The sequence below is a fragment of the Alteriqipengyuania abyssalis genome (assembly GCF_019857185.1).
GTDB classification, from domain to species: domain Bacteria; phylum Pseudomonadota; class Alphaproteobacteria; order Sphingomonadales; family Sphingomonadaceae; genus Alteriqipengyuania; species Alteriqipengyuania abyssalis.
The window spans coordinates 1-56,044 of sequence record NZ_JAHWXP010000002.1 but is presented as its reverse complement, the minus strand read 5'-3'; the positions used below and the strand labels follow the sequence as shown (position 1 = coordinate 56,044).

The window sequence follows — 56,044 nt, the reverse complement described above, 5'->3', positions numbered from 1 at the left end:
CGGTGAACACCTGCTCGACATAGTCGGGGCAGTGGACCGCCTCCAGCCATTCGCGCGGGCAGGGATCGGGCGCATGTTCGGTGATCGGATGGCCGCTCTCGCGCAGGGCGACCATTACCAGCTGATACTTGTCGAACCGGAAGCTGCCGCGCGTCGGCGCAGGCGCCATGTAGTCGACGTGATGAACGACGTGGAGCAAGCTACTCCGCGGCTTCTACCGCCGGGGCGGCATGCGGGTCGAAGGCGACATCCTCGCCCGCCTCGATCCGGGCGGCTTTCTCTTCGACCAGCCGCACGATGTGATCGAGCATGCTCTCGTCTTCGACATGGTGGTCGGTAACGCCGCTCAGATACACCATGTGCTTGCCCTTGCCGCCGCCGGTGATGCCGATGTCGGTCTCGCGCGCTTCGCCCGGGCCGTTGACCACGCAGCCGAGGACCGAGAGGCTCATCGGCGTCTTAATATGCTCGAGCCGCTTCTCCAGCGCCTCGACCGTGCGGATCACGTCGAACCCCTGACGCGAGCAACTGGGGCAGGAGACCACGCGCACGCCGCGGGTGCGTAGGCCCAGCGACTTGAGAATCTCGTAGCCGACGCGCACTTCCTGTTCCGGCTCGGCGGAGAGCGAGACGCGGATCGTGTCGCCGATCCCCGCCCACAGCAGGCTGCCAAGGCCGATCGAGGACTTTACCGTCCCGCCGATCAATCCGCCCGCCTCGGTGATGCCGAGGTGCAGCGGGCAGTCCACCGCTTCGGCCAGCCCGTGATAGGCGGCGACCGCGAGGAACACGTCGGAGGCCTTCACCGCCACCTTGTATTCGTGGAAGTCGTGATCCTGCAGCAGCTTGATATGGTCGAGCGCGCTTTCGATCAGCGCCTCGGGGCAGGGCTCGCCGTATTTTTCCAGCAGGTCCTTCTCGAGGCTGCCGGCGTTCACACCGATGCGGATCGCGCAGCCATTGGCCTTTGCCGCGCGCACGACCTCGGCAACCCGCTCGCTGGAGCCGATATTGCCCGGATTGATCCGAAGGCAGGCCGCGCCCTTGTCGGCTGCTTCGAGCGCGCGCTTGTAGTGGAAGTGGATGTCCGCGACGATCGGGACATTCGCGGCGCGGGTGATCTTGTCGAAGTGGCGGGTGGCCTCTTCGGTGGGGCAGGAGACGCGGATGATATCCGCGCCCGCATCCTCGCACCGGCGAATCTGGTCGAGCGTCGCGCCGACATCTTCGGTCGGCGTGTTGGTCATGGTCTGCACGCTGATCGGCGCGTCGCCGCCAATCGGCACATTGCCGACCATGATCTGCCGCGACTGGCGGCGTTCGATATCTCTCCAGGGGCGAACGGACATGAGGCCTGTATAGGCACTCATGTCCGCCGGGAAAAGCCGAATGGCCCCTTTGATGCGTCAGCGCGTCAGAAACGCGCGCCGAGCGAGACCGCGAGGATATCCGCGTTGCCCGAGCTGTCGGAGCGGATCGTGGTCGCGATTTCCGCCGGAGTGCCTTCGAAAAAGGCGTCCGTGCGGTTGAGCGGCGCGTCGTTCACGAACACGTGCGAATAGCCGAGGTTGGCAGAGAACCGGTCGCTCATCTGGTAGGTCAGGCCAACCGAAGCCCACACACGGTCGGCATCGGGCACGCGGGCGGAGCGGTACGCATCGGTGATCGGCGATTCGTCGAAAGCCGTACCGGCACGCAGCGTCAGCTTGTCGGACACGTCATATTCGCCGCCGAGCGACATCGACCAGCTGTCCTTGTAGTTCTGTTCGGAGATCTGCGGCGGCACCCCGCCTTCGGGGTAGATCGCGATCTCCTTGAAATCGCTCCAGTCGTAATAGCGCCAGGTACCGAAGACGCGCCACGGGGTATCCGTGCCGAGCTGGATGCTGAGGGTCGCGATATCGGGCAGGGTCAGCGGCGCGGTCGCGTCGACCGTCGCGTTATTGCCCGCCAGCGGGCCGAGCAGACCGGAAAGCTCGAAGGTGCCTTCGAGGTTCTGCTTCACCTGCGAGCGATAGTGCGCGCCGATCCGCACGGGGGCGAGATCGACCATGATGCCCGCGTTCCAGCCGATCGAGATGTCGTCACCCTTCACCCGGGCGAAACCGTCGGGCGCGGTGGGGGAAAGATTGGGCACCGCATTGGTCAGCTCGACGTCGATATACTGCACGTCGACGCCCGCGCCGACGGAGACATTGTCGCCGATCTTTACCGCGAGGCTGGGCTGCACATTCAGCGTGAAGACGTCGGCGCGCAGCGTATCGTAGCGGCCGAAGAAGTCGTCATCATACTGCGCGATCAGGCCGAACGGTGCGTTGACCGCAAGGCCGGCCCACACGTTGTCGCTCAGCTGCGCGCTGATCGCGCCCGAGGGAACCAGGAGTGGCTGGGGGAAGGGATTGCCGCCATTGCTGCCGCCGGTCGGAACCGAGACGGGCAGACCCGGCACGCCGCGCGTGCTGCCCTGATCTTCCTGCGAGGCGGTGAGGAACAGGAACTGCGAGGCTGCTTCGACCTGGACGCCGTCCAGCTTGGTCATCGATGCGGGGTTGAAATAGATCGACGCAGGGCCGTCGGCCGCCACAGCCGCGCCGGAGAGAGCGCGACCGGTTTCCTTGGCAGATTGTTCCTGGATGAGAAACGCGCCTGCGAATGCCGGATTGGCGGAGCACAGGATGGCGAGGGCGGGGAGGGCGCGAAGGCCGTAAGTGAGGGGTTTTGTCATGCCGCGCCTGTTGCCCCGTTTGGAATGCGGATCAAGGGAATTGGCGCAGTTATCGATAAAATTGAACGATTTGGCACTGGGGTGTGCCCGCGCGATCCTGCCGGGCGTAGGAATCGGGTCGGATCTGGGGCACAGGATGCAGCATGAGTGAAGCGACAGACACCGAATCCGGCACGCCATTACTGTTTGCACGCGTGCTGGACGGTACGGGCGGCGGCCGCGCGATCGACTGGGCGGGCATTCAGGAGTGGGAGCCTGCACCGGCAGGGGCGGGGCCGGGCGATCAGGTGCTGTGGATGCACCTGTGCCGCAACACGCCCGGCGTCTACGAGTGGTTGCAGGAGCGGATCGGCATTCCCGAGCCGACCGCCGAACTGCTCACCAGCGACGACACCCGGCCGCGCGCTTTTCGCGAAGGGAACACGCTGGTCGCCACGTTGCGGGGGATCAACTTCAACCCCGGGGCAGAGCCCGAGGACATGATCTCGATGCAGGTGTGGAGCGACGGCGTCCGGCTGATCACGCTGCGCCGCCATCCCTTGCAGACTCCCCGCGAAATTCTCGCGCAGATCGATCGCGGGGCGGGCCCCGGCGATGTCGGCGCGATCGTCACCGCGCTGACCGAGTCGATGGTCACCCGGATGAGCCAGTCGATCGTCGACATGAACGAGCATATCGACCTGCTCGAAGACATGAACATGGACGACGATCCGGAGGACATGCTGACCAAGATCGCGACCATCCGCCGCAATTGCCTGGGTCTGAAACGGCATATGGGCCCGCAACACGTCGCGCTGGAGGCGATCAGCCGCGATGCGCCCGAATGGTTCGAGGAGCACGACCGGCGCGAGATCGCCGAGACGATCGACCGCCTGCGCCGCTATCTCGACGATATCGACGTGAGCAAGGAAAGCGCGGTGGTGCTGATGGACGAGCTGCGCACCCGCGCGCTCGCGAGCAATGAACGCGCAACCTACATGCTCACCATCGTTGCGGGCATCTTCCTTCCGCTCGGTTTCCTGACCGGCCTGCTCGGCATCAATGTCGGCGGCATGCCCGGCGTGAACGACGGCCATGCCTTCTGGTGGGTGACCGGCATCTGCCTGGCGATCATCGCGGTGCTGATGGCGATCTTCAAGCGGTTGAAGTGGCTGTGAAGATCGCCGTCCAGCCCTAGGACGCCTGCTTGTGCGCGGGGATGAATTCCTCGCGCACCGCCTTGGCGATCAGTTCGAGCGGGATGATCCCCTGCGCGAGCAGGAAGTCGTTGAATTCCTTCTCGTCGAAGTCTTTGCCCAGTGCCAGCTCGGTCTCCACCCGCAGATCGATCAGCTTGCGGTAGCCGTAGTAATACGCGCCCGCCTGCCCGGGCATGCGGAACTGGTAGCGATCAAGTTCCTGCTTGGTCATGCCGGGCGAGAACAGGGCTTCGTCGCGCAGCACGTATTCGGCTTCGTCGCGGGTCATCAGGCCAAGGTTGAGCGCGGGGTCGAGGAAGGCACGGGCTGCGCGCAGCAGGCGGAACTGCTGGGCGATGAACTGGCCTTCGATCGGCTCGTGCGGCATCATCTCGGCTTCGGCATAGAGCGCCCAGCCTTCCACGTTCACGCTGTTGAAGGCGTAGAGCATGCGGGCGAGCGAAACGCCCTGCTCCACCAGCGCGGCGAACTGCATTTCGTGCCCCGGGCGTGCCTCGTGCGCGCTCAGCGTCCAGGCGGCAGCGGGGAAGTTGAAATCGTCGTAGGCATCGCCTTCGCCGGCGGTGGGATTGCCGACGGTGAGCACGAAGGTGCCCTGTTCGCCGGTGTTGCCGATCAGCCGGGGCGGGCGCATATGCGGGGCGGGCTGGGCGGCGCTCTCCGCCTCGCTTGCGACGCGCATCTGCAACTCGGTGTCCGGCAGGCTGACGATGTCGTTCTCGCGCACCTTGGCTTCGAGCTGGCGGTTGATGCCGCGATAGAAGTCCTCGATCTGATCATTGGGGATGGTCTGCGCCTTCAGGCGCTTCATCACCCCGGCCATGTCGGTCTCGGGCCAGCCGTTCTTCTCCGCGATCTGCGGCGCGAGGGCCTCCATCTGCGCGCGGATTTCATAGAAACCGCGGCGCGCCTGGCTCATCGCTTCGCGCGGGTCCATGTCGATCCCGACATTGCGCAGGTTGAGCGCGTAGAGTTCTTCGGGCAGCCGCGCGGTGTCCCGAGTTTCGGGCAGCACGGTTTCGCGCGTCCATTCGCCGTAATCGGTGAACTGGGTTTCCATCGCGTCGAGCGCTTCTTCCGCCCCGTCGATCTCGTACTTGTCGAACAGCTCGCGGATCCCAGCGACGAAGGTCGGGATCTTGCCGATCGATTCCTCGACCTCGACCCGGTACGGCCCGATCTTCCCGTCGCCCCGGCTGGCTTCGAAATGCGCCTTGGCCTGCTCGGTATAAGGCTCGTAACCGTCTTCGACGCCGGTATATTTGCGCAGCAGATCGACCGCGGAGGCGCGGCGGTTTTCTGCCGTCTGGTCGGACAGGATCGCGCCGATCGAATAGAAAATGCTCTGCGGCAGCTCGTTCCATTCGAGCATGTACTTGTCGCTCAACTCGCTCGACGCGATGCTGCGGTCGAGATTGTCGATCAGGATCGCGAGGTCCTGCTTGACGAAGGGATTGCTCTCGCGCGCCATCGCGGCGGTGAATTCGGCCTTCAGCGCCTTCGCCCCGGCCACGTAACGCTCGTCTGCGTCGAGCGAATAGTCGAAGGTCAGCCCGTCGTACTGGTCGTAGCCGGAGGAGGAGGCACCTTCGGGATAGAACTGCGCTTCGAAGTCGATCAGCTTCTGCGTGTAGGCATTGCTGGTCTCGACCCACTCGGGCTGGGCGGGCGCGCTCTGCGTGGTTTCGGCCTGGGCAAAAGCGGGCGCGGCGGGCAGCAGCGCGACGAGTGCGATGGCGGCGGCGAAGGTCTTCATGGTCAGGTATTCCCCCTGGATTTTCTGCGGGCGAGGCGTGCGCCTGCGGGCCGGGATTGGCAAGGGTGCGCTCGACGAACGACAGGCCGGGGCGGACAGCCGGACGGGTCGCTAAAGCCTGAGTTCGTAGAGAAATTCATCATCGCGGTGATTGCCGACCCAGAAGTCTATGTCTGCAATCTTGGCGAAGCCGTAGCGCTGGTAGAACCGCTGGGCGCCGAAATTCTCGCTCCACACCGATAGCTGGACCGCATCGTGGCCGCGCTCCCGCGCCTCGGCCATCGCCCAGTCCATCAGTGCGGCGCCGATCCCCTGTCCGGTGCAGTCCGGCTGGGTGTAGAGCTGGCCCAGCGCGATCGGGTTCGCCGCGTCCGAATACCCGGCATACCCGCTGGGCGTGCGCAGCTTGACGTAGCCGAGCAGCCGTTCGCCATCATCGGCGAGGCGGTGGATATGCCAATCATCGGCGATTTCGGCGGCAACGGCGTTTTCCGCATAGGCATCTTCGAGGAAGGCGGCGAGATCTTCGGGCCGGTAGAGATGCTCGAAAGCCGCGCAGAAACTCTCCCGCCCGAGTGTGGCGAGTGCGGGTGCATCTTCGGGTGTGGCGGGGCGCAGGATCATGGCGCGGGCCTAGCGCGCACCACCACGCAGGGGAAGCGCTGGACCGGGCGAGGCAAGCGCGGCATTGTCTCGCCCGCATCAGGAGAGATTTTCATGCGCGCCATCATCGCACTCGCACTCGCAAGCTTTCTGACCGCTCCGGCGCTGGCGCAGGAGGACTACGAGCCGGGCGAGCCGCGCTGGTCCTTCGCGATCCACGGCGGCGCGGGCACGATCGAGCGGGCCAATATGACGCCCGAGCAGGAGGCGGAGTATCGCGCCGCGCTGGATGCGGCGCTGGAGGCAGGCTCGGCCATCCTGCGCGATGGCGGCAGCGCGATGGACGCGGTGACCGCCGCGATCACCCTCATGGAAGACGACCCCAAGTTCAACGCAGGGCGCGGTGCGGTGTTCACCTGGGATGGCACGATCGAGCACGACGCCGCGCTGATGGACGGGCGCGACCGCTCCGCTGGCGCGGTCACCGGCATCGGCACGGTGCGCCACCCGATCCTGCTCGCGCAGGAAGTAATGCGCGACGGGCGGCATGTCTTCCTGAGCGGTGCCGGGGCGGAGACCTTCGCCGACGGCACAGATCTGGAGCGGGTGCCCAATGAATGGTTTCGGACCGAGAGCCGGTTGCGCTCTCTCGAACGGCTGAAAGCTGAAAAGCTTTCCGCAATCGATGTCGATTACAAATATGGCACCGTGGGTGCGGTCGCGTTGGACCTTGATGGCAATATGGCGGCGGGCACCTCGACCGGCGGGCTGACCGGCAAGCGCTGGGGCAGGATCGGCGATGCGCCGGTGATCGGCGCGGGCACCTATGCCGACAACCGCAGCTGCGCGGTCTCGGCAACGGGCGCTGGCGAGTACTTCATCCGCGTCGGTGTGGCGCAGGCGATTTGCAGTAGTCTACGTGAAGAAATGATCATCAAAAATATGAATATGCGCCGAGAGCCTTCGCGCAATGGAATAATAATCCCAACAGGACAGGCATTGACTATAGAGGAGGAGCAGAATGCCATCGACCAAGTTCTGGACGAAGTGAAACAACTTGGCGGTGATGGCGGTGTGATCGTTGTCACGCGATTCGGTTCGCCATTGTTCAGCTTTAATACGCCCGGCATGTATCGCGCCCGCTCGACCAGCGAAGGGATGCGCGAGATCGCGATTTTCGGCGAAGGCGAATAGCCGCCTGCCTTTCTTCCCGGTCGGACAGAGGTGACGAGGGTGACACGTGTCACCCGAGTGTCACCCTCGAAGAACCTCGGAAAACCATTATTTTACAAGGACATATTTCCTGCCGAGTGACACTTTGCCGGTTTGCGCAGCTTTTTTCGTTATGAGGCGCGCGGAAGGGATACGCATGGACGACGATGGGAAAGAGCCGTCGCCATTCTAGCCTTTGCATTCGAAGTAGGAAAATGCCCGCCGACGTCTGACGCAACCTGCTCCTCCCTCTTCCAAGGGGGAGGTTGGGAGGGGGTGGTGCCTCCGCCGATGGCAGGGAACCCCCACCCCCGGCCCCTCCCGTCGGGGAGGGGAGCTTATGCCGGCCGCGTCGCCTTGCGCAAAACGTCGCCGAAGCCGTAGGCAATGCAGTCGTGGTCGCGGTAATAGCCGCGCTCTTTGAGCAGGTGGTGCAACCGCGCGAGGCGATAGGGCGGCACGCCTGCGAAGATGTGATGCTCCAGATGGTAGTTCACGTTGCAGGGCGAGAGCAGCAGCGCCTCCCACCAGCGCGGGATCGTGGTGCCCGTGTTGATCCGGGCGTCCATCGCATCGCGGTCCCTCGCGACGCCATGCTCGGAAATCTGCCGCAGCCGCATGGTCAGCGGGTAGACGAAGATCCGCGCCGCCCACCACATCAGGTACGCCCACGGCGCACCCACCGCGAGCAGCGCCATGAACAGCAGCGTGTGGAACAGCACCGAAGGCCCGGTCTCGCTCCATTTGAAGCGCTTGATCTCGCCCACAAGGTCGCGAAAGCCGGTCTGGCCGGTGATGTCGCGGATCAGCTTGCGCTTCAGCGAAGCGCGGGTGACCGGATAGGCCTTCACCATCCACTTGTCCGGATCATCGGGCGTGCCGGCGAACTTGTGATGGTCGAGGTGGTAGCGGCGATAGAGATCGAGCGGAACATGCGCCGCCGCTCCGCTGATCCACTTGCCTACCAGGACATTCAGCCGGGGCGTGCGGAAGAACGCGCCGTGCGCGCAGTCGTGGGTGATGATCCCGAAGGCCTGGATGCGCCCGCCCAGAATGATGATCGCGGCAAGGATCGTCAGCGGGTTGGGCCAGAGGATCGCGACCGCGAAGGCGGCCACGGCGAGGCCCGCCTGAAACAGCACGGTCGCCGCCGCGCGCGCATCCGATTTGGCGCTGAGCGCGGCGACTTCATCGCGTGTGATGTAATCGTTGATCGCGGGGGCGTGTCGCATAAGTCTCTCCGATCACAGATAATACCGGATCGACGAGGATCAGGCAATCAGCGCAGGGGAGGCCCGCCCCGGTCGACCTCGGCGTGCTTGTCCGCCTTGCGCTTGCCGAAGCGCATGTCGCCCTCCAGCTTGGCGCGCAGCGCGGTGTAGAAGGATTCGAGGAAGGCACGCTCGTCGCCCGATCCGGCCTGCCAGCCGATTTTGCGGACGATCGCGGCGTGCACTGCGGCCAGCGTCTCGTCATCGCCATCGCGCAGCACGCGTTCGAGCGATTGCAACTCGTACTCGCCGTAGACCTCCAGCTCTTCCGGGCCGAAGCGGTAGGCCGCCTCGGCCGCAGGCGCGCTCTCCTGCCGCAGCGACAGTGCCTCGGCCAGCTTGCGGCGCGGGGCCTCGACCACCCAGGTGCCCGCGACCACGTCGCCCGCACGCAGCGCGTCGCGGTTGAAGAAGGGGAACAGCATGAACACCGCGAACCACAGCGACCCGACCAGCCATGCGGGGCCCGATCCGGCCTCGCCCGCAGTGCTGAAGAAGGTCAGCGGCAGGAAGATCTCGATCTGGCGCAGCAGGTTGCGCGCGATGATCGCTTCGGCGGTCAGCCGCTCGCCCGACTGGCCCTGCGGCCTTGCAGCGACCCGGATGCCCACCGCCCGCTTGCCCAGCGTGGCGCCGCGCGGGCCCATCTCGAAGAAGATGAAATAGCCGTTGAACGCCAGGAACAGCACGATGAAGAACACGACCACCAGGAACTCACCCGCGCCCGTGCCCAGCGCGTCGAGCTGGCCGAGATTGATCCCGACCAGCAGCAGCGCGAGCGCGATCAGGAACAGGCCGACGAACATGATCACATAGTCGAGGATCAGCGCGATCAGGCGCGAGCCGCGTGTGGCCAGCGTCACCCCCAGCGGCACGCCTTCGGGCGTGACGATCTGCCGCTGCCGCTTGGCATCGAGGGATTTGCGCGCGGCGCTCATGGCGCGCTCGCTCCCTTGCGCTCGCGGCCGACCAGCACGAACAGCGCGGTCCACGCGATCGCCATGAACGCGCCGATGATCGCGCGCGCCTCCGGCCCGGCGAGCTGGCGCGGGAAGGCTTCGAGGATCGCGGCGAAGATCAGCATGAACACGCAGCCCAGCATCACCAGCGCGGCGCGGCGGCCGGCCTCCGCCGTCGCGGAGAGGATGCTGGCATCGCCGGGGAAGGCCATCCGCCGCCCCACATGCACGCCCGCCGCGCCCGCCAGCAGGATCGCGGTCAGCTCGGTGGTGCCATGCACGCTCAGCCAGGCAAGGAAGTCGGGCAGCAGGCCGACCGAGTTGTACAGCCACGCCATCGCGCCCAGCAGCGCCATGTTGTAGATCAGCAGCAGCAGCGTGGGGACGCCGAAGGCGAAGCCCAGCGCGAAGGCGAGGATACACACGCTCGCATTGTTGTAGAACAGCTGCGCGGCGAAGGCGGAGAGGCCGCCCGCGCCATCGGCAATCGCCAGTGTTTCGGCCAGCTGCGCGCGGCTGGCACCGGGAACGCGGGCGTCCGCCATCGAGCCGGGGACCAGCGCGAAATACCATTCGACATTGCGCGCAACCAGCACCCAGCCTGCCGCAACCCCGGCAGCCATCGCCGCAAAGGCGAGCAGGATGTCGAGCCAGATCGCCCGCACCGCGCGGCTCCACCCACCCCGGAAGAACCCGCCGAGCCAGCGCAGCAGGCCGCTGCGCGGGCCATAGACCTGATACCAGGCGCGCTGGACCAGATCCTCCAGGAAGCGCAGCGTCGCCGCGTCGAGCGAGGTTTCGCGCGCGACCGCCAGGCTCGATGCGGCCTGCCGGTAGAGCACGGGCAGGTCCATGATATCCTCGTCCGACAGGCGGAAGGCGAAGCCGCGTTCGAGCCGCCGGACAATCTGTTCGAGCCGCCGCCAGTCGCCCTCCCGCTCCAGCCGGAAACGGTCGGAACGGAGCGCCGCCGCCTCGATATCGGGCTGTTCGGGCAGGGGCTGCGCCGCAAAGGGGTTGCGGATGGTGGGGGCCTTCATCCTGCGATCGCCTCCTGCGTGCGCAACGACAGATAGCGGTCGATCACCGCGAAGCCGAGCTTGTCGTAAGGTGCCTCGATCACGTCCACGCCCATCCGCCGCAGCCGGGTGAGCACCAGCTGGCGCTGGCGCGAAAGCGCGTCCGCGGTGACCGCGCGGGCGACGTCGTCGACGCTGTCGGGCGCGGCATTGGTGAACTGCGCCAACTCTCGATCCTCCAGCGTGACGAACACCACCGCGTGGCGCTGGCTCAGTCGCCCGAGGCTCTCGATCATCAGCTCCGCTGCGGTGGTGTCGCTGAAGTCGGAGAACAGCACCACCAGCGAGCGGCGCTTGAGCCGGGCGGACAGGGTGGCGAGCGCGAGGGTGTAGTTCGCCTCCTCCCCCTGCCGGTAGTCGAGCCCCGCCGCCGCCTGCTGCAACCGCGCGAAGGCGCGCGTCTCGCCGACGAAGGGGCTGGCGAGCACGGGGCGCCGGGCAAAGCCGAACAGCATCGCGCGATCGCCGCCCTTGAGCGCGACATAGGCGGCGGTCAGCCCCGCGCTGATCGCCCGGTCGAGCCGGGGGACGCCGTCGATCGGCTCGCACATCGCCTGCCCGCAGTCGAAGGCGAACACGATCTGGTTGTTGCGCTCGGTCTCGTTCTCGCGCGCATAGAGCGCGGCGTGGCGAGCGCTCGCGTTCCAGTCGATCCGGCGCTTGTCCATTCCCGCCTCGTATTCGGTCAGCGCCTCGAACTGGGTGCCTTCGCCGCGCCGCCGCCGGGCGATCAGGCCCAGCTCCGCATCGCGCAGCAACGCCTGCAATGGGCGCGAGCGGATCGGCGAGAGGTCGGGCCACACGCGGATTTCGCGCTCCAGTGCGATCCGCTGCTGGCGGCTGCCGAGGCCCCAGGGGCCGTCCCAGGCGAGCCACAGCGTGTCGACCGGCGCGGTGCCGCGACGCTGCGGCACCAGCTGCGTCTGCGCGGTCCACACCTCCTGTTTACGTTGCAGAGCCAGATCGGCGCGCCCGCCCGGCGCGAGCCGTGGGTCGAGCGACACAGCGGCGCGCGCCGCTCCCGGACTGCCTGTTATGTCTGCCGACACGCTCAGCGGGGCAGGCTGGCCGATCTCGACATCGCCATCATGCGCGATTGTCCACTCCCCGAGCGTGCCTGCCCGCGCGGCGTCGATCAGCACCAGCACCAGCAGCACCCCCGCCGCGACCGGCACCGCGAGCCACGCTTGCGGCGCGAGCAGCGCGACCGCCAGCGCCAGCGGCGCGGCCAGCGCGACGATCCGCGCGGTGCGGATAGTGGGGAGCAGTGCGGTCACGCCGACATTCCTCCCCGTTTTCGTGAAACGCAAATGGGGAGGTGGGCCGATGCCGTCAGGCATCGGGTCGGAGGGGTGGTGACGTGCCATACCCCTCCACCACGACACCTGCGGTGTCGCGGTCCCCCTCCCCGCCTGGCCTGCGGCAAGGCGGGGAGGATCTGGCGGCGAAGGTTCACCGCGGCGCCTCGGTGCTTTCGATCAGATCGTCGACGATTCCCTCGACCTCGCGCCCCTCGATCTCGGCGGCGGCGGAGAGGATCAGGCGGTGGCGCAGCACGGCCGTGGCGAGCGCCTTGATATCGTCGGGCACCACATAGTCGCGCCCGTCGAGCGCGGCGCGCACGCGCGCGGCATTGCCCAGCAGCACGGCGGCACGCGGGCTAGCGCCCGTGGCGAGGTCGGCATGGCTGCGCGTCGCGCGGACCAGCCGGACCACGTAGTCGACATTCTCCGGCGCGAGCGTGACCGCCTTCACCGCGGCAATGGCCTGCTGCAGCGCGTCACGCCCCGTCACCGGTTCGATCCCGAAGGCCTCGGGCCGGGGCGGGCCCTGCTCTGCGCCGAATCGCGCGACGATCCGCGCCTCTTCCTCCTCGCTGGGATATTCGGCGAGCAGCTTGAACAGGAAGCGGTCGAGCTGCGCCTCGGGCAGGGGGTAGACGCCCTGGCTCTCGATCGGGTTCTGCGTCGCGACGACCATGAAGCGGTCGGGTAGGAGGTGGGTCTCCCCATCCAGCGTCACGCGCCGTTCCTGCATCGCCTCCAGCAGCGCAGCCTGCGTCTTGGGCGGGGTGCGGTTGATCTCGTCCGCCAGCAGCAGCTCGGTAAAGATCGCGCCGCGCGTCAGGGTGAACTGGCTGGTCTGGAAATTGAACAGGTTGGAGCCCAGGATGTCGCCCGGCAGCAGGTCGGGCGTGAACTGGATGCGCCCGTAATCGAGGCCCGTCGCGCGCGCGAAGCACTGCGCGAGGAAGGTCTTCGCGGTCCCCGGCGGGCCTTCCATCAGCACGTGGCCCTGCGCGATCAGGGCGATCAGCAGGTGATCGACCATCGCCTCCTGCCCGATGATCGCCTTGCCGACCTCTGCCTTCACATCGGCGGCCAGCGTGCGGAGCGGTTCGAGTTCCTGGGTCATAGGGTCCTTTCGAGATCGCGGAGCGCGCGGGCGGCGCGCAGCAGGTCTTTGCGGTTGCTGGCCGAGGCGAGCGCCTCCAGCGCAGGGGCGAGCGCGGGTGCGCCGCGCGCCGAGAGTGCACGCTCTATCCCCTCGTCATCGCCCGGTTGCAGGCCGAGCCGATGGGCGATCCGCGCGCGCATCAGCGATGCGTAAGGCTCGCGCAGCAGGCGTATGCGGCCGCTGCGGGCGATCACCTGCGCGCCATTGGCGACCAGCTGGCTCTTGCCCGGGGCGATCGCGGGGGCAGGCCGCAGCGCGGGGCCGAAACGGGTGAAGGCGCGCCACATCGCGATGGCCAGCGCCAGCAGCAGCGTCAGCGTGGCGGCGAGGAAGGGCGGCTCGAACGCGAGGGTCAAAAGATTGCGCGATCCGCCCATGCCGTTCAGGGTCAGGTCGAAGCGGACCGGCCCGTCGGTCCCCTGCCGGGCAATGTCGATCAGACCGAGCGCCAGCAGCGCGCGCTCTCGCTCGGCCATGCCCCAGTTGTTCATGAGATCGGGTTCGGCGACCAGCATCACGCCATAGACCGGCGCGCTGTCGCCGCGTTCGGGATCAAGATAGAGGTCGCCGTCGAGATAGCTGCCATCGTCGGCGAGGTAGGCGGCGAGCATCCGCCCCTTACCATCCTCCACCAGCGGGGCGAGGAAACCGCTCTCGCTGCCCGCGCTGTTCCCGGCGTCATCCGCTCCGATTTCGACCGCCGCCAGCGCGTCCTTGCTCGGCAGGGTTCCGCTCAGGCCGAGGCCGCGCCAGCGCGCGGCGCGGTCCTTCAGCTCGATATGCGGGAAGGAGAGCGTGCGGCCATCGATCGTCATCGCCCAGTTTTCGCCCGCGCCCAGCAGATGAACCCAGCCGGGCTTGCTGTTCCTGTCCCCCTGCGCGGGCATCGCGAACCACTTGGGCGCGATGATCATTGTCGGGCCGATGGTCCGGCGGCGCTCGATGATCTCGGCGAATTCCTCGTCGTCAATATTCGCCGGGGGGGTGAGGACCAACAGGCCGGGATCGTTCAGCGCACCGCGATCGCGCGAACGCTCGACCCACACGCCGTCCTCTTCCAGCAGGCGGGTGAGCCCGGCAAACCCGGCGAGCCCGGTGCCCGCCGCGTGGGCCTGGCCATTATTGCCGCTGCCTTCCAGCCCGCCCCGCCCGATCAGGAACAGGAAGGCGACGAAGGCGAGCACCGCGAACAGCACCAGCGCGAAGGTGCCGCGCTTGCCGAATGCGGATGCCTGTGCGCCGGCCATCTCAGCCGCGCTCCAGCGCGAAGTCGGCATAGGCGGCGCGCGCCTCGGTCCAGTCGCGTTCGGTCAGGTCTTCCAGCGCGAAAAGCGCGCGTTCCACGCTGCGCGCGATTGCGGCGAAGGCGCGCCGGCCGGCGTCGGGCAGGGCGTCGAGCCGGGACAATTCGCGCGCGGTGCTGGACGGATGGACCAGATCGGGTCGGCGATTGGCGATCTGCCCGATGCTGCGGGCGAGCAGCAGGCGCACCGCCTCGCCATAGCGGCCCTGCGCGGCGAGCGCGTCGGCATCGCTCAGCAGCGCCTCGGCCTCGGCGCGATCTGGCAGGGCATCCTCGGCCTGGTCGGACGCCTTGCTGCGCCGTTTGAGCACCGGAATATCGAAAATCCGCACGATCAGCAGCACCAGCAGCGCAACGCCGATCGCGATCAGCACCCACATCAGCACCGGCCACGCGGCGACGAACAGTCGCGCCACCGGCCCCAGCAGGTCGACCAGGAATTCGCCGAGCGCGCGCAGCCATTCGGGCGTCTGGGGTGGATCGGGCTGGGCGATGGGCGCGAACTGGATGTCCGAATCGCTGCGCACCGCGCGCCAGGCGTCCACTGCCCCCTCACTGGTCGCTGCCCCTGTCGTCACGCGGGCGGGCTTGGCATGGCCTACACGGGGCCGCAAGCCGTCGCGTTCGCGAATGGTTCGTTTCGCAACGCCAGCGTGGCACTTGCGCATATCGGGCGCTCTGGCTAGATCGCGCGCGCACCCTTCCTGCAGTCTCCCATTCCAGAAACGGCCAGGCACATTTCGATGAAAGACAATCGCAACACCGCATTCGGGTGGATCCTGTTTTCCGGCGTCATCGCGCTTGGCGCGTCGAGCATCAGCTCGATGTACTTCCACGCCGACGATAACGAGCTGCCCGAAGGGGCGGAGCCGGGCTTCTTCATCCAGGCGGACGAGGAAGAAGGCGCCGCCGATGCAGGCCCGCCGTTTGCCAACCTGCTGGCTGCGGGCAGCGCATCTGCGGGCGAAGCGATCTTCGCCAAGTGCACCGCATGCCACACGATCGCCCAGGGCGGCGCGAACGGCATCGGCCCGAACCTGTGGGGCGTTCTGGGCAAGCCGATCGGCAAGCACGCCGCCGGTTTCGCCTACAGCTCGGCGCTGTCGGGCCACGGCGGCGACTGGACTTACGAGAACATGGACGCCTGGCTGACCAGCCCGAAGGCCTTCGCCAACGGCACCAAGATGAGCTTCGCCGGGCTTTCCAAGGCGGAAGATCGCGCCAACGTGATCCTCTATCTGCTCGAAAATGGTGGCGGCCCGCCGCTGCCCGCGCCGGTTGCCGAAGACGCTGCCGAGGGTGAAGAAGACGCCGATTCGCCGGGCGAAGGCCCCGGTGCGGTCGAAGGTGCGGAAACCGGCGAAGCCGAAGCGGCGAGCGCGATGGGTGCCGATCAGCCGGTGCCGGAAGACGCACCCGCGACCAATCCCGAAGGCTGAGGGCCGACGGGGCGGCGCTCGGTCGCCCCGGAGCAATCCCCCGGATGAGGGCCGCTAGTCGCGGCCCTTGAACCCCTGAGCAACGACATACCATTCCGACGAGCCCTTGCGGCTCGCCGGCGGTTTGGCGTGCTTGACCGTCCTGAAGTTCTTCTTGAGCAGCGCGAGCAGCTGCGCGTCGGTGCCGCCGGCGAGCACCTTGGCGAGGAATTGCCCGCCGGGCGCCAGCGTCTGGATCGCGAAGTCCGCCGCGGTTTCGACCAGCCCCATCGTGCGCAGGTGGTCGGTCTGCTTGTGGCCCACGGTGTTGGCCGCCATGTCCGACATCACCAGGTCGGGCGGTCCGCCCAGGTGGCCCATGATCGTCTCGGGCGCTTCGTCCGCCATGAAATCCATTTCCAGGATCGTCACCCCGTCCAGCGGCTCGGTCGGCAGCAGGTCGATCCCCACGATCGTCGCCTGCGGGCGCTTCTTCTGCGCGATCTGCGACCAGCCGCCCGGCGCGATACCGAGGTCGACGATCCGCTCGCTCCCTCGCAGGATACCGAACTTCTCGTCCAGCTCGATCAGCTTGAACGCGGCGCGGCTGCGATAGCCCGCTGCCTTCGCCTCGCGCACGTAGGGGTCGTTCAGCTGCCGCTCCAGCCAGCGGTTGGAGGATGCGGTGCGCCCACGGGCGGTCTTGACGCGCTTTTGCGGGTCGCCCCGGCTACGGCTCATTATGTTCGTGTCCCACGGTCCAGGTCGCCCGACATGAGGCTGCGCAGAATGCCTTCGCGAATGCCGCGATCGGCAACGCCCAGACGTTCGGCTGGCCACAGGTCGAGGATCGATTCGAGAATGGCGCATCCCGCCACGACCAGTTCGGCCCGGTCGGTGCCGATGCACGGCACCTTGGCCCGGTCCGCCAGGCTGAGGCGGGAGAGATTGGCGGAAATGTCGCGCATGGAGCGCGACGGCACGATCAGCCCGTCGACCGCGCGGCGATCGTAATGCGGCAGTTGCAGATGCAGGCTGGCGAGCGTGGTCACCGTGCCGCTGGTGCCCAGCAGGCGAATATCCTCGGCCGACGGAGCATCGCCGATTCGCCTGGCAAAAGGCGCGAAGCTTTCGTCCACCGTCCGGCGCATCGCGGCGTAGAGGTCCAACCGGCCCTGCTCGTCATCGGCCTGGCCCGCGGTCATGCCGCCCATCACCGTGTCGGTCAGCGAGACGACGCCCCATGGTACGCTCTGCCAGTCGAGAATGCGCGGGATCGCGCCTTCGCCCGGGCCGACCAGAATCAGCTCGGTCGATCCGCCGCCGATATCGAAGATCAGCGCGGGGCCGTCCCCCTGTTCGAGCAGGACGTGGCATCCCAGCACCGCCAGCCGCGCCTCTTCCTGCGCGGAGATGATGTCGAGCACGATGCCCGTCTCCTCGCGCACACGATCGATGAACTGCGCGCCGTTCACTGCCCTGCGGCAGGCTTCGGTGGCGACCGATCGGGCGAGGAAGACGTTGCGGCGGCGCAGTTTCTCGGCGCACACATGCAGCGCACCCAGCGCGCGGTCCATTGCCTCGTCGGACAGGCGGCCCGACAGGGCGAGCCCTTCGCCAAGGCGTACCACGCGGCTGAACGCGTCGATCACGGTGAAATCCTGCCCCGATGGCCGCGCGATCAGCAGGCGGCAATTATTGGTCCCCAGGTCGAGCGCGGCATAGGCCTGCCGCCCGCCACGCGGGCCCTTCTGGCCCGGTGCGGACGTGCGCTTGGCAGCGGGATTGCGTCGCCTGCCATCGGACTTGCGGTGGCGTTTGGGAGAATTCGTGGGCTTCGGAGGTTGGTGGTAGCCTTTGTCTGCTACCTCGCCGGACATTTTGCCCTCCGTCGGGTAAGCCCCTTTGCTGTCGTCCGGCGGCGCGAAGTCCGCCATAAGTACTTTTCCAATCCACCCGCAGCGAGATCCCGCGGGCACCTGACGCGGACGCTAAACGCCCGGGCGCATTTGAGCAAGGCTGGCCTGAGCGGATGAGTGCTTGACGCTGCGGTCCCGGCTTTCTAGATGCGCCGCTTCGCGAACGTGTTCCGCCCGCTCTGCGGGCCCGTCGCAATGCTATTGCCCCGTCGTCTAATGGTAAGACTACGGACTCTGACTCCGTCAATTGAGGTTCGAATCCTCACGGGGCATCCAGCTTTTTACCGAAAACGCGCACCGGTCTGGCCGGGTCCGCAGCGACGCCCGGTCTGCGCACATTCCCGCCAGGCACGGTGCTTCACGCCGAATGCGCGCAACGCGAATCGGCTCTGTCGGAACGTCAGGATTTCGGATTATCGGCGATTGATGCCCGCACTAGCGGCGTGCGAGCATCGCTCCGGCCTTTTCGGCTAGCAGGATTGCGACCAGCGAAGCGCCGAACAGCGGCAAGAGGATCGCGAGCACGGCGACTACAGCGATCAACCCGCGTGGCAGGCGACCACCGTGCGGCGGCGCTGCCAGCTTCCCCGTCGGCCTGCGCTTCAGCCACATGAGCACACCGAGCACGGACAAGGCGATCAGTGCCAGCGCAATGATCAGGCCCATGATCTGGTTGGCGGGGCCGAACAGGGCCCCTTCGTGCCACGCGATCCCGACATTGATCGCCCGGTCGATCGGATGCTTGTCCGCAAAGGTGCTGCGCGAGCGTTCTTCGCCGGTCTGCGGATCGTAGGTAACCGTGCGCATCAGCGGCCGGTTCTGTGCTTCGGATTTTACCGTCCAGACTTCGCCGGTCGGCGGGCCGAAGCGTTGCGGGGCATGGGGTGGCAGGACCAGCACGGGGAAGGCCATGCGCTCCGCCTCGGCGCGTGCGACGAAAGCGGACAGCGGGAGGGACTCCGCGGGTGCCTGCGGTCGGGAAGGCGAGGAGTGGGCCATCGCCCCATGGTCGTGAGCCACGGGCTTTTCCGCGCCGATCTTCCACTCCTGCGGCCCTTCGATCAGGCCCAGCTCGCCGCGCGCCCATTTGAACGTACTGCCCCAGGTGCCCGCCCAGGGCAGGCCGCTTGCCAGCATTACCAGCACGAACCCCGCCAGCCAGAAACCGATCACCCGATGGAGGTCCTTCATCAGGGGGCGACCCTTGAGCGACCGGCGCGGCCAGAAAGTCCCGGCGGCGCGAAACGGTCTCGGCCACCACAGGTAGAGCCCGCTCAGGATCATCACGATCGTCCAGCTTGCGGCCAGTTCGACCAGCCGGTCGCCCCAGTCGCCCATCATCAGCGAGCCGTGGAAACGCGAGACCGTGTTGGAAATCCGCTTAGCCGGGTCGAGCGTGCCGAGAACCTGCCCCTGCGGGGAGACATAGATCTCTCTCAATGCGCCATCGGGCAGGGTCATCTGCACCATGGCCGCATCGCCGGGGTGTTCGGGCAGGCGGTAATGGTTGAACGATCCACCCGGGAAGGCCGTCTTCACCGCCTCCAGCTGCCGGTCGGCCGACACCGCGCCCTCCAGCGAGAGGCCGCGATAATCGCGTTCCTCCCACCGGTCGATCTGCGGCTTGAACAGATAGATTGCCCCGCTGACCGACAGCAGCAGGACGAAGGGGAGCACGAACAGTCCGGCATAGAAATGCCAGCGCCAGATCGTGCGATAGGTCGCGGTATCGGCCATCGTCATCCCTCCCTTAGAAGCGCGCGCGCACGCCGCCGAAGACGGCGCGACGCTCGACAGGGTAGAAGATCGCCGAGGTCGGCGTTGCGGCGATTGCCGCGCTGATGTCGCCTACCGCCTTCTTGTCGAAGACGTTGCGCGCATCCACGAACAGATCGATCCCGTCGGTCAGCGTGGCACCGGCGGTAATCCCGACCAGCGCATAGCCATCGACCTGCAGGCTGTTGTCGTAGTCCGCGAAGGGCCCGTCGGGCATCCACTCGACATTGGGCGCGATGTGGAGGGCATCGGTGCCAAGACGCAGTTCTGCACGATAGAGATGTTCGGGCACCACCGGCAGGCGGTTGTCGCCGTATTGCGGATCGTCCTCGAAGTGGAAGTCGCTGTAGGTGTAGATCTGCCGGAGGCGTGCCCATGGGGTGAGATCGATCGACAGCGCCGCTTCGATGCCTTGATGGCGGGTCTTGCCTGCATTGAAGGTCGACGCGGGAATGTCCGGGCCCACATTGAACTGCAACAGCTCGCCTTCGATGTCCGCGCGATAGGCTGCAAGATCCCATTCGAGGATGCCCGCACGCCCACGCGTGCCGATCTCCGCCGTCCACGCGCGCTGCGGGTCGAGGTTCACGAAGCTGGCGACCTGCGCCACCTCGGCAAAGCCCGGGAATTCGACCGAGCGGCTGTAGTTGGCGAACAGCTGGATGTTCTCGTTCGCCTCGAACAGCACGCCGAACTTGGGCGAGAACCCGTCGAAATCGGCGCGCCCGGTGACATCGACCGTCCCCCCGGCAAAGCCGTCGAACAACAGGTGCTGCTCGCGGAAGCCATCGGCATAGATCGCGCCTGCGATCAGTTGCAGCGGCTCGATCGGACGGAAGCGGATTTCGCCATAGATGTTGGACGTCGCAGCGCGCTGCTCCGCGGTGTAGGTCGGTGCGCCGCGTTGCCCGCTGACGTTCACGAAGCGCTTCGCATCGGTGTCGCCATGCCGCGTCTCGCCGCCCAGCGTCAGCTCGAACGGACCCGTGGCATAGTCGAACCGCGCATAGACGCCGCGATCGGTCGATTTGTAATCGAGCACCTGGAAGATCGGGTGGTAGAGCGACTTCGCGTTGACGAACCCGCCGACATCGAGCTGGCCCCCGTCGAACGAGAACCGCGTGCGGTTCTGCAGGCGGATCGAATCGATGTCGCGCCCCTGGTCGCCTGCGAAATTGCCCGTCTCCGGCGCGGTCAGTGCCGTGGCCTGGTCGAGCGCGCCCGGAAGCGCCTGATCGATCGAGTTGACGCTGGCGTAGAAGCGGTTCTCGATATTGTCGGTGATCTGAAGCCCGACATTCCCGTGGAAGCGCAGCGAGGTGCGCTGCGCATGGTCGCGGTCGCCATTGGAGCTGTCGTAGCTGATCGCCGCCCAGGCATCGCCGGGGCCGCTCTGGACGCCGTAGGAGGCAAGGCCGCGAAAAGTCTCGAAGCTGCCCGCATCGCCGCGCAGATAGAGCCCGCCGGCGGTCGCGCCCGTGGGCGTCACGCCATTGATCGCGCCGCCCAGCGTGCCCGAGCCGAAGCGCAGCGCGTTGGCGCCGCGATAGACTTCGAGATACTCGAAGAAGATCGGCTCCAGCTCCTGGAAGTCGCCATTGTCGTCGGCGAGGTTGATCGGCACGCCGTCCTGCAACAGCGTGATGCCGCGCATGTGATATCCGCGCGACAGGCCCGACCCGCGGATCGAGATGCGCACCTCCTGCCCGTAACGCGGCTGGAGGTAGACGCCGGGCGACAGGGCAAGCGCATCGCGCAGCGAGACGAGCGACTTGTCCGCATACTCGTCGTAGGTGACGACATCGGTGCCGCCGGGCGTCTTCGCAGCGCGTTCCTCCGCTTCGTTCGCGGCGCGCTGCCCCGTCACGATGATGGCTCGTTCCGTGCTGTCCGCGTCGGAGCTGTCGGACGCTTTGTCGGCAATCGTGTCTTCGGTGTCGGCAGCGTCGGTATTGGCAAGTGCAGGCGAGGCGGCAGCCAGCATGGCTGCGCCCAGCGCAAGATGGGAAATCTTCACAAAAATTCTCCGATGCGCGGCGCGACGGGGCTGGACTGCCCGGTGCGCGGCGCGCGTGATCTGAATGGATTGTCGGTGTCAGATCGCCGGCGGGGGCCCGCGCAATGGTGGGCGCAGATGCGGTGGCGCACGAAGCGCCAGCGGACGGATCGCTCTGAGACCGAGCAGGACGGCATAGGCCATCTCTGCCGCCAGCAGGGCTTCGCCGGGAGAATGGAGCGCGAGCTTCGCAGCGCTGGCCAGCGCGCAGTGCCCCTTGTCGGTCGCCGTCGGGGCGGTGCCATCGTCGCTGGCGTGGCCCATCGCGGCGTGATCGACGACCGCGTGACCCATCGCGGCATGATCCATCGCCATGCCATCGTGCATCTCGTGCCGCTCGCGCGAAGCCTCGATAGCGCGGGCCAGCGGATGCGTTTCGGGGCAGACCACCACGCCGGGCAAGCCGCCCTGCGTCCGCGCGATCATGTAGCCGGAGGGAGCCAGCGCATTGAGGCCGAAGGCCAGCAGCAGGATGGATATCATCCTCCAGGGCGGCGACCGCCGAATGTGCTGTAACGCTGGCATCGGGGCGGGGCCTTAGGCCGCAATTCGGCCTACGTCACCCGGCAACGTGCGCGCCGGTGCGCTCGGTCCTTGCCGGGCGCGCGATTGCCGCCTATCGCCGCTTCAATGAGCAAAGATGGTGGTGTGCGCGATCTCTATGATCGCCGGTTTTACGGGGCGCAGGAAGAGGCGGGTTTCGCCGAGGGCGCCAGCAGCTTCGATACGCCGCAGACGCGGCACCCGGCCTACAAGCTGGCGTTCAGCGACGAGGAGTTCCTCCTCAAGCCAGAGCTGCGCCCGGTCCGTTTCCAGCTTGAGCTGCTCAAGCCGGAAATGCTGCTGGATCAGGCGGGCGTGGGCAGCACGCTGGTGATGTACGGCTCTGCGCGAATCCCCTCGACCGAAGATGTCGAGGCGATGGAAAAGCGCGCCGAAAGTGAGCCCGAGGATGAAGCCAAGGTCACCCGGAGCCTGATCGGCAAGGCCAAGTATTATCAGGAAGCCTACAACCTTGCACGGATGGTCACCGAAAAGGCGATCATCGAGAATGGCGAGCGGCAGTTCGTGGTCACCACCGGTGGCGGCCCGTCGATCATGGAAGCGGGCAATCGCGGCGCAAGCGACGCGGGTGGCGAGAGCATCGGCCTCAACATCGTGCTGCCGCACGAGCAGGCGCCCAATACCTACGTCACGCCCTACCTCAGCTTCCAGTTTCACTACTTCGCGCTGCGCAAGATGCACTTCCTGCTGCGCGCGAAGGCGGTTGCGGTGTTCCCCGGCGGGTTCGGCACGTTCGACGAGTTCTTCGAACTGCTGACGCTGATCCAGACCGGCAAGATGAAGCCCATGCCGATCCTGCTGTTCGGCGAGGATTTCTGGAGCCGGGTGATCAATTTCGAGGCGCTGGCCGAGGAAGGGACGATCTCCGCGCGCGATCTCGACCTGATAACCTGGTGCGAGACCGCCGACGAGGCGTGGGCGGCGATCGCCAAGTTCTACGACCTGAAGGTGTAGCGGGCGCGGGCGGCTCTCGTCGCGAGGACGCCCGGGCTTCACCCCTAAAGTTTGCGCACCGCCTGATGGCCCATCGGGCCGTGGCCGTCGCCGAAGCCCGGCGCGTTTTCGATCGCTGCGCGGGTGAATTGCCGCGCCAGCCGGATCGCGTGATGCAGCGGTTGCCCGTGGCCGACCAGCGTGGCGATGGCGGCGGACAGAGTGCAGCCCGTGCCATGCGTGTGGCGCGAATCGATCTTCGCATCGTCGAACTGCATCAGGAAGCCTTCGGGCGAACACAGGATGTCGATCACCCGCGCATCATCCGTGTGCCCGCCCTTGGCGAGCACGTGGCAGTCATTCGCCTCGGCCAGCGCGATCGACGCCTCCACGATCTGCCCGGTATCGGTGAGCGATTGGCCGGCGAGGATTTCGAGTTCGGGCAGATTGGGTGTGAGCAGCGTCGCCAGCGGGAACAGCTGCTCACGCATAATCTCTACCGCATCTTCGCGCAGCAGCCGCGCGCCCGACGTGGCGACCATCACCGGGTCGAGGATCAGCGGTACACCCTGCGCCTCGGGCAGGGTCGCGAGGCCCTTGGCGACCTCGGCGATGATCCCCGCATCGTGGAGCATCCCGATCTTGATCGCGTCTGCGCCGAAATCGGTCAGGCAGGAATCGATCTGTTCGACCACGAAATCGCCGCTCAGCGGAGTGATCCCCTGCACACCGCGCGAATTCTGCGCGGTGATCGCGGTGATCGCGGTCATCGCATAGCCGCCGAGCATCGTGATCGTCTTGATGTCGGCCTGGATGCCGGCACCGCCGCCCGAATCGGACCCGGCGATGGAGAGAATGCGGGGAGGGGGCTTGTCGCTCATCCCTTGAACTTGCGCTCGGTGCTGGCTGGGAATCTCTCGAGCAGGTCGCCCGTTCGCGTGGGTCGGTCCATCAGTTCGCCTCCGCAATTGGGGCACAGATCGTCCAGCGCCTCCGCGCACTGCGCGCAGAAGGTGCATTCGAAGCTGCAGATGAAGGCGCCCGGCCGGGGCGCGGGCAGATCCGCACCGCAGCGTTCGCAATCGGGCCGCATGTCGAGCATCAGCCGGCCGCCCTGACCGCGTCGCACACCGCGTCGACCACCTGTTCCACCTCGCACGCATCGTCGCCCTCCGCCATCACGCGGATCAGCGGTTCGGTGCCCGAAGCGCGGATCACCAGCCGGCCCTTGCCCGCCAGCGCCCGCTCCGCATCCTTGATCGCGGCCTTGACCGTTTCCGCGTCGAGCGGGCTCGCCCCGTCGTAGCGCACGTTCTTGAGCAGCTGGGGCACGGGCTCGAACATCCGCAGCTCTTCCGACGCGGGGCGGTTGGAGCGGACCAGGCTGGCGAGCACGCGCATCGCCGCAACCGTACCGTCGCCGGTGGTCGCATGGTCGAGCAGGATCATGTGGCCCGACTGTTCGCCGCCGACATTGAAGCCGCCGCTGCGCATCCGGCCCAGAACATAGCGATCGCCGACCTTGGTCCGCTCCAGCGTCAGACCCTTGCCTTCCAAATAGCGTTCGAGGCCGAGGTTGCTCATCACCGTCGCGACCACGCCGCCACCGCGCAGCTGGCCCTTTTCCGCCATGCGGGTCGCGATCGAGGCCATGATCTGGTCGCCGTCGATCGCCTCGCCCTTCTCGTCGATCACGATCAGCCGATCCGCATCGCCATCCAGCGCAATGCCGATATCGGCGCCGGTCTCCACGACCTTGGCCTTGACCGCGTCGAGAGAGGTCGAGCCGACCCCGTCGTTGATATTGGTGCCGTTGGGATCGACACCGAGCGTGATGACCTCCGCGCCCAGTTCCCAGATCGCGCTGGGGGCGACCTGATAGGCCGCGCCATTGGCGCAATCGACCACCACTTTCAGATCGTCGAACCGGGTCTTGTCGCTGACCGACTGCTTGACCGCGTGAATATAGCGCCCGCGCGAATCCTCGATCCGGCGCGCGCGTCCGATCTCGCTGGCGGGGACCAACTCGGGTTCCTGATCGATCAGCGCCTCGATCGCGGCCTCGTCCTCGTCGGACAGCTTGAAACCGTCGGGGCCGAACAGCTTGATGCCGTTGTCCTGATAGGGATTGTGGCTGGCCGAAATCATCACCCCCAGATCGGCGCGCATCTCGCGCGTCAGCATCGCGATCGCGGGGGTGGGCAGCGGACCGGTCTGGATCACGTTCACGCCCATGCTGGTGAAGCCTGCGACCAGCGCGTTCTCGACCATGTAGCCCGACAGGCGCGTGTCCTTGCCGATCACCACCCGGTGGCGATGGTCGCCCCGCCGGAAATGCGCGCCCGCGGCCTGCGCGACGCGCATCGCCATGGCGGCGGTCATCGCGCCCTTGTTGGTCTCTCCGCGAATTCCGTCGGTGCCGAAGTATTTGCGTGCCATGATCGAGGTCTTCACACCCTTGCTTGTCGTCTGTACCGAGGCGATCCCGTGGAGCGCGCTTGTGGACGCGCAGGCACGGCGATGGAAGGGGGCAATCGCGCTTGTCGGCACCTGAGACAACCCGTCCCGCACGGCTGGTGACGTTGCGCCTGCCGGTCTGGTGGACCTTCGGCGGGCTCGTCGCCGGGCTGATCGCCGGATCGCTGATCGCCGGGCGGCCGGTTGCGGACAGCATTCTGCCGGTCACCGCACCGGCGGGCGCGCTGTGGCTGCGCGCCTTGCAGATGACGATCATCCCGCTGGTCGCCGCACTGCTGGTGCTGGGCATCACCCAGCTCGCGAGTGCCGCGCGCGCCGGGGCGACCGCGCGACGGATGCTGGTGTTCGTCGCGGCGGCGCTGGTCTTCGGCGGGGTCGCCACACTGATCGCGATGCCGCTGCTGCTGGACGCCGTGCCGCCGCCCGCAGGCGCGCAGAGCCTGCTGGCTGCGAATGTCGAGCCGCAGGAGGTGCCGGGCTTAAGCGAATTCATCCTCTCGCTGATCGCGCCCAACATTATCGCCGCCGCGGCCGAGACCGCGATGCTGCCGCTAACGATCTTCTTCGCGCTGTTCGCGGTCGCGATCACCCGCCTGGCGCCCGAGCAGTCCGCAATCCTGCGCAGCTTTTTCGAAGCTGTCGCGAATGCGATGCTGATGGTGATCGGCTGGGTGCTGTGGGTTGCGCCGGTCGGGGTCTTCGCGCTGGCGCTCGGGGTCGCGGTGCGCGCGGGCGGGGACGCGGCGTTCCTGACGCTGATCCACTATATCGCTACCGTCGCGGCGATGGGCGGGATCGTGCTGGTCGCCGCCTTCGTGGTCGGTGCGGTGCGGCACGGGCCGCTGCGCTTCGCACGCGCGCTGCTGCCTGCACAGGCGGTTGCCATCTCCACCCAGAGCTCGCTCGCCAGCCTGCCCGCGATGCTGGCGAGCGCGCGGCGGCTCGACATCAGCGAGAATGTCGCAGATTTCGTCTTGCCGCTGTCGGTCGCGATCTTCCGCGCGACCAGCCCGGCGATGAACCTCGCGGTGGCGATCTACGTCGCGCACCTGTTCGGGATCGAGCTGGGGCTGACCGCCATGCTCGCGGGGCTCGCGGTCGCCTTCGTGATCTCGATCGGGTCGGTCAGCCTGCCCGGCACGATCAGCTTCGTCGTCTCGATCGGGCCGATCGCGCTGGCGATGGGCGTGCCGGTCGAGCCGCTTGCGCTGCTGGTCGCGGTGGAGATGATCCCCGATATCATGCGCACGCTGGCCAACGTCACCGCAGACGTCGCGCTCGCCAGTGCGACCGATCGGCAAAAGGACGAAAATCTTGCAACGGATGCCGCGCCCGCGCGTTCACTTACCGACAGCTGAACCACAAACCCAAAGAATGGGAGACAACTCACATGGCTTTCGAAGTTACCCCGCTGCCCTATCCCGATAACGTGCTGGCCCCGGCGGTCTCCGCCGAGACGCTCAGCTACCACCACGGCAAGCACCACAAGGCCTATATCGACAAGACCAACGCGGCGATCGAAGGCACCGATCACGCGAACAAGTCGCTTGAGGAAATCATCGCCGCCGCGCGTGGCAGCGACCAGGGCCTGTTCAACAATTCGGCGCAGAGCTGGAACCACGGGTTCTACTGGAACTCGATGGCGGGCGAAGAAACCGCCGCCTCGGACGAGCTCAAGAGCATGATCGAAAGCGCCTTCGGCTCGGTCGATGCGCTCAAGGAAAAACTGCAGGAACGCGGTGCCGGTCACTTCGCCAGCGGCTGGGTCTGGCTCGCCGAAAAGGGCGGCAAGCTGACGATCGAGGAAACCCATGACGGCGATACGCTGGCCGACAAGGATGGCGTCAACCCGCTGCTCGTGATCGACCTGTGGGAACACGCCTACTACCTCGACCACCAGAATGCGCGTCCGGCCTATCTCAAGGCGCTGACGACCGAGAAGCTGAACTGGGGCTTCGCGAGCGAGAACCTCGCGCGCGGTGAAACCTGGAAATATTCCAGCTGATCGGACGAGATATCGTCAATGATTGAAAAGGGGTCGGGCCGCGCTGCGGTCCGGCCCCTTTTTTGTGAGGTCGGGTGTCAGCCGTTGGGCGAAGGCGTGAGGGACTCGTCCGCCTCTTCGATCAGCGGGGTCTGGAACAGTGGTTCGCCGAAGATGAAGCCGAGCAGGTTGGGCCGCCCGACGTGGTCGAAGAACGCGGTCAGCATCAGCAGCAGCGGGACCGACAGCAGCGCCCCGATCGCGCCCCAGATCCAGGTGAAATAGGAAAAGGCGAGCAGGATCATGACCGGGTTCATGGTGAACCGGCGGCCGAGGATCGCGGGCGTGATCGCATTCGCCTCGAACACGTGCAGCGTGATGTAGGCGACCGCGGGGATCATGCCGAGGAACACCGAATCCGCCGTGCCCAGGCCGAACAGCACCAGCAGCCCGGTCATCGCCAGCGGGCCCACATAGGGAATGAAGTTGAGCAGCATTGCGAGGCCGCCCCACATGATCGGTGCGGGCAGGCCCATCGCCCATGCGCCCAGCGCGACGACGATGCCGACGCCCAGATTGATCCAGGCCACCGTCAGGATGTAGGCGGCCACCCGGTCCTGCACTTCGCGCAGCACGCGCGCCGCCTTGACGCTGGTGCCGAAGCTGGTTCGCCCGAACAGGATGTTGCGCCGCAGCCGTCCGCGCGCTTCGACCATGAAGAAGGCCATCAGGAAGGTCAGCATCACTTCCAGCAGCAGCACCGGCGCGCTGATCGCGACCTGCTGGAACACCGAAGGCCCGGCCAGCACCACCTCGGTCGCGCCCGATTCACCGACCAGGTCGGTCAGCCGCTCGTTGGCGTTGGCGAGCCAGGCAAACTCCTCCTGCATTTCACGGTACCGCGATCCGATCTGCTCGATCAGTTCGGGCAGCCGGTCGAACAGTGAAAACGCCGGTTGCAGGATCGCGCTGAAGGCGAGCACCACGATTGCGACGAAAATGATCAACGCGAGCACCGAAGCAAGCGTGTTGGGCACGCCCCATGACGACAGGCGATCGGCCAGCGGGGCGAGCAATACGGTCAGGAGGACGGCGGCGGTAACCGGCAGGAACACCACCGAGCCTATCGACAGGACGAAGGGCAGGGCGAGGAACAGGCCCACGCCCAGCAGCAGCACCAGCGTGCTCAGCAGGCGCAGTTCCTGCTCGGCCAGCAGTGTGCGTTTTTTGGAACCGCCGGTGGAACGTGGCGGCTTGTCAGGCCGACGTTCCGCTTCGCCCCCCGGCTCGCTCATCGCGGCGATCCGGCGGTGCGGCGTGCGGTCAGGGCGCGCCCAGACAGGGCGCGGATGCCATCAGCTGCGCCCATTGGTCGGTTCGGCCAGACCATTGCCCGCCGCGACATCGTCCAGCTCTTCCAGGATCGCGCGGTGGGCGGTGTCGTCGTCGATCGAGCGCCGGGGAATATCGCCATCGGCAAGCATCGCATTGAGCGCGGCGCGGGCGCGGCCCACGCGGCTCTTGATCGTGCCGACCGCGCAGCCACAGATATTGGCCGCTTCTTCGTAGGAGAAGCCGCCCGCGCCCACCAGCAGCAGCGCCTCGCGCCTTTCGGGCGGGAGGGTCAGTAGCGCACGGTGCATGTCGGACAGGTGGATCGGCTCCTCCTGCCCAGCGGGTGCGGTCAGAATGCGTTCGGCGACATTCTCGTCATATTCTCCGCGAAAGCGGTTGCGGCGCATATCGGTGAGGTAGGCATTGCGCAGGATCACGAAAGTCCACGCGCGCATGCTGGTGCCCGGCTCGAACCGCTCCTGCGCGGCCCAGGCCTTCATCAGCGTTTCCTGCACGAGGTCGTCGGCCATGTCGGGCCTGCCGCACAGTCCGCGCGCGAAGGCGCGCAGGTGCGGAACCACGCCGGTCAGTTCACGCTTGAACTCGACCGGATCGGCGGCTGGTGCGGGGTGCCCGCTCATGACTTGCCACCGCCCTTGCCGGCGTCCTTTTCAGGATCGTCGAACTGAGCGAGCAAATCCTTGAAGCTGTCGGGGATCGGTTCGTCGACCACGGAGTCGTAAAGGCTTCGCAGGCTGTCCGCCCAGCGAGGCTCTTCCATGCTCGCGCCATCCTTGCCAGCGCCCTTGACGTGCTGGCCCTGCGTATCCGGTGTGTGTTTTTCGTTCATGCCTGTCGGCTTACATGGGGTATCGGTAGCCGAAACCCAAGCCTGCCCTTCCCATAATCGATCCAAGACAACAGGAACGTTGCTGCCCGCGCGTGGTTCCCTTGCTAAATCCAGCATTCACCAGGCCGCCGGACGCGCGGCCCGAACGATATTCTAGCGGAGCAATAGTGGCGTCCGATCCGACACTTCCGACACGGCGATTCAGGCGATGGCTGGTCCATTACCCCCGTGCCGTGCCGGTGGTGATCTTCCTGCTGATCACCGCAATCACCGCGCTGAGCGTCTATGCGATCGAACGCGGCGAGCGCCGGCGCGAGCAGGCGCAGCTCAACGAAACCGCGCAGGTGATCGCGTCCTCGCTGGACCGGCGGGTCAATACCAGCGGATCGTACCTGATCGCGGGCGCGGCGCTGATCACCACGCTCGACCGGGTGCCCGCCGACCTGTTCCGCCGCTTCGCCACCGAATTGCGGCTGGACGCGGATTATCGCGGGGCGGAGGGGATCGGCTGGGCGCCGATCGTGCCGAGCGGGCAGATCGGCAGCTTCGAACGCATGGTTCAGGCCGATACAGGAGAGCCGTTCCGCATCACGCCGCGACCCGAGGCAGGCAGCAACTTCGCCGTCCCGGTGACCTTTCTCGAGCCGATGAGCGAACGCAACGCCCGCGCGATCGGCTTCGACATGTATTCCGAGGCCGTCCGCCGCAGCGCAATGCAGAAGGCGATCGAGACTGGGCGCCCGACCGCGAGCGGACGGATCGTGCTGGTGCAGGAAGGCCAGGGGCGCGACTCGGGCTTCATCATCTACATGCCCGTGTTCGAGCCGGGCACGCGCGACGAGCTGATCCGTGGCTTCGTCTATGGCCCGTTCAATTCGCAGGTGTTCCTCGATTCGGTGCTGACGCGCGAACTGGTCGGCCAGCGGGGCGTGCGGCTGTATGATGGCGAGCCGGTTGCCGCCAATCTGGTCGCGGCGCACGCGCCTGCACGGCGGACCGGGCGGGTGACGCGGATCGAGGTCGATCTGGCCGATCGGCCGATGACGGTGGAGGTCGAATCGGCGCGTGGCGATGCGCTCTCGCTGCTCTCGATGATTACCCTGCTGTTCGGGATCGCGGTCGCCAGCCTTTCGATGCTGGTCGCACGACTGCTGACCCAGCAGGCGCATGAGGACCAGGCGGCGCTCGATTTCTATGCCGAGCAGAACTCGATCCGCAATTCGCTGACCCGCGAGCTTAACCACCGGGTCAAAAACACGCTTGCCAATGTGCTGTCGATCGTCGCGCTGACCCGGCGGCGGGCGCATTCGCTGGAGGATTTCGCCAGCGGGCTCGACGGGCGGATCCGCGCCCTGTCCGCCACGCACGATCTGCTGACCCAGTCCGAATGGGGCACCACGCCGCTGCGTGCGGTGCTGGAAGCGGAGTTGGCACCCTATGCCAATTCCGCCGAATCGATCCTGAAACTCGACGGGCCCGAGGTCGATCTTGCGCCCAATGACGCTCTGTCCTTCGGCCTCGCGATTCACGAGCTGGCGACCAATGCGTCCAAATATGGCTCGCTCTCGGTCGAAGGCGGGCAGCTCGATGTCACCTGGCACCAGCTGCGCGAAAATCTGGTCGAGGTGCTGTGGCAGGAGCGCGGCGGGCCGACGGTGGCGAGCGAGCGCCCGCGCGGCTTCGGCACCGAACTGATCGAGAAGATCGTCGCGCACGAGCTCAAGCACCCGGTCGAACTGGACTTTGCGCCGCAGGGCGTGCGCTGCGTGCTGCGGGTGCCGGTGCGCAAGCCGACCGAGTTCAGGATGCGGGCGCGCAACCGGCCCACCGGCGTGCAGGCGCGCGAAGCAGGGGCTACGAGCAGGGGCTGATCTGGGGAGCTAATGCCCCGGGCCGCCGGGCCGCCTTCAGACGAGACACAAAAAGGGCGCCGCAATCGCGACGCCCTTTTCTTTTGTTCGGTGAGACGTTGCCTCAGGCGGAGGCGTTCTCGTGGCTGGCGTTGAAGAACAGCGCCTGGCTGATCGCCGCGCGCACCGTGGCTTCCTGGAACGGCTTGGTGACCAGATAGGTCGGCTCAGGCCGGTCGCCGGTCAGCAGTCGCTCGGGATAGGCGGTGATGAAGATCACCGGCACGCTGCCGATACTCAGGATATCGTCCACCGCGTCGAGGCCCGAGGAGCCATCGGCGAGCTGGATATCGGCCAGCACCAGACCCGGGGTCTTCTCCGCGACCACCTGCTGCGCCTGAGTGCGCGTGGCGGCGGTGCCGCAGATGTCGTGGCCAAGGCCGCGCACGAGGTCTTCCAGCTGCATCGAGATCAGCGGCTCGTCTTCGATGATGAGCACGCTGGTGGCCGATTCGCGATCGATCTCGGCGATCGCATCCTGGACCATTTTCTCGACGTCCTGCGGCGCGATCTCCATGATCTCCGCCGACTGCTCGATCGTGAAATCTTCCAGCGTGGTCAGCAGCAGCGCCTGCCGGTTGAGCGGCGTGACGGTTTGCAGCCTGTCGGCGCTGATCTGGTCGGGCAGGTCGGCATTGTCCGCCCCCCGGTCCGACACTTCGAGATAGGCGCTCGACCACACCTTGTTGAACGCCCGGTACAGCGGCACGCGGCCGCCTTCGAGCGAGGACTTGAGCTCGTCGTCGGCCAGCGCCGCTTCGAGCGTGGCGCGCACGAAGGCGTCACCGGTCTGCTGCGATCCCGTCAGCGCGCGCGCGTAGCGACGCAGATAGGGCAGGTTTGCAGCGACATTTTCTCCAATGGACATGTAGTATCTTTCCCGTCTGAACCTCTCGCCAACGTCCGGCGTCGAGGCAGGTTCCAAGCCTGCGCAAGTTCGCTTGTAAAGCGCCTGCAAGGTGGTTTCGATGACGTGGTAGTGAAAGGGCCGAAAAAAAATTCGCGGGGCGAGGAACCGGCTTCGGGCCGGGGCATTCTCCCTATGTCACCGCCGAGACCCCCCTCCCGTCCAAGCGGCTGGTGATACGATCCCGAAGGCCTTCGTTCCGCACCATGCGGATCGAAGGCCTTTTTTTGTGCCTGATGGCGGTGCGCGAAAGGCGCAATCCGGACGTGCCGAGAGGCGCGCGGAGGAGCGCTCAGTCGCGCTTGAGGCGGGAGAGGAAGGAGGGCCGCTCGGGCTTGCCGACATGCGCCAGCAGGTCGTCGAAATCGTACGGCTTGCCCAGCACCGGGCCCAGATCCGCGACATGGGCGGGTATTTCGTCGGGCGATCCGGTCGCGAAAATGACCTTGGGTGCATTGGGGCCGAGCGCCCGCAGCACTTCCGCAATCGCCCAGCCATCGCCGCGGTCGGCCAGGTGAACGTCGAGGATTACGGTTTCCACGTCGCCATCGCGCAGCCGCTCGATCGCCTGCGATGTCGTCGCAGCGATCGCGATGTCGCGCGCGCCCGCCTCGATCAGCGCGTCTTCCACCGCGAGGGCAAGGACGGCATCGTCTTCGACAATCAGGACAGGCCCGTAATTGCGGGTCTTTCGGGGGCTGGCGCCGTCCGGCGGCATTCGTAGGTATCCTTCGCGAGGGCCGGGGTCGGCAAGTGGGGATATGCAGCAAACGCCGCGGGTGTCCCTCGCGTTCCGGAGCGCATGCGCGCGCTTACAAATCCTTCTCGTAGATCACGTATTCGCGGTTGATGCTGCTGTCGATCGCGTCGGCGATGGCGACCATTCCCTGATTGTCTTCGAGGATCCAGCCGACCTCGCCGCGGTCCGAGTGGAACACGCTGCTCGCCGAATGCCTGATCTGGCTGATCATCATGAAGGCGAGCTGGCTGGCGAGGCGGGAGTTATGCAGCCGCTTGCGCACACCCATCAGCGGCACCCGCATCCCTGCGTGCATCGGCTTGCGCAGCCAGCGCAGGGTTGCAAGCCAGCCGAACGGGAACAGCTTGCCGCGCGTGCGCGCGAACAGATCGTTGACGTTGGGCAGCGTCATCATGAAGGCGACCGGTTCGCCGTCCAGTTCCGCGATCCGGTTGATTTCCGGATGGATCAGCGGGCGCAGCTTCTTGCCGGTATAGGCGACCTCCGCCTCGGTCAGCGGGACGAAGCCCCAGTTCTGCGACCATGCATCGTTGAGGATTTCGAGAACGATTTCGATCTCGCTCTCGTAATGGTCGAGGTCGATCGGGCGCACCCGGATCCGGCTGTTGCGCTCTCCCGACTTGACGATCCGCTGCACCAGCGGTGGGAATTCCCGGCCGACCGGCAGATCGTAGGTATAAAGGTGCTTGGCAGGCGCATAGCCCGCGCCCGCGATGTAGCCGGCGTAGCGTTCGGGATGGTGGCCCATCATGATCATCGGCGCATGATCCTGCCCGCGCACGAGCAGGCCGGGCTCTTCCCAGATGGACATGGAGATCGGGCCGAGCACCCGGTTCATCCCCTGCGTGCGCAGCCAGTCTTCTGCCGCCACGAGCAGCGCGCTGGCGACCGCTTCATCCTCGGCGTCGAAATAGCCGAACATGCCGGTGCCGGGGCCCATGCCCTGTTCGGCGGGCACCTCCAGCGCCAGCCGGTCGATATGCGCGCTGATCCGGCCTACCGGCTTGCCGTCGCGATAGGCGATGAACAGCTGCGCTTCGGCATGGCCGAAGAACGGGTTCTTGCCCGGATTGATGAGTTCGAGCTGTTCGGCCCGCAGTTGCGGAACCGAGTGCGGCAGCTGCGCGGCGAAGCGGCGGCCCAGGTCGACGAAGGCCGCACGGTCGCGGCTTTTCGTCGCATCGAGCGGCGAGACGGTGATGTCGGTCATAAATCTCTGGGCATTTCAGCCGGCCGGCCTGCTGGTGAGCGCAAGATGGGCCATGATGGTGTGGTGCTGGAAAGCGCTGACGATCGGCTCACGCAAGGTCATGCGATCGAGATCGTGGCTGGGCTTGCGGAACGGCAGATCGGCTTGGGCTTTCGCGGTGTGCGGTCCCGACACGGGCAAATTCCTGTCTTGCGTCCCCTTGGGTGTTTCTACGCTTTTGCGAGAAGGTTGCAACACCAACACAAACGGCCCGAACCCCGCGTTTAGCACGACAGAAGGCAGTTGGGGGCAACCCTCTGAATGCGCGGTGCATTTAGACATTGTTGCAAACCAGTCAACCAAGCGCGCAGGTCATAGCGATGCGCGCTTCGGCGGGCATGCCCCGCTCCGCCTCGGCCGCGAGTTCGCCTGCCAGACGCGGGTTGTCCGCTGCGGCGATGTCGACGAAGCCCATCCGGCGATAGAACGGCGCATTCCACGGGACCTCCGCGAACGTCGTAAGCGTGATCGCGGTGAAGCCCGAATTGCGCGCGTCGATCATGCATCCGCGCAGCAGCGCCGAACCGATCCCGCGGCCCTGCCAGTCGGGATGCACGCTGAATTCGTATGCATGCAGCTCGCGCCCGAAGGGTTCGGTCACCAGAAATCCCACAAGGTGCTCGCCGGCCTGCGCCACAAGGCAATGGCCGCGCGCGATATAGCGCTCCAGCCGGTCGACCGCCACGGGTTCCTGCCAGGAGACCCATGCCAACCCATCGAGGCGCTCGAACATCCTGCCCGCTTCACGTTCGATCGCGGGCATCGCCGCCGCATCGCCGCGCCGCGCAAGGCGGATGTGCCAGTCGTCGGTCTGTGCGCTGTTCACTCTTCGGTGCGAACGAGCACGGTCTCGCCGATCATCAGGAACAGCAGGAACGGTGCCCACGCGGCGAGGAAGGGCGGATAGCCGCCGAAATCGCCCATTGCGAGCGCGGCATTGTCGATCACGAAATAGGCAAAGCCCAGCGCCATGCCGATCAGCGCGCGCATGAACAGCTGCCCCGAACGGGCGAGACCGAAGCCCGCGACGGCGCCCAGAATGGGCATCAGCACCGCGGCGAGGGGGCCTGAAATCTTGTGCCAGTAATTCGCTTCCAGCTCGTCCGTATCGCGGCCCGCCTGCCGATAGGCCTCGATCGAGCTGCCCAGCTGCCAGAACGGCTGGGTGGTCGGGTCGATCTCCTGCAGCTCGATCGTCGCAGGGGTGATGCCGGGGGCGACGGTCAGCTGGGTCGGTTGCGCCAGGCTTGCCGTGCCGACGGTGAACACGCTCGGGTTCTGCATCGCCCAGCCATCGGGCCCGCGAACCGCCATCGGCGCGTCGATCTTCTGGGTGATCTCGGCCGACGGACTGCGCCGGTAATAGGTCACATCACGCAGGGTCGGGGCGGGGCCGCCACCGGAATAGCTGCGGGCGGTGAGGATGTTCTGCCCGTCCTCAAGATAGATGCTGCCCTTGCTCTTGGGCTTGTCGGGCTGCGCGCCGAATTCGGTCGCCTCCCACGCGGTCAGCTGCGCGGTCGCGCGGGTCACCACGCGTTCGTTGAAGGCGAAACTGATCCCCGCCACCAGCAGCGCGGTCACGATCAGCGGGGCGAGCACCTGATGCGCGGACAGGCCCGCCGCCTTCATCGCGATAACCTCGCTGTTCTGGTTGAGCGTGACCAGTGTGATGATCGTCGCCAGCAACACCGAATAGGGCAGAAACCGCTGGATCAGCATCGGTACCCGCAGCGAGGCATAGAGCCACAGGTCCGCCTCGGTATTGCCCGGCACCTCCAGAATCTGGCCGCTGTTGGACAGCAGGTCGAGCATCATCAGCACCAGCACCAGCATCACCAGCACCGCGAAGATCCGCAGGCTGAACATCTTGGCGAGGTACAGCGTCAGCGTGCGCGACGGGAAGAAGTCGAACGTCATATCCCGACCGCTCAGCTAGCCTGTTCGACGCGGAAGGCGTCGGCCCGGCGTTTGGGACGCAGCAGCTTGCCGATCCGTTTGAGGATCTTGGCGAAAGCGCTTTCCAGCGCACCGATCGGCTGGCCGCCGGGGACATGGGCGATCTGCCAGTACCACCACAGGATCAGTCCGGCGAAAATCGCAAACGGGCCCCACAGGCCCAGCGTCGGATCGACCCGGCCAAGCGCGGCGAAATCCTGCATGTACTGATTGACCTTGTGATAGGCGACCACGAGGATCACCGCGACGAACACACCCAGCGCGCTGGTCGACCGCTTGGGCGGAATAGCCAGTGCGACCGCCAGTAACGGCATGAACAGCATCATCGCCAGCTCCACCATCCGGTAGTTGAAGCTTGCCTGGCTGCCGAGGCGCTGGGCCTCGGTGGTCGTATCGCTCCACCCCATGCGCAGCAGTTCGGGCAGGATATACTCGCGCTCCGCCTCGCCCCGGGCGCGGAACTGCTCGATCGCGGGCAGGTCGATCGGCAGGTCGTGTTCGGTAAAGCTGAGCACGCGCGGGGTCTCGCCCGGCGGGTCCTGCACGATCGTGCCGTCGGACAGGCGCAGGATGACCGTGTCGGGATTGTCGCTGGTCGAAAGGAACCGTCCCTCGCGCGCACTGATCGAAAGGGTCTGCCCGTCCTCGGCATTGATCCGCGCGAAAATGCCCTTGAGCTTGCGGCCCGAATCCTCGCTCTCTTCGACCCGCAGCGCCATCCGGTCGGCCAGCGTGGTGAACTCGCCGACCTTGATCGAGGCACCCAGCGCGCCCGAGCGCAGGTCGAAATTGAGTTCTTCGTAGTAATATTTGGAGACCGGCTGGACGTAGAACACGATCGCGGCGTTGATCGCCATCAGCGTCAGGGTGATCGCGAACGGCACCCTCAGCAGCCGTCCGTAGCCAAGGCCGACCGCGCGCATCACGTCCAGCTCGCTCGACAGCGCAAGCTGGCGAAAGGCGAACAGGGTACCCAGCAGCAGGCCGAGTGGGATCGCCAGCACCGCATAATCGGGCAGCAGCGTGCCGAGCATCTGGAACACCACGCCCACCGGGCCACCCTCGGTCGAGACGAAGCGGAACAGCTTGAGCATCTGCTCCAGCATCAACAGCGTCGCGGCGAGCGCGAACACGCCGATCATCGGGACGATGGTCAGACGAAAGATGTATCTGTCGAGACGCGAAGAGAAGGGCAAGCGTGGTCCCGCGGCTAATTGGACGGTCGTGGTCGCGCTGCCCTAGCGGCAATGCGCGCAAACGTCATGTGGCTTGTCGCACGTTGCCCGGTTCAGGCTTTCTCCAGCGTGCACTGGAGCGGGTGCTGGTTCTGCCGGGCGAAGTCCATCACCTGGTTCACCTTGGTCTCGGCGACCTCGTAGGGGAAGATCCCGCACACGCCGACGCCGCGCTGGTGGACCTGCAGCATCACCCGCGTCGCCTCGTCCATATCCATCCGGAAGAACCGCTTGAGTACGATGACCACGAATTCCATCGGGGTGTAATCGTCGTTGAGCATCAGCACCTTGTACTGGCTCGGCTTCTTCGGCTTGGCGCGGGTCTTGGTCGCGATCCCGACATTGGGATCGGCCGGGCGACCGTCATCGCCTTCGTCCTCGCTACCGGCTGCGGTCGGTGCGCGCGAGGGGAGGGGCGCAGCATCGCGCGGGCGAAGGCTGGCGTCAGGCGCGCGGAGTGTGGCGGGATCGTGCATGGCAAAACAATATCGTAACGCCGGGCCGATCTGCAAGGGACCGGCGGTGGCGAGGGGGGAATGCAAAAGGGGCCGGGCGATATCTGCGCCCGACCCCTCGTGACTTGTCGTGATCTGGTCCGTTACCGGACTGGCGGGTCGTTGCCGAAGGCGGGCCCGCTAGAATCGCAAGCTCAGGCGGCGAGCTTGTTCATCTTGTCGACCGCTTCGCTGACACGGCTGGTCAGCGGCGCGAAAGCGTCGTTGGTCAGCTTGATCCACGCTTCGGTGTTCTTCGAACCGGTGGCGACCGCGTGGTCGAACGAGCGGCGCATGATGTCGCCCTGCAGCTTGACCAGTTCGGTCGGTGACTTGGCGGCGGCCATCAGGCGCACGTCTTCGCTCATCTGATCGGCAGCCTTGCGGGTTTCTTCCACGGCGCCGCGGGTCAGGTCCTGCATGCCGGTGAAGAGGATCTTGCCGGCTTCGGCCATCGCTTCGGCGTTGGCGCGCTGGAAGGTGACCATTTCGCCGGTCATTTCGGTGCCCTTTTCATACATGCCCGCGAGGCGGGTTTGCATTTCGGCGGCCATGTCGTTCGCGAAATTGGGGGCGAAATTGGGGGTCTTGGTTTCGGTCTTGGTAGCCATGGTGGTGTCCTTCGTCTTGGGGGAGGCGGCGGTCTTGGGGGCCGCCTTCGATTTGGTGGAGGTGGCCTGCTTGCGCTTGGCGGGGCCGGCCTTCTTCTTCGCGACGGGAGCCTTCACGGCAGGCTTCGCCGGCGCGGTTTTCTTGGCCTGCGCCGCTGTCTTGGCGGTCGCAGGCTTGGTGGTTGCCTTTTTCGCAGGTTCCTTCGCCGTGACGGTCGGGGCGGGCGCTTCAGGCGCCTTGACCGATTCGGTCGCGGGCTTGCGCTCGCTGTCGGACTTCGCGGCAACGGCGGACTCGTAAGCCTTCTGCGCCGCAGCGTCGCCCTTGTCGGTGGTCTGGTCAGCCATTTGAACGGACACCTCTTACTACTTGCTGCACTGCACAAATAGCGATTGTGCAATGCGAATTCAAGCAGTTTTTGTGCAGTGCACAAATCGCAGTTTACCGAGGGAAATGGGCCCTCTACCGGGTTTTTACGTAGCGCCCCGGGGCCGGTTCGATCACCGTGTCGGTCTTGCCGCTGCCAGGCTTGCGCTTGCCGCGCGCGGGGATTTCCCTGTCGTCATGGCTGCGGATCCACTCGATCCAGTCGGGCCACCAGCTGCCCGGATGCTCCGTCGCACCCTTGCGAAACTCTTCGAGGCTGCCCACCCTTTCGTCCTCGTTGATCCAGTACTGGTACTTGCCCGCCGCGGGTGGATTGACGACCCCGGCGATGTGGCCCGATCCTGCCAGCACGAAGCGGGTTGGGCCGGTGAAATGCTCGGTCAGCTTCCAGACGCTGGTCACGGGCGCGATATGGTCGTCCTTGCCTGCCTGGATGTAGGTCGGCACGTCGACCCTGGTCAGGTCGATCGCTTCGCCCAGCGCCTCTAGCCTGCCCGGTTCCACCAGCAGGTTGTCGCGATAGAGATCCTGCAGATAATTGCGGTGCCACTTGGCGGGCAGGTTGGTGACGTCGCCGTTCCAGTGGAGCAGGTCGAACGCGGTGTGATCCTCGCCCAGCAGGTAATTGCGCACGACGTAGTTCCAGATCAGGTCGTTGCCGCGCAGCAGGTTGAAGGTCGCCGCCATGTAGCGCCCGTCGACATAGCCGTCGCGCTCCAGCCCCTTGATCGTGGTCAGCTGCTGGTCGTCGATGAAGTGGAGCAGATCGCCCGCATCGTCGAAATCGACCTGCGCGGTGAAGAAGGTCGCGCTCTTGACCTTGTCGGCCTCACCCTTCGCGGCCATCACCGCGAGCGTCGCGGCCAGCGTGGTCCCCGCGACGCAATAGCCGATCGTGTGGACGGCGGGCTGGCGCAGACGCTTGCGGACATGGTCGATCGCCTCGATCTGGGCGGCGATGTAATCGTCCCACACCACGTCCTTCATCGAAGCGTCGGCTGATTTCCAGCTGACCATGAAGACGGTCAACCCCTGGTCGACCGCCCACTTTACGAAGCTCTTCTTCTCGTTGAGATCGAGGATGTAGAACCGGTTGATCCACGGCGGGAAGATCACCAGCGGCACCGACAGCACCTTTTCCGTGCTCGGGTCGTACTGGATCAGCTGGAACAGCGGCGTCTCGTAGATCACCTTGCCCGGCGTGGTCGCGATATTCTCGCCCACCACGAAAGCCTGCGGATCGGAATGGGTCAGCTGGCCCTTCTGCAGATCCTGCAGCAGGTTCTGCATACCCTTGACCAGACTGTCGCCGCGGGTCTCCATGATCCGGTCGAGCACGATCGGATTGGTCGCGGGGAAGTTCGCGGGGCTGAGCGCTTCGGCCATCGCCTGGGTCGCGAATTTGAGCTGTTCGCGCTTGGCCGGATCGATGTTGTCCAGCTGCTCGACCATCGCTTCCACCCGCTCGCTCAGCAGCAGATAGGTCTGGTGGATCAGCGCATAGACCGGCTGTTCGCGCCACCGCGGATCGGCGAAGCGGCGGTCTTCGCGGGGCAGCTTCGGGCTGGTCGCCCCGGCCTCGCCGCCCTGATCTCCTGGCGGGAGCATCAGCGCCTGCCACAGCTGCGCGCTTTCCGCCCACCAGCGCTGCTGTTCGGCAGGGTCCGCGAAGGGGAGCTGCTGGGTCCAGCTTTCGAACATTGCGAACCACTTGGCGGGCCACTGGGCGGGGTCCCCCGCCATCATATCGCTGGTCGCCTCGATCGCGTGGGTCTGGCAGAATTCGAGCCACATGCTCTGCAGCCGGGTCGCGTTCTCTGCCCATTTCTGAAGGTCGGCGAGCGCGGGCGGTGCGTCATCCGCACCCTTATCCGCATCCCTCTGGCCCGTGGTGGCGAGCGGCGCGAGCATCATCTGCGTCCAGCGCGCCTGCGCATCCAGCATCGCGGAGAACATGTTCCCCTCGGCTGGATCGGATGAATCCTTGGCCATCGCATCGGTCCTTCTGGTCAATTTCCCGCCAACCGCATGCTTGTGCGTGCAAAGAAATTTCTGGGCGTCCTCTCTCAAGCTTCAATTGCACAGAAGCGCGCGGCGTTCCAGAAAGGACGAAACGAACCGAGCGAGCGGGAGCACAGCTTGAGCGACGAGCAGTTTTACCGGATGCGGCGCCTGCCGCCCTACGTGATCGCCGAGGTCAACGCGATGCGCCATGCGGCGCGCGCGGCGGGCCGCGACATCATCGACCTGGGCATGGGCAATCCCGATCACCCCCCGCCGCAGCATGTGATCGACAAACTGTGCGAGGTTGCGGGCAAGGCCAGCGCGCACGGCTACAGCCAGTCGCGCGGCATTCCCGGGCTGCGCAAGGCGCAGGCGAATTACTACGCGCGGCGATTCGGGGTCGAGCTCGACCCCGAGCGCGAGGTGGTGGTGACGATGGGCTCCAAGGAAGGCCTCTCGTCGATGGCGACCGCGATCGTCGCGCCGGGCGACGTGGTGCTGGCGCCGAGCCCGTCCTACCCGATCCACACCTATGGCTTCATCATAGCGGGCGCGACGATCCGCTCTGTGCCGACCACGCCAAACGAGGAATATTGGGACGCGCTGGATCAGGCGATGGCCTACACCTCGCCCCGGCCCAGCGTGCTGGTGGTCAATTACCCCAGTAACCCGACCGCCGAGACGGTCGACCTCGCTTTCTACGAGCGGCTGGTGAAGTGGGCGCGGGAGAACGAGGTTTGGGTCCTGTCCGACCTCGCCTATTCCGAGCTGTATTACGACGGCAAGCCGACCCGCTCGATCCTCGAAGTGCCCGGCGCGAAGGAAGTCGCGGTGGAGTTCACCTCGATGTCGAAGACCTATTCGATGGCCGGGTGGCGGATGGGCTTCGCGGTTGGCAACCCCACGCTGATCGCGGCGCTGACGCGGGTGAAATCCTATCTCGACTACGGCGCTTTCACGCCCATTCAAGCAGCAGCCTGCGCGGCATTGAACGGCCCGCAGGACATCGTCGAGGAAAACCGCCTGCGTTACCAGCGGCGGCGCGACGTGATGGTCGAGAGCTTCACCCGCGCCGGGTGGGAAATCCCCTCGCCGCCCGCGAGCATGTTCGCGTGGGCTCCGCTGCCGCCGGGCTTCGAGCATATGGGCAGCCTCGACTTTTCCAAACAGCTGCTCGAGCAGGCGGGTGTCGCGGTCGCGGCAGGCATCGGCTACGGCGAGGAGGGTGAGGGCTATGTCCGTATTGCGATGGTCGAGAACGAGCAGCGCATCCGGCAGGCCGCGCGCAATATCAAGCGCTTCCTGCAGCGATCGAACGCCTAAGACCGCCGCCCAAGCCTGAACCGGTATACATCCGTTCCGGAGTGTTCCTGTTTTCCAATAAGGTAAACTACGTGCCACGGTGCATGTCCTTGTGGAGGCAGCGGGCGGCGGGGGCGCGTGCACGCAGCGCAGCAATTCATTGCGAGGTGGATGGAAGCGGGCCCGTTGCGGCTGGACCTGTTCCATCGCGACGCTGCGCTCGACGGACGCTGGCTGGCGCTGCATCCGCGCGAGTTTGCGCTGCTCTGGCGGCTCGCCGAGACACCGGACGCCACGGTCAGCCAGCGCGCGCTTCTGCAGGACGTCTGGCGGCTCCCTTTCGAGCCGGGCACCAATCGCGTCGCGGTCCATGTCGCGCGGCTGCGGCGCAAGCTTGAGACTGTCGGCCTTGCGGCGATGATCGCCACCGATGGGGCGGGATACAGGCTGGACAGCGCCGCGCCCTTGCGCAACGAACCATCCCGACGGTTTCAAACGAACGAACAACGGGAGAGCGCAGGCATGGCATCGCAGGTCGAGGAACAGCGGGTCGCGGTGGAGATCGGCGAGGATGGCGTGGCGCATGTCCGCCTCAACCGGGCGGACAAGATGAACGCGCTCGACCCGGCAATGTTCGAGGCGATCATCGCGGCGGGCGAATCGCTGATGGAGCGCAAGGACGTACGCGTGGTGGTGCTGTCGGGCGAGGGGCGCAGCTTCTGCGCCGGGCTCGACACCTCCAGCTTCGCCCGCGCCCCCGACCCCGACGAGCCCAAGCTGACCGACCGCACGCATGGCGATTCGAACAAGTTTCAGCAGGTTGCGACCGTTTGGCGCAAGCTGCCCATGCCGGTAATCGCTGCGGTGCACGGGGTGTGCTTCGGCGGAGGGATGCAGATCGCCAGCGGGGCCGACATCCGCGTGGTCGCGCCCGATGCGCGAATGGCGATCATGGAGATGAAGTGGGGTCTGGTGCCCGACATGGGCGGTTATCAGCTATGGCGCGGGCTGGTGCGCGACGATGTGCTGCGCGAGCTGGTCTATACCAACCGCGAATTCTCGGGCGAGGAAGCGCAGGTGCTGGGCCTTGCGACGCATGTCACCGACGACCCGCTGGGCAAGGCCAAGGAAATCGCCGCAACCATCGCCCAGCGCAACCCGGACGCAGTGCGCGCAGCCAAGCGGCTCCACAATCGAATGCACGACGAGACGGGCGAGGACATGCTGATGGCGGAAAGCGTCGAGCAGGCGGGCGTTATCCGCCAGCCCAACCAGATCGAGGCGGTGATGGCCGGAATGGCCAAGCGCGCGCCCAATTTCACGGACGCCGCCTGAGCCACCCACCTCCACCAAAACTCGGCCCCCTCCCCACGGGGAGGGGGCGTAAATCGGGTGCGTTACGTGGTTGACACGTGTCACCCGAGTGTCACCCTGAGAATTCGTCGTTATCTCAGGGGCTTGGTGCGCGTTGGGTGACGCATTGCGGATTTTTGCTCCGAGCGAGCCTGCTGGGCGGCGTTTGCGAACCGGGAGGACGACGATGGGAAAGAGCCATCGCCACGCTAGCCTGCGCGCACGAAGTAGGAAAATTCCCGTCGCCGGGATGCGTGACCTGCTCCTCCCCCTCCCCATCGGGAGGCGAGTTCGCTAGCCGAACACCGCGGCCGCCTGCTGGCTGATCATCACCAGTCGCCCGTCGGCGTCCCACAGGCGAAGGCGTTCGCTCGAATAGCCGTGGTCGGCATGGTCGCTCGCGGCTTCCGCGATCCACCAGCCGTCGCGCGTCTGCGCCAGCGGATCGAGCAGGTTGATCGCCCAGTTCATCGAGCTGACCGGGCCGGGGCGCTGCATCGCGCGCATCGCGCCCGGTGGCATGGTGTCGCCGATCAGGATCAGGCGGCTGGTCGGGTCGAGGTCGTCGCCGCCCTTCAGCCGAAGCCAGCGGCGGACCACCGGACCGCCTTCGCCGCCCGACGGGGCTGCGCGGCGCAACTCGTAATTGTTCTGGATGAAGGCCGGGCCCTGGCCCTCCATCAGCCGTTCGGCCTCGTCGATCGGGATCGGCGCGGGGGCGATCGGCTCGGCGGGGTGGACCGCATTGGCCTCGCGCGAAGCACCGAACAGCCAGAAGGATGTCAGCGCGGGGCTGTCCTCCACCAGCAGGTCGACCCGCACCTGCGTGACGTTGCGCCCCTGCCGGATGATGCTCGCATGCGGGGTCACCTCGGCGCCGACCGGGGCAACGAACGCCACCTGGGCGGAGCGCAGCGGGGGCAGATCGGGGAAGGCGCGGATCGCGGCGGTGTACGCAATCAGCGCGCTCGCCCCGCCATAAAGCGTGCGCCCCTGCATCCACTCGTGGGCGGGAAGGGTTACGGTCTCGCCGTTGCCGGCGATCGGTTCAAGCATGGCAGCGATCGTCATGGCGGCTTCCTTATACAAGGGGGCGGCGATGTGAAGACACCCGGCTGCGGCCATCGAAAGGGCGGGCGCGACATTAGAGACCGAAAGGCGATTGAACTGCTGCGATCATCCCGCTAGATGGCCCGCTTCGCGCCAAGCCCGTGAGCAGCGGGGCCCGATGGCGGAGTGGTTACGCAGAGGACTGCAAATCCTTGCACGCCGGTTCGATTCCGGCTCGGGCCTCCACGCGACACGAAGGTAGGATAAGGCCGCATTGGCCGACTTGAGGTGCGCCCATGACCAGTGCCGATTCCTCCGTCGCCGCCAGCCTTGCGCAGGCTCGCAGGATCGTCGTCAAGGTCGGCTCCTCGCTCATGATCGATCCCGAAAGCCGCATCGCGCGGACCGCCTGGCTGGCGACGCTGGCGCAGGATATCGCCGCGCTGCGTGCCGGCGGGGCGCAGGTGATCGTGGTCAGCTCGGGCGCGGTGGCGCTCGGCTGGAAACGGTTGGGGATCGAGCGTTCGCCGCAGCTCGACCGGCGGCAGGCGGCCGCTGCAGTTGGCCAGGGCCTGCTGATGAATGCGTGGAGCGCCGCCTTCGCTACGCAAGGGATCACGGTCGGGCAGCTGCTGCTGACCTATGACGACAGCGAATCGCCTCAGCGCTCCGCCAACGCGCGAGCCACGCTGGGCGTGTTGCTGGATGCGGGCGCGGTGCCGGTGGTCAACGAGAATGACAGCGTTGCGACCGAAGAGCTGAAGCTGGGCGATAATGACCGGCTCTCTGCCCGCGTGGCGGAACTGGCCGATGCGGACCTGCTGCTGCTGCTGTCCGACGTGGACGGGCTTTACGACCGCGATCCGGCAGATCCCGCCGCGCGCCACATCGCTCACGTGCCCCGTATCGACGAGGGGATTGCCGCGATGGCCGGCGGAACGCGTCACGAAGGTGTCGGTACGGGCGGCATGGCGACCAAGATTGCCGCAGCCCGCCACGCGACCGGGCAGGGCCGGGCGACGATCATCGCGAGCGGCCGAAGCGATCATCCGGTCAGCGGGCTTCGAGAGGGCGCGCGGGCGACTTTGTTCGATCCGGCAAAGTCCTGATTCCAAACAGAAAAACTACGTCAAAAAAGGCGCTCGGATCGAAACGATCCGAAAAATCCCCCCGTTCGGCAACATTTTTGCTTGCCATTAAGCTTTGATGTTATAAACCGCTCGCCACCGCAGCAATCGTGCTGCGCATGCGAGGAACGACGAATGAAGGCCGTGGCCGCCATCCGTACTGCCGACGAGACTGTGCTGTTTGCGCAGGGTCTCGCGCTGCTCCTCGTTATTTTCCTTGTACTTCTTATTCAGCGGGGGGGAGTGCCCATCGGCTAGGCTTAGCCAGACGGACCTCTCGAACCCCGCTCTCCGAACAGGAAAGCGGGGTTTTTTATTGGGTCCGTCAAGGGATCAACGTGATGACTGAGATAACTTCCAAACGCTCCGACGCGATCACCAAGGGTGCGGCCAAGGCACCTGCACGCGCCATGCTGCGCGGTGCGGGCTTCACCGACGAACAGATGGCGCAGCCCATGGTCGCGGTCGTCAACACCTGGTCGACGGTGACGCCATGCAACATGCACCTGGCCGATCTGGCCGAGCCGATCCGGCAGGGCCTGCGCGAAAACGGTGCCACGCCGGTGGACTTCAACACCATCGTGGTCTCGGACGGGATCACGATGGGCGGCGAGGGCATGCGTGCCTCGCTGATCAGCCGCGAGATCATCGCCGACTCGATCGAACTGGCGGTGAAGGGGCACTCTCTGGACGCGGCGGTCATTCTGGTCGGCTGCGACAAGACCATCCCCGCCGCCGCGATGGCGCTGGCCCGGCTCGATATTCCGGGGCTGGTCTTCTACGGCGGGACGATCATGCCCGGCCGTCTGGATGGTCGCGACCTGTCGATCCAGGACGTGTTCGAGGCGGTCGGTGCGCACGCCAAGGGCGACATGAGCGATGCCGAGCTCGACAAGGTCGAGCGTGCGGCATGCCCCGGCGCGGGTGCGTGCGGCGGGCAGTTCACCGCCAACACCATGGCGATGGCGCTGGCGATGATGGGTATCAGTCCGATGGGTTCGGGCGATCCGCCCGCGACCGACTCTGCCAAGCGGGTCGAGGCGGCGCGCTGCGGGCGGCTGGCGGCCAAGCTGGCCAAGGAAGGCACTTCGGCACGCACCTTCCTGACCCCCGCATCGATCCGCAACGCGGCGACCGCGGTCGTCGCGAGCGGCGGCTCGACCAATGCCGTGCTCCACCTGCCCGCGATCGCGGCGGAGGCGGGCTTTGCCTTCCCGATCGAAACCTTCGACGAATTGTCGCGCAGCGTGCCGGTCATCACCGACCTGAAGCCGGGCGGGCGCTTCCTGGCGCGCGATCTCTACGCGGCGGGCGGCGTTCCGCTGTTCGGGAAACGGCTGGCGGACGCCGGGATGCTGGAAGACACTCCCACGGTGACGGGCGACAGCCTGTTTGTCGAACTGGCCCGCGCCGAAGAGACGCCGGGGCAGCAGGTGGTCAAATCGCCTGCCGACCCGGTCAAGGCGACCGGTGGCCTCAGCATCCTCTACGGCGACATCGCCCCCGAAGGCGCGGTGCTGAAGACTGCCGGCTACGGCGCAGCCTCGTTCGAAGGCCCGGCCAAGGTGTTCGAGGGCGAGGAAGCCTGCTTTGCAGCCGTCAACGCCAACCAGATCCAGGCGGGCGATGTGGTCATCATCCGCTACGAAGGCCCTTCCGGCGGGCCCGGCATGCGCGAGATGCTGGCGGTGACCGCCGCGCTCGCCGGGCAGGGTCTGGCCGGCAAGGTCGCGCTGATTACCGACGGGCGCTTTTCCGGCGCGAGCCACGGTTTCGTGATCGGCCACTGCTCTCCCGAAGCGGCCAAGGGCGGCCCGATCGCGCTGGTCGAGGAAGGCGACATCATCCGCATCGACGCGGAAACCCGCCGAATCGACGCCGATATCGACTGGGATGCCCGCCGCGCGGCGCACACTCCCAGACCGCCAAACTCCATGGGCGGGGTGTTCGACAAATACGCCCGTCTCGTCTCGTCCGCCGCCTACGGCGCAACCACCATTCCACCTGTTACCGAGTGAAGGACTGATACCATGCCCAAGACGATCAAGGTCTACACCGACGAAGATGCCAATCCCGAACTGGTGCGCGGCAAGCCCGTCGCCATCATCGGCTATGGCAGCCAGGGTCGCGCCCACGCGATGAACCTGAAGGACAGCGGCTGCGAAGTCATCGTCGGCCTGCGCGATGGCTCGCCCACCGCCGCGAAAGCGCGCGCCGACGGCCTGACCGTGATGCCGGTTGCCGAAGCGGCCAAGGCCGCCTCGCTGGTCGCGCTGCTGACCCCGGACATGAGCCACGAGACGATCTTCGCCTCCGAAATCGCGCCCAATCTGGAGCCGGGCGACGCAGTGCTGGTCGCTCACGGTTTCACCGTGCTGTACGAACGCATCCAGCCTGCCGCCGGAATCGACGTGATCCTGGTCGCCCCCAAGGGACCGGGAGACCTGGTGCGCCGCGAATACGAGCGGGGCGCCGGCGTGCCCTGCCTGTTCGCGGTGCGCCAGGATGCGACCGGCGAAGCGCGCGAGCGGGCGCTGGCCTATGCCAGCCTGATCGGCGGGACCACTGCCGGTGCGATCGAGACCAGCTTCCGCGAGGAAACCGAGACCGATCTGTTCGGTGAACAGGCGGTGCTGTGCGGCGGCGCGACCGAGCTGGTCGCTGCCGGGTTCGAGACGCTGGTCAACGCCGGCTACCAGCCCGAGATCGCCTATTACGAGTGTCTCCACGAGCTCAAGCTGATCGTCGACCTGCTGTACGAAGGCGGGTTCGAGAAGATGCACGAGTTCGTCTCCGAAACCGCGATCTACGGTGACCTGGTCTCCGGCCCGCGGGTCATCAACGACGAGACGCGCGCGCGGATGAAGGACGTGCTGACCGACATTCAGGACGGCACCTTCGCGCGCAACTGGATCGCGGAGAACGAGGCCGGAAAGAAGAAGTACGACGAGATGCAGGCGGCCGATCTGTCTCACCCGATCGAAGCCACCGGCAAGGAATTGCGCGGCCTGATGTCGTGGCTGCAGTCCGACGAGAAGAAGAAGGAGCAAAAGGCCGCGTAAGCGCGCCTTTGCCCAAGTGAAAGCCATGAACACCATGACCCAGCCCCTGCACAGTCCGCAAAGCCAGCCTGCCACCCGCACGGGTGCGCAGCTGGTAGTCGATACGCTGGCCGCGCTCGGCGTCGATTGCGTGTTCGGCTATCCCGGCGGCGCGATCATGCCGGTGTATGACGCGCTGCCGCAGGGCACCACGCGGCACATCCTGGTCCGGCACGAACAGGCCGCCGCCTTCGCTGCGGATGCCTATGGCCGGATTACGGGCCGCGCGGGCGTGTGCCTGGCGACCTCCGGCCCTGGCGCGACCAACCTGATCACGGGAATCGCCAATGCCTATCTGGACTCGGTCCCGATGGTGGCGATCACCGGGCAGGTGCCGCAGACGCTGATGGGCACCGACGCGTTTCAGGAAACCGACATCTTCGGCATGACCATGCCGATCGTGAAGCATTCGATCATCGTCCGCCGGCCCGAGGATATCCCCTCGGCCATGGCGGAAGCCTTCGCCATTGCAGAAGGGGGGCGCCCCGGCCCGGTGCTGGTCGACCTGCCCAAGGACGTGCAGCAGGCGGTGTGCGAACCCGGGGCGCTGCGGCGGCCCGAAGCCGACATCCTGCCTGCGCCGACATCCGAATCGATTGCCGAGGCGGAGCGCCTGATCGCCCGCGCGAAGAAGCCGCTGTTCTATCTGGGCGGCGGCGTCGCGCGCGCCAATGCCAGCGAAATGGTCCGCCGGATCGTGGAGGAAAGCGGCATCCCTGCGGTCGCCACGCTGCAGGGTCTGGGCGTGCTGCCGCCCGAGCATCCGGCGATGCTGGGCATGCTGGGCATGCACGGCCACCGGCCTGCGAACATGGCGGTGCAGGAATGCGACCTGCTGATCGTGCTGGGCGCGCGGTTCGATGACCGGGCGACCGGCAAGCTGGCCGAATTCGCCCCGCATGCCTCGGTCGTCCACATCGATGTCGACGCCGCCGAGCTGGGCAAGCTGCGCTTCGCCCATGCGGCGGTGTGCGGCAATCTCAAATCGAGCCTCGCCACGATCGACTTCGAGAAGGGCGAGATCGACGCGTGGACCCGCTCCACCGCCGAGACCCGCGAGAAGCATGCTCCGCGCTATGATGCGCCGGGCAACGGGGTCTATGCGCCCGCGATGCTCAAGACCCTGTCGGAGCGGGTCGGCGACGATTTCGTGGTCGCCTGCGATGTCGGCCAGCACCAGATGTGGGTCGCCCAGCACTGCCGCTTCTCGCGCCCGCAGGCGCATCTGACCAGCGGCGGACTGGGAGCGATGGGCTTCGGCCTGCCCGCAGCGATCGGCGCCAAGCTGGCCGAGCCCGACGCCCACGTCTTCGCGGTGTGCGGAGACGGGGGCTTCCAGATGAACATCCAGGAACTGGCGACTTTGCGCCGGTACCAGATCCCGGTGAAGATCCTGCTGCTCGACAATGCGATGCTGGGCCTTGTGCGCCAGTGGCAGGAGCTGTTCTTCGACGGGAATTATTCCGAGGTCGACCTGTCCGACAATCCCGACTTCGTCGAAGTCGCCAACGCCTTCGGCATCGAAGCCTTCGGGATCGAGCGTCGCGAGGAAGTGGACGGGGCGATCGACCGCCTGATCAACGCACGCGGCCCGATCCTCGCCCATGTCCGGATCGACCCGGAAGAAAACGTCTGGCCGCTGGTGCCGCCGGGCAAATCGAATGCAGAAATGATGGAGAAGCGCCATGACGCGTAACACCCCGAGCCTTGAGCATATCCGCATCGAATTCGCGTGCGAGGAAGGCGCGCTTCGCCGGACGCTCGGCGTGATCGAGGCGCGCGGCTTCTCCGTCCGCTCCATGCAGATGGGCAGCGACGGGGACCGCGCGGTGATGACCCTCGCGCTCGCGCCGATGGACGCCTCGCGCAGGATCGACACGCTGCTGCGCCAGCTGGACCGGGTTTACGCGGTCGAGAACGCCATCCACCTGAGCAATGACACGCGCGTAGCGGAGGTCGTCCATGTCGCACACGGATGAGGCGCAGCCGCGCCAGATCGCAATTTTCGATACGTCGCTGCGCGATGGGGAACAGGCGCCCGGCTTCTCGATGAACACCGCGCAGAAGCTGAAGCTGGCGCATGCGCTGCGCAAGCTGAAGGTGGATGTGATGGAGGTCGGCTTTGCCGCCGCCTCGCCCGGCGATGCCGAGGCGATCCACGCGATCGCCAGCGAGATCGGCTATCTGCCCGATGCGCCGATGCTGTGCTCGCTCTCGCGCGCGATGGAAGGTGACATCGTCGCCGCCGAACGGGCGCTGGGCCCGGCCAAGCGCAGCCGCCTGCACCTGTTCTTCGGCACCAGCGACCTGCATCTGGCGGCCAAGCACCGGATGGAAAAGCCCGAAGCGCTCGCCACGATCGAGCGTGCGATCAGGATGGCCAAGGGCCGCTTCACCGAGATCGAGTTCTCCGCCGAAGACGCGCTGCGCACCGATCCCGCGTTCCTGAAGGAAGCGCTCGAATGCGCCGCCGCCGCAGGGGCCGACGTGCTCAACGTGCCCGACACGGTCGGCTATACCTCGCCGGAAGAGATTTACGCGCTGTTCGCGGATCTGACCGCCAATGTCGCGCGGCCCGATCATGTCGTGTTCTCGACCCACAACCACAACGACCTGGGCATGGCGGTGGCCAACAGCCTGGCCGCAGTGCGCGGCGGTGCGGGGCAGGTCGAATGCACGATCAACGGGATCGGCGAGCGAGCGGGCAACTGCGCGCTGGAAGAAGTAGTGATGGCGCTCAAGACGCGGCCCGATCACTACCGGGCGACCAGCGGGGTCGAGACGCGCGAGATCTTCGCGGTCAGCCGCCTGCTGGGCGAGGTCACCGGCAATGCTCCGCCGCGCAACAAGGCGATCGTCGGGCGCAACGCCTTCGCCCACGAGGCGGGCATCCACCAGCACGGCGTGCTGGCCGACCGGCGGACCTACGAGATCATGAGCCCGGAAGACATCGGCCTGCCCTCCAACGCGCTGGTGCTGGGCAAGCACTCTGGCAAGCATGCGCTGCGCGCGCGGCTGGAGGCGCTGGGCCAGGGCGAACTGGGCGATAACCGGTTCGAAAAGCTCTACGCCGATTTCAAGCGGCTGGCCGATACCAGGCGCGAAGTGACCGACAACGACCTGTGCGATCTGCTCGCCGAAGACGGTCGCGGCCACGCGTGGGAGCTGGTCCGGGTCGAGATGCGCACCGGAACCAAGGCCAACGACCGGCCCACCGCCAAGGTCACGCTCGACCACCGCACGCGCGGGCGGCTGACCACGATCGGCCACGGCACCGGTCCGTTCGAGGCGCTGACCGATGCCTTCTGCGTTGCCGCCGAGGTGAAGCACGGCACGCTGGAAAGCGTCGATGCGCACCAGCTCAGCCGCGAGATGGAGATCGAGGTCGGCCTGCTGGTCGATGGCGTGGCGATCTCGGGCCGCAGCCAGCACACCGACGTGGTCATCGCCGCCGCCGAAGCCCTGCTGGCGGCGTTCAACAATCACGAGCGGCTGTCGCACGCCGCGAATTTCGCCGACGCGGCGTGAGGGTATCCGCAATGTCTGCCCCCCGATCACTGTTCGACAAGCTGTGGGACACACATGTCGTCGTCCCCGAAAGCGAGGATGCGCCCGCGATCCTCTTCATCGACCTGCACCTGGTGCACGAAGTCACCTCGCCGCAGGCCTTTGCGGTGCTGGAGGAACGCGGGCTGTCCGTCCGCCGCCCCGACCTGACGCAGGCGACGCTCGACCACTCGACGCCGACCCTGCCTGCGGGCGCGGACGGGCGGCTGCCCTACGCGACCGAGGCGGCGGAGAAACAGGTTCACCAGCTTGAGGCGAATTGCGCCAAGTACGGCATCGACCTGCTCGGGCTCGACGATGCGCGGCGCGGGATCGTCCACGTGATCGGCCCGGAAATGGGCCTGACCCAGCCCGGCAAGACGATCGTGTGCGGTGACAGCCACACCTCGACGCATGGAGCCTTCGGCGCGCTCGCCTTCGGGATCGGCACGACCGAGGTCGGCCACGTGCTCGCCACGCAATGCGTGCTCCAGCGCAAGCCCAAGTCGATGCGCATCACCTTTGAAGGCGCACTGTCGCCCGGCGTTGGCGCGAAGGACATGGCGCTCGCCATGATTGCGCAGATCGGTGCCGACGGCGGGCAGGGCTACGCGGTCGAATTCGCCGGCGAAGCGGTCGAGGCGCTGTCGATGGAAGGCCGCATGACCCTGTGCAACATGGCGATCGAAGCTGGCGCGCGCGTCGGCATGATCGCGCCGGACGAAACCACCTTCGCCTATCTCGAAGGGCGCGAGCGCGCTCCTCAGGGCGAGGATTGGGATGCCGCAGTCGCCCGCTGGCGCGAGCTGCCCTCCGATCCCGAGGCTAGCTTCGACACCGAAGTCACGGTCGACGCCGCCGCGATCCGCCCGATGATCACCTACGGCGTCTCCCCCGATGCCGCCGCGCCCGTTACCGGTAACGCGCCTGCTCCCGCCAACGATTCCGAGCGCGAAGCCGCGGAATACATGCGCTTCGCCGCCGACCGGCCCTTTGCCGAGGCGAAGGTCGACCGCGTGTTCATCGGCAGCTGCACCAATTCGCGCCTGTCCGACCTGCGCGAAGCCGCTGAGGTCATGCGCGGGCGCACAGTGGCAGACGGTGTCACCGCGCTGATCGTGCCCGGCTCCGAAGCGATCCGCCAGCAGGCCGAAGCCGAGGGGCTCGACGCCGTGTTCACGCAAGCAGGGGCCGAGTGGCGCCTGCCCGGCTGCTCGATGTGCATCGCGATGAACGGCGACCAGGGCGCGCCGGGGGAGCTGGTCGTCTCGACCTCCAACCGCAACTTCGTCGGTCGGCAGGGCAAGGGCGTGCGCACCGTCCTCGCCGGGCCTGCAACCGCGGCCGCCTGCGCCATCGCGGGCCATATCGCCGACCCATCGCAATATATGAGCACGGAGGCGCGCGATGCAGCCTGATCCGTTCAAGCGGCTGGAGGCGCGCACGCTGGTGGTGCGCCAGAGCAATATCGACACCGACCAGATCATCCCCGCGCGCTTCCTCACCACCACCACGCGTGAGGGGCTGGGGGCGAATGCGTTCTACGACTGGCGGTACACCGCCGACGATCAGCCCAAGAACGCTTCGCCGTTCCCGGTCGCAGGCGCAGGCGATCGACAGGTACTGGTCGCGGGGCCGAACTTCGGCTGCGGCTCCTCACGCGAACACGCGCCGTGGGCGCTGCTCGACTACGGCTTTCGCGCGGTGGTCAGCTCGGACATCGCCGACATCTTCAAGAGCAACTCGCTCAAGAACGGGCTGCTGCCGGTCGAGGTCGACGCTGAAACCCACGCGGCCCTGCTCGAACGACCGGGCGTTGCCATCGCCATCGACCTGGAAGAGTGCACCCTGACCACCGAAGACGGCATCGAAGCCCGCTTCGCGGTCGAACCTTTCGCGCGCCGTTGCCTGCTCGACGGGGTCGATCCGCTGGGCCACATCCTGGCGCACGACGCGCAGATCGCAGAATACGAGGCCGCCGCGTGACCCATAAGATCGTACTCCTCCCCGGCGACGGGATCGGCCCCGAAGTCGCTGCCGCCGCGCGCGCCGCGCTCGAAGCGGTCGCGGCGGAGCATGCGCTCTCGCTCGCCTTCTCCAGCCACGATTTCGGCGGCTGCGCGATCGACGCGCATGGCGATCCCTTTCCCGAAGAGACGAAATCCGCCTGCCTCTCTGCCGATGCGGTGTTCCTCGGCGCGGTCGGCGGACCCAAGTGGGACGGCGGCGGCCCCCGGCCCGAAGCGGGCCTGCTGGCGCTGCGCACCGAGCTGGGCACCTTCGCCAACCTGCGCCCGATTACCTTGTTCGAAGGCCTCGAAGCCCTCTCCCCCCTTAAGCCGGAACGGGTCGCGGGCACCGATCTGCTGATCGTGCGCGAACTGACCGGAGGCATCTATTTCGGCAACCGGCAGGAAGGCGACGAGAACGCGACCGACGAATGCGCCTATTCGCGCGGTGAGGTGGAGCGGATCGCCCGCATCGCCTTCGAAGCGGCGCGCGGCCGTGATGGCCGGGTGACCTCAGTCGACAAGGCCAACGTGCTCGCGACCAGCCGCCTGTGGCGCAAGACCGTGATTGCGCTTCGCGACGCGGAGTTCCCCGATGTCGAACTCGACCACGTGCTGGTCGACGCGATGGCGATGAAGCTGATCGAGCGCCCGTCCGCCTTCGACGTGATCCTGACCGAGAACATGTTCGGCGACATCCTGAGCGACGAGGCTTCGGTGATCGCGGGTTCGATCGGCCTCGCCCCCTCGGCCTCGCTCGGCCTGACCCACGGCGGCCTGTTCGAGCCCATTCATGGCTCCGCGCCCGATATAGCCGGGCAGGGCAAGGCCAACCCGATCGGCGCGATCCTGAGCGCGGCGATGCTGCTGCGCCACGCGCTGGGCGAGGAAGCGGCCGCAGCGACGATCGAACGCGCGGTCTCCAAATGTCTCGCCGATGGCGTGAACACCGGCGATGTCGGCGGCAGCGCGACCACACAGGAGGTCGCGCAGGCCGTATGCGAAAGGATTCGCGCAGCTGCCCCCAGCATCCCCCTTGCAGCCACCGCATAGCGAGGATAAGGGGCGTCCCTCCAAGCGACATGCCGCTTTAGCTCAGTTGGTAGAGCACATCATTCGTAATGATGGGGTCACGTGTTCGAGTCACGTAAGCGGCACCACC

General features: G+C 66.5%; 53 protein-coding genes and 3 tRNA genes (1 of these 56 cut by a window edge). 22 read left to right on the top strand and 34 right to left on the bottom strand.

Going from position 1 to position 56,044, the window contains the following annotated elements; all coding sequences use genetic code 11:
• From KYN89_RS05325 to KYN89_RS05315, 3 genes are all read right to left on the bottom strand, one after another.
• Positions 1-169 carry the beginning of a histone deacetylase family protein gene (locus KYN89_RS05325; protein WP_222824155.1) on the bottom strand. The gene continues 716 nt to the left of window position 1, outside the view, so only the first 169 of its 885 coding nucleotides appear in the window; the start codon lies at positions 167-169; the stop codon falls past the left edge of the window.
• Positions 170-200: 31 nt separating this feature from the next.
• Positions 201-1,349: a flavodoxin-dependent (E)-4-hydroxy-3-methylbut-2-enyl-diphosphate synthase gene (ispG, locus tag KYN89_RS05320; RefSeq protein WP_248285042.1), complete on the bottom strand. Its 1,149-nt coding sequence runs from the start codon at positions 1,347-1,349 to the stop codon at positions 201-203.
• A 65-nt stretch (positions 1,350-1,414) separates the two neighbouring features.
• Positions 1,415-2,725 (bottom strand): OmpP1/FadL family transporter, encoded by a 1,311-nt coding sequence (locus tag KYN89_RS05315; protein ID WP_222824153.1) that lies wholly within the window; start codon positions 2,723-2,725, stop codon positions 1,415-1,417.
• 143 nt (positions 2,726-2,868) lie between these two features.
• On the opposite strand from KYN89_RS05315, the gene KYN89_RS05310 reads away from it, so the two are divergent.
• Entirely contained in the window at positions 2,869-3,882 is a 1,014-nt protein-coding gene (locus KYN89_RS05310; protein WP_222824152.1) for a zinc transporter ZntB, read from the top strand.
• 16 nt (positions 3,883-3,898) lie between these two features.
• Here the strand turns inward: KYN89_RS05310 and KYN89_RS05305 are convergent, their stop codons facing one another.
• On the bottom strand, positions 3,899-5,680 hold the full coding sequence (locus tag KYN89_RS05305; RefSeq protein ID WP_222824151.1) for a DUF885 domain-containing protein: 1,782 nt from the start codon (positions 5,678-5,680) through the stop codon (positions 3,899-3,901).
• Positions 5,681-5,791: 111 nt separating this feature from the next.
• Positions 5,792-6,304, bottom strand: a complete 513-nt coding sequence (locus tag KYN89_RS05300) for a GNAT family N-acetyltransferase (RefSeq protein WP_222824150.1) — start codon at positions 6,302-6,304, stop codon at positions 5,792-5,794.
• A 93-nt stretch (positions 6,305-6,397) separates the two neighbouring features.
• Between KYN89_RS05300 and KYN89_RS05295 the strand changes: the two genes are divergently transcribed.
• Positions 6,398-7,477 carry an isoaspartyl peptidase/L-asparaginase family protein gene (locus tag KYN89_RS05295; protein WP_222824149.1) on the top strand — a complete coding sequence of 360 codons (1,080 nt, stop codon included), beginning with the start codon at positions 6,398-6,400 and terminating at the stop codon, positions 7,475-7,477.
• Positions 7,478-7,833: 356 nt separating this feature from the next.
• Here the strand turns inward: KYN89_RS05295 and KYN89_RS05290 are convergent, their stop codons facing one another.
• The 7 genes from KYN89_RS05290 to KYN89_RS05260 all read right to left on the bottom strand — a co-directional run bounded on the left by KYN89_RS05290 (position 7,834) and on the right by KYN89_RS05260 (position 15,142).
• On the bottom strand, positions 7,834-8,727 hold the full coding sequence (locus KYN89_RS05290; RefSeq protein ID WP_222824148.1) for a fatty acid desaturase family protein: 894 nt from the start codon (positions 8,725-8,727) through the stop codon (positions 7,834-7,836).
• 47 nt (positions 8,728-8,774) lie between these two features.
• Positions 8,775-9,704 (bottom strand): RDD family protein, encoded by a 930-nt coding sequence (locus tag KYN89_RS05285; RefSeq protein WP_222824147.1) that lies wholly within the window; start codon positions 9,702-9,704, stop codon positions 8,775-8,777.
• Positions 9,701-10,765, bottom strand: a complete 1,065-nt coding sequence (locus KYN89_RS05280; RefSeq protein ID WP_222824146.1) for a stage II sporulation protein M — start codon at positions 10,763-10,765, stop codon at positions 9,701-9,703. The genes KYN89_RS05285 and KYN89_RS05280 overlap by 4 nt, the downstream gene beginning before the upstream one ends.
• On the bottom strand, positions 10,762-12,081 hold the full coding sequence (locus KYN89_RS05275; protein WP_222824145.1) for a DUF58 domain-containing protein: 1,320 nt from the start codon (positions 12,079-12,081) through the stop codon (positions 10,762-10,764). The genes KYN89_RS05280 and KYN89_RS05275 overlap by 4 nt, the downstream gene beginning before the upstream one ends.
• 175 nt (positions 12,082-12,256) lie before the next feature.
• Positions 12,257-13,219 (bottom strand): AAA family ATPase, encoded by a 963-nt coding sequence (locus KYN89_RS05270; RefSeq protein ID WP_222824144.1) that lies wholly within the window; start codon positions 13,217-13,219, stop codon positions 12,257-12,259.
• Complete coding sequence (locus tag KYN89_RS05265) at positions 13,216-14,508, bottom strand: DUF4350 domain-containing protein (protein WP_222824143.1); 1,293 nt, start codon at positions 14,506-14,508, stop codon at positions 13,216-13,218. Before KYN89_RS05265 ends, KYN89_RS05270 begins: the two co-directional genes overlap by 4 nt.
• Position 14,509: 1 nt before the next feature.
• A complete protein-coding gene (locus tag KYN89_RS05260) occupies positions 14,510-15,142 on the bottom strand; it encodes a hypothetical protein (protein ID WP_248285041.1) in 633 nt (210 codons plus the stop codon).
• A 165-nt stretch (positions 15,143-15,307) separates the two neighbouring features.
• Here KYN89_RS05260 and KYN89_RS05255 point away from each other — a divergent pair, with 165 nt between their 5' ends.
• Complete coding sequence (locus tag KYN89_RS05255; RefSeq protein WP_222824142.1) at positions 15,308-16,003, top strand: c-type cytochrome; 696 nt, start codon at positions 15,308-15,310, stop codon at positions 16,001-16,003.
• 54 nt (positions 16,004-16,057) lie between these two features.
• Here the strand turns inward: KYN89_RS05255 and KYN89_RS05250 are convergent, their stop codons facing one another.
• Complete coding sequence (locus KYN89_RS05250) at positions 16,058-16,723, bottom strand: RlmE family RNA methyltransferase (protein ID WP_222824141.1); 666 nt, start codon at positions 16,721-16,723, stop codon at positions 16,058-16,060.
• Positions 16,723-17,919: a Ppx/GppA phosphatase family protein gene (locus tag KYN89_RS05245; protein WP_222824140.1), complete on the bottom strand. Its 1,197-nt coding sequence runs from the start codon at positions 17,917-17,919 to the stop codon at positions 16,723-16,725. The genes KYN89_RS05250 and KYN89_RS05245 overlap by 1 nt, the downstream gene beginning before the upstream one ends.
• Before the next feature lie 184 nt (positions 17,920-18,103).
• On the opposite strand from KYN89_RS05245, the gene KYN89_RS05240 reads away from it, so the two are divergent.
• Positions 18,104-18,177: transfer RNA gene (locus KYN89_RS05240), tRNA-Gln, on the top strand.
• A gap of 159 nt (positions 18,178-18,336) precedes the next feature.
• Here KYN89_RS05240 and KYN89_RS05235 read toward each other — a convergent pair.
• From KYN89_RS05235 to KYN89_RS05225, 3 genes are all read right to left on the bottom strand, one after another.
• Positions 18,337-19,638: a PepSY-associated TM helix domain-containing protein gene (locus KYN89_RS05235; protein ID WP_222824139.1), complete on the bottom strand. Its 1,302-nt coding sequence runs from the start codon at positions 19,636-19,638 to the stop codon at positions 18,337-18,339.
• A 13-nt stretch (positions 19,639-19,651) separates the two neighbouring features.
• On the bottom strand, positions 19,652-21,694 hold the full coding sequence (locus KYN89_RS05230) for a TonB-dependent receptor family protein (RefSeq protein WP_346727198.1): 2,043 nt from the start codon (positions 21,692-21,694) through the stop codon (positions 19,652-19,654).
• A 78-nt stretch (positions 21,695-21,772) separates the two neighbouring features.
• Positions 21,773-22,216: a hypothetical protein gene (locus tag KYN89_RS05225; RefSeq protein WP_222824138.1), complete on the bottom strand. Its 444-nt coding sequence runs from the start codon at positions 22,214-22,216 to the stop codon at positions 21,773-21,775.
• A 147-nt stretch (positions 22,217-22,363) separates the two neighbouring features.
• Between KYN89_RS05225 and KYN89_RS05220 the strand changes: the two genes are divergently transcribed.
• Entirely contained in the window at positions 22,364-23,251 is an 888-nt protein-coding gene (locus KYN89_RS05220) for an LOG family protein (RefSeq protein WP_010235768.1), read from the top strand.
• Positions 23,252-23,295: 44 nt separating this feature from the next.
• Here KYN89_RS05220 and thiD read toward each other — a convergent pair whose 3' ends face one another.
• Genes thiD through glmM form a run of 3 tightly spaced genes read right to left on the bottom strand, consistent with a single transcriptional unit; the run spans position 23,296 to position 25,669 of the window.
• Positions 23,296-24,111 carry a bifunctional hydroxymethylpyrimidine kinase/phosphomethylpyrimidine kinase gene (thiD, locus tag KYN89_RS05215; protein WP_222824137.1) on the bottom strand — a complete coding sequence of 272 codons (816 nt, stop codon included), beginning with the start codon at positions 24,109-24,111 and terminating at the stop codon, positions 23,296-23,298.
• Positions 24,108-24,332 (bottom strand): DUF1272 domain-containing protein, encoded by a 225-nt coding sequence (locus KYN89_RS05210; protein WP_222824136.1) that lies wholly within the window; start codon positions 24,330-24,332, stop codon positions 24,108-24,110. The genes thiD and KYN89_RS05210 overlap by 4 nt, the downstream gene beginning before the upstream one ends.
• A complete protein-coding gene (glmM, locus tag KYN89_RS05205) occupies positions 24,332-25,669 on the bottom strand; it encodes a phosphoglucosamine mutase (RefSeq protein WP_222824135.1) in 1,338 nt (445 codons plus the stop codon). Before glmM ends, KYN89_RS05210 begins: the two co-directional genes overlap by 1 nt.
• A gap of 143 nt (positions 25,670-25,812) precedes the next feature.
• Between glmM and KYN89_RS05200 the strand changes: the two genes are divergently transcribed.
• Both KYN89_RS05200 and KYN89_RS05195 read left to right on the top strand, forming a co-directional pair.
• Positions 25,813-27,066: a dicarboxylate/amino acid:cation symporter gene (locus KYN89_RS05200; protein WP_248285108.1), complete on the top strand. Its 1,254-nt coding sequence runs from the start codon at positions 25,813-25,815 to the stop codon at positions 27,064-27,066.
• 32 nt (positions 27,067-27,098) lie between these two features.
• Entirely contained in the window at positions 27,099-27,713 is a 615-nt protein-coding gene (locus KYN89_RS05195; RefSeq protein ID WP_222824133.1) for a superoxide dismutase, read from the top strand.
• A gap of 77 nt (positions 27,714-27,790) precedes the next feature.
• Here the strand turns inward: KYN89_RS05195 and KYN89_RS05190 are convergent, their stop codons facing one another.
• From KYN89_RS05190 to KYN89_RS05180, 3 genes are read right to left on the bottom strand one after another with little or no spacing between them, the layout of a single operon-like run.
• Positions 27,791-28,987 carry an AI-2E family transporter gene (locus KYN89_RS05190; protein ID WP_222824132.1) on the bottom strand — a complete coding sequence of 399 codons (1,197 nt, stop codon included), beginning with the start codon at positions 28,985-28,987 and terminating at the stop codon, positions 27,791-27,793.
• A 60-nt stretch (positions 28,988-29,047) separates the two neighbouring features.
• Positions 29,048-29,668 carry a sigma-70 family RNA polymerase sigma factor gene (locus KYN89_RS05185; RefSeq protein ID WP_010235755.1) on the bottom strand — a complete coding sequence of 207 codons (621 nt, stop codon included), beginning with the start codon at positions 29,666-29,668 and terminating at the stop codon, positions 29,048-29,050.
• Positions 29,665-29,877: a NepR family anti-sigma factor gene (locus KYN89_RS05180; protein ID WP_222824131.1), complete on the bottom strand. Its 213-nt coding sequence runs from the start codon at positions 29,875-29,877 to the stop codon at positions 29,665-29,667. The genes KYN89_RS05185 and KYN89_RS05180 overlap by 4 nt, the downstream gene beginning before the upstream one ends.
• Positions 29,878-30,044: 167 nt before the next feature.
• Here KYN89_RS05180 and KYN89_RS05175 point away from each other — a divergent pair, with 167 nt between their 5' ends.
• Positions 30,045-31,748 (top strand): CHASE domain-containing protein, encoded by a 1,704-nt coding sequence (locus KYN89_RS05175; RefSeq protein WP_346727197.1) that lies wholly within the window; start codon positions 30,045-30,047, stop codon positions 31,746-31,748.
• A gap of 103 nt (positions 31,749-31,851) precedes the next feature.
• On the opposite strand, the gene KYN89_RS05170 is transcribed toward KYN89_RS05175, so the two are convergent.
• The 10 genes from KYN89_RS05170 to KYN89_RS05125 form a co-directional block, all read right to left on the bottom strand.
• A complete protein-coding gene (locus KYN89_RS05170) occupies positions 31,852-32,655 on the bottom strand; it encodes a response regulator (RefSeq protein ID WP_010235749.1) in 804 nt (267 codons plus the stop codon).
• 331 nt (positions 32,656-32,986) lie between these two features.
• Positions 32,987-33,412: a response regulator gene (locus KYN89_RS05165; RefSeq protein WP_010235745.1), complete on the bottom strand. Its 426-nt coding sequence runs from the start codon at positions 33,410-33,412 to the stop codon at positions 32,987-32,989.
• A 94-nt stretch (positions 33,413-33,506) separates the two neighbouring features.
• Entirely contained in the window at positions 33,507-34,664 is a 1,158-nt protein-coding gene (locus KYN89_RS05160) for an N-acetyltransferase (protein ID WP_222824130.1), read from the bottom strand.
• 15 nt (positions 34,665-34,679) lie between these two features.
• Positions 34,680-34,838, bottom strand: coding sequence for a hypothetical protein (locus tag KYN89_RS05155; protein WP_197637587.1), 159 nt, complete (start codon positions 34,836-34,838; stop codon positions 34,680-34,682).
• 160 nt (positions 34,839-34,998) lie between these two features.
• A complete protein-coding gene (locus KYN89_RS05150) occupies positions 34,999-35,529 on the bottom strand; it encodes a GNAT family N-acetyltransferase (RefSeq protein ID WP_222824129.1) in 531 nt (176 codons plus the stop codon).
• Complete coding sequence (gene lptG / locus KYN89_RS05145) at positions 35,526-36,623, bottom strand: LPS export ABC transporter permease LptG (protein WP_197637585.1); 1,098 nt, start codon at positions 36,621-36,623, stop codon at positions 35,526-35,528. Before lptG ends, KYN89_RS05150 begins: the two co-directional genes overlap by 4 nt.
• An 11-nt stretch (positions 36,624-36,634) precedes the next feature.
• Complete coding sequence (locus KYN89_RS05140; protein ID WP_222824128.1) at positions 36,635-37,858, bottom strand: LptF/LptG family permease; 1,224 nt, start codon at positions 37,856-37,858, stop codon at positions 36,635-36,637.
• Between the two features lie 92 nt (positions 37,859-37,950).
• Positions 37,951-38,373, bottom strand: a complete 423-nt coding sequence (gene clpS / locus KYN89_RS05135; protein ID WP_248285040.1) for an ATP-dependent Clp protease adapter ClpS — start codon at positions 38,371-38,373, stop codon at positions 37,951-37,953.
• Positions 38,374-38,546: 173 nt separating this feature from the next.
• Complete coding sequence (locus tag KYN89_RS05130; RefSeq protein WP_222824127.1) at positions 38,547-39,350, bottom strand: phasin family protein; 804 nt, start codon at positions 39,348-39,350, stop codon at positions 38,547-38,549.
• Positions 39,351-39,465: 115 nt separating this feature from the next.
• Positions 39,466-41,382 (bottom strand): PHA/PHB synthase family protein, encoded by a 1,917-nt coding sequence (locus KYN89_RS05125; RefSeq protein WP_222824126.1) that lies wholly within the window; start codon positions 41,380-41,382, stop codon positions 39,466-39,468.
• Between the two features lie 147 nt (positions 41,383-41,529).
• On the opposite strand from KYN89_RS05125, the gene KYN89_RS05120 reads away from it, so the two are divergent.
• Together KYN89_RS05120 and KYN89_RS05115 are read left to right on the top strand one after the other, a co-directional pair.
• Positions 41,530-42,717 (top strand): LL-diaminopimelate aminotransferase, encoded by a 1,188-nt coding sequence (locus tag KYN89_RS05120; RefSeq protein WP_029140342.1) that lies wholly within the window; start codon positions 41,530-41,532, stop codon positions 42,715-42,717.
• Positions 42,718-42,867: 150 nt separating this feature from the next.
• Positions 42,868-44,031, top strand: a complete 1,164-nt coding sequence (locus KYN89_RS05115; RefSeq protein WP_222824125.1) for a crotonase/enoyl-CoA hydratase family protein — start codon at positions 42,868-42,870, stop codon at positions 44,029-44,031.
• A 312-nt stretch (positions 44,032-44,343) separates the two neighbouring features.
• Here KYN89_RS05115 and KYN89_RS05110 read toward each other — a convergent pair whose 3' ends face one another.
• Positions 44,344-45,120, bottom strand: coding sequence for an acyl-CoA thioesterase (locus tag KYN89_RS05110; protein ID WP_248285039.1), 777 nt, complete (start codon positions 45,118-45,120; stop codon positions 44,344-44,346).
• Between the two features lie 151 nt (positions 45,121-45,271).
• Between KYN89_RS05110 and KYN89_RS05105 the strand changes: the two genes are divergently transcribed.
• The 12 genes from KYN89_RS05105 to KYN89_RS05055 all read left to right on the top strand — a co-directional run bounded on the left by KYN89_RS05105 (position 45,272) and on the right by KYN89_RS05055 (position 56,042).
• Positions 45,272-45,345 (top strand) — tRNA-Cys (locus KYN89_RS05105).
• A 50-nt stretch (positions 45,346-45,395) separates the two neighbouring features.
• Positions 45,396-46,208, top strand: coding sequence for a glutamate 5-kinase (proB, locus tag KYN89_RS05100; protein WP_222824124.1), 813 nt, complete (start codon positions 45,396-45,398; stop codon positions 46,206-46,208).
• Between the two features lie 153 nt (positions 46,209-46,361).
• Positions 46,362-46,484, top strand: coding sequence for a hypothetical protein (locus tag KYN89_RS15430; RefSeq protein WP_010235715.1), 123 nt, complete (start codon positions 46,362-46,364; stop codon positions 46,482-46,484).
• 83 nt (positions 46,485-46,567) lie between these two features.
• Entirely contained in the window at positions 46,568-48,244 is a 1,677-nt protein-coding gene (ilvD, locus tag KYN89_RS05095; protein ID WP_222824123.1) for a dihydroxy-acid dehydratase, read from the top strand.
• Between the two features lie 12 nt (positions 48,245-48,256).
• Positions 48,257-49,288 carry a ketol-acid reductoisomerase gene (ilvC, locus tag KYN89_RS05090; RefSeq protein WP_248285038.1) on the top strand — a complete coding sequence of 344 codons (1,032 nt, stop codon included), beginning with the start codon at positions 48,257-48,259 and terminating at the stop codon, positions 49,286-49,288.
• Positions 49,289-49,313: 25 nt separating this feature from the next.
• Entirely contained in the window at positions 49,314-51,023 is a 1,710-nt protein-coding gene (ilvG, locus tag KYN89_RS05085) for an acetolactate synthase 2 catalytic subunit (protein WP_222824122.1), read from the top strand.
• A complete protein-coding gene (locus KYN89_RS05080; RefSeq protein ID WP_222824121.1) occupies positions 51,013-51,306 on the top strand; it encodes an ACT domain-containing protein in 294 nt (97 codons plus the stop codon). The genes ilvG and KYN89_RS05080 overlap by 11 nt, the downstream gene beginning before the upstream one ends.
• The gene (locus KYN89_RS05075) at positions 51,290-52,855 is read left to right on the top strand and encodes a 2-isopropylmalate synthase (protein WP_222824120.1); all 1,566 of its coding nucleotides are present in this window, start codon (positions 51,290-51,292) and stop codon (positions 52,853-52,855) included. The genes KYN89_RS05080 and KYN89_RS05075 overlap by 17 nt, the downstream gene beginning before the upstream one ends.
• A gap of 11 nt (positions 52,856-52,866) precedes the next feature.
• Positions 52,867-54,291 carry a 3-isopropylmalate dehydratase large subunit gene (gene leuC / locus KYN89_RS05070; RefSeq protein ID WP_222824119.1) on the top strand — a complete coding sequence of 475 codons (1,425 nt, stop codon included), beginning with the start codon at positions 52,867-52,869 and terminating at the stop codon, positions 54,289-54,291.
• On the top strand, positions 54,281-54,859 hold the full coding sequence (leuD, locus tag KYN89_RS05065) for a 3-isopropylmalate dehydratase small subunit (RefSeq protein ID WP_222824118.1): 579 nt from the start codon (positions 54,281-54,283) through the stop codon (positions 54,857-54,859). The genes leuC and leuD overlap by 11 nt, the downstream gene beginning before the upstream one ends.
• On the top strand, positions 54,856-55,935 hold the full coding sequence (gene leuB / locus KYN89_RS05060) for a 3-isopropylmalate dehydrogenase (protein WP_222824117.1): 1,080 nt from the start codon (positions 54,856-54,858) through the stop codon (positions 55,933-55,935). The genes leuD and leuB overlap by 4 nt, the downstream gene beginning before the upstream one ends.
• 31 nt (positions 55,936-55,966) lie before the next feature.
• A tRNA-Thr gene (locus KYN89_RS05055) sits at positions 55,967-56,042 on the top strand.
• Positions 56,043-56,044 lie beyond the last annotated feature (2 nt).

Excerpts from the sequence above, each read along its gene's own strand:
- KYN89_RS05280 (WP_222824146.1), bottom strand. The coding sequence starts at position 10,765 with ATGAAGGCCCCCACCATCCGCAACCCCTTTGCGGCGCAGCCCCTGCCC.
- KYN89_RS05250 (WP_222824141.1), bottom strand. The coding sequence starts at position 16,723 with ATGAGCCGTAGCCGGGGCGACCCGCAAAAGCGCGTCAAGACCGCCCGT.
- KYN89_RS05210 (WP_222824136.1), bottom strand. The coding sequence starts at position 24,332 with ATGCTCGACATGCGGCCCGATTGCGAACGCTGCGGTGCGGATCTGCCC.
- KYN89_RS05290 (WP_222824148.1), bottom strand. The coding sequence starts at position 8,727 with ATGCGACACGCCCCCGCGATCAACGATTACATCACACGCGATGAAGTC.
- KYN89_RS05235 (WP_222824139.1), bottom strand. The coding sequence starts at position 19,638 with ATGGCCGATACCGCGACCTATCGCACGATCTGGCGCTGGCATTTCTAT.
- KYN89_RS05165 (WP_010235745.1), bottom strand. The coding sequence starts at position 33,412 with ATGCCGCCGGACGGCGCCAGCCCCCGAAAGACCCGCAATTACGGGCCT.
- KYN89_RS05190 (WP_222824132.1), bottom strand. The coding sequence starts at position 28,987 with ATGAGCGAGCCGGGGGGCGAAGCGGAACGTCGGCCTGACAAGCCGCCA.
- KYN89_RS05300 (WP_222824150.1), bottom strand. The coding sequence starts at position 6,304 with ATGATCCTGCGCCCCGCCACACCCGAAGATGCACCCGCACTCGCCACA.
- KYN89_RS05075 (WP_222824120.1), top strand. The coding sequence starts at position 51,290 with ATGTCGCACACGGATGAGGCGCAGCCGCGCCAGATCGCAATTTTCGAT.
- KYN89_RS05195 (WP_222824133.1), top strand. The coding sequence starts at position 27,099 with ATGGCTTTCGAAGTTACCCCGCTGCCCTATCCCGATAACGTGCTGGCC.
- KYN89_RS05170 (WP_010235749.1), bottom strand. The coding sequence starts at position 32,655 with ATGTCCATTGGAGAAAATGTCGCTGCAAACCTGCCCTATCTGCGTCGC.
- proB (WP_222824124.1), top strand. The coding sequence starts at position 45,396 with ATGACCAGTGCCGATTCCTCCGTCGCCGCCAGCCTTGCGCAGGCTCGC.
- thiD (WP_222824137.1), bottom strand. The coding sequence starts at position 24,111 with ATGAGCGACAAGCCCCCTCCCCGCATTCTCTCCATCGCCGGGTCCGAT.
- KYN89_RS05180 (WP_222824131.1), bottom strand. The coding sequence starts at position 29,877 with ATGAACGAAAAACACACACCGGATACGCAGGGCCAGCACGTCAAGGGC.
- ilvG (WP_222824122.1), top strand. The coding sequence starts at position 49,314 with ATGAACACCATGACCCAGCCCCTGCACAGTCCGCAAAGCCAGCCTGCC.
- glmM (WP_222824135.1), bottom strand. The coding sequence starts at position 25,669 with ATGGCACGCAAATACTTCGGCACCGACGGAATTCGCGGAGAGACCAAC.
- KYN89_RS05130 (WP_222824127.1), bottom strand. The coding sequence starts at position 39,350 with ATGGCTGACCAGACCACCGACAAGGGCGACGCTGCGGCGCAGAAGGCT.
- KYN89_RS05285 (WP_222824147.1), bottom strand. The coding sequence starts at position 9,704 with ATGAGCGCCGCGCGCAAATCCCTCGATGCCAAGCGGCAGCGGCAGATC.
- leuD (WP_222824118.1), top strand. The coding sequence starts at position 54,281 with ATGCAGCCTGATCCGTTCAAGCGGCTGGAGGCGCGCACGCTGGTGGTG.
- clpS (WP_248285040.1), bottom strand. The coding sequence starts at position 38,373 with ATGCACGATCCCGCCACACTCCGCGCGCCTGACGCCAGCCTTCGCCCG.
- ispG (WP_248285042.1), bottom strand. The coding sequence starts at position 1,349 with ATGTCCGTTCGCCCCTGGAGAGATATCGAACGCCGCCAGTCGCGGCAG.
- KYN89_RS05185 (WP_010235755.1), bottom strand. The coding sequence starts at position 29,668 with ATGAGCGGGCACCCCGCACCAGCCGCCGATCCGGTCGAGTTCAAGCGT.
- KYN89_RS15430 (WP_010235715.1), top strand. The coding sequence starts at position 46,362 with ATGAAGGCCGTGGCCGCCATCCGTACTGCCGACGAGACTGTGCTGTTT.
- KYN89_RS05265 (WP_222824143.1), bottom strand. The coding sequence starts at position 14,508 with ATGGCCGGCGCACAGGCATCCGCATTCGGCAAGCGCGGCACCTTCGCG.
- KYN89_RS05080 (WP_222824121.1), top strand. The coding sequence starts at position 51,013 with ATGACGCGTAACACCCCGAGCCTTGAGCATATCCGCATCGAATTCGCG.
- ilvD (WP_222824123.1), top strand. The coding sequence starts at position 46,568 with ATGACTGAGATAACTTCCAAACGCTCCGACGCGATCACCAAGGGTGCG.
- KYN89_RS05310 (WP_222824152.1), top strand. The coding sequence starts at position 2,869 with ATGAGTGAAGCGACAGACACCGAATCCGGCACGCCATTACTGTTTGCA.
- leuC (WP_222824119.1), top strand. The coding sequence starts at position 52,867 with ATGTCTGCCCCCCGATCACTGTTCGACAAGCTGTGGGACACACATGTC.
- KYN89_RS05295 (WP_222824149.1), top strand. The coding sequence starts at position 6,398 with ATGCGCGCCATCATCGCACTCGCACTCGCAAGCTTTCTGACCGCTCCG.
- ilvC (WP_248285038.1), top strand. The coding sequence starts at position 48,257 with ATGCCCAAGACGATCAAGGTCTACACCGACGAAGATGCCAATCCCGAA.
- KYN89_RS05255 (WP_222824142.1), top strand. The coding sequence starts at position 15,308 with ATGAAAGACAATCGCAACACCGCATTCGGGTGGATCCTGTTTTCCGGC.
- KYN89_RS05115 (WP_222824125.1), top strand. The coding sequence starts at position 42,868 with ATGGAAGCGGGCCCGTTGCGGCTGGACCTGTTCCATCGCGACGCTGCG.
- KYN89_RS05225 (WP_222824138.1), bottom strand. The coding sequence starts at position 22,216 with ATGATATCCATCCTGCTGCTGGCCTTCGGCCTCAATGCGCTGGCTCCC.
- KYN89_RS05315 (WP_222824153.1), bottom strand. The coding sequence starts at position 2,725 with ATGACAAAACCCCTCACTTACGGCCTTCGCGCCCTCCCCGCCCTCGCC.
- KYN89_RS05305 (WP_222824151.1), bottom strand. The coding sequence starts at position 5,680 with ATGAAGACCTTCGCCGCCGCCATCGCACTCGTCGCGCTGCTGCCCGCC.
- KYN89_RS05245 (WP_222824140.1), bottom strand. The coding sequence starts at position 17,919 with ATGGCGGACTTCGCGCCGCCGGACGACAGCAAAGGGGCTTACCCGACG.
- KYN89_RS05125 (WP_222824126.1), bottom strand. The coding sequence starts at position 41,382 with ATGGCCAAGGATTCATCCGATCCAGCCGAGGGGAACATGTTCTCCGCG.
- KYN89_RS05270 (WP_222824144.1), bottom strand. The coding sequence starts at position 13,219 with ATGACCCAGGAACTCGAACCGCTCCGCACGCTGGCCGCCGATGTGAAG.
- KYN89_RS05110 (WP_248285039.1), bottom strand. The coding sequence starts at position 45,120 with ATGACGATCGCTGCCATGCTTGAACCGATCGCCGGCAACGGCGAGACC.
- KYN89_RS05160 (WP_222824130.1), bottom strand. The coding sequence starts at position 34,664 with ATGACCGACATCACCGTCTCGCCGCTCGATGCGACGAAAAGCCGCGAC.
- KYN89_RS05220 (WP_010235768.1), top strand. The coding sequence starts at position 22,364 with ATGAGCAAAGATGGTGGTGTGCGCGATCTCTATGATCGCCGGTTTTAC.
- lptG (WP_197637585.1), bottom strand. The coding sequence starts at position 36,623 with ATGACGTTCGACTTCTTCCCGTCGCGCACGCTGACGCTGTACCTCGCC.